Origin of the sequence: Microcoleus sp. B9-D4 (assembly GCF_036705105.1) — a bacterium.
GTDB lineage: Bacteria > Cyanobacteriota > Cyanobacteriia > Cyanobacteriales > Microcoleaceae > Microcoleus.
The window spans coordinates 124,938-171,430 of the sequence record NZ_JAUBTS010000006.1 but is presented as its reverse complement, the minus strand read 5'-3'; the positions used below and the strand labels follow the sequence as shown (position 1 = coordinate 171,430).

The 46,493-nt window shown below is 46.3% G+C and carries 40 protein-coding genes and 1 pseudogene; 25 read left to right on the top strand and 16 right to left on the bottom strand.

Features of this window, described 5'->3' with window-relative positions:
• Both QUB24_RS05920 and QUB24_RS05915 read left to right on the top strand, forming a co-directional pair.
• Nucleotides 1-2,535, top strand: a 2,535-nt coding sequence (locus QUB24_RS05920; RefSeq protein ID WP_333151591.1) for a CHAT domain-containing protein, incomplete at its 5' end; no start/stop codon positions are given.
• A 499-nt stretch (nt 2,536-3,034) separates the two neighbouring features.
• On the top strand, nt 3,035-4,042 hold the full coding sequence (locus tag QUB24_RS05915; protein WP_333151589.1) for a tellurite resistance TerB family protein: 1,008 nt from the start codon (nt 3,035-3,037) through the stop codon (nt 4,040-4,042).
• A gap of 466 nt (nt 4,043-4,508) precedes the next feature.
• On the opposite strand, the gene QUB24_RS05910 is transcribed toward QUB24_RS05915, so the two are convergent.
• Together QUB24_RS05910 and QUB24_RS05905 are read right to left on the bottom strand one after the other, a co-directional pair.
• Complete coding sequence (locus QUB24_RS05910) at nt 4,509-5,075, bottom strand: RNA-binding protein (RefSeq protein ID WP_333151587.1); 567 nt, start codon at nt 5,073-5,075, stop codon at nt 4,509-4,511.
• A 1,118-nt stretch (nt 5,076-6,193) separates the two neighbouring features.
• Entirely contained in the window at nt 6,194-8,701 is a 2,508-nt protein-coding gene (locus QUB24_RS05905; RefSeq protein ID WP_333151585.1) for a zinc metalloprotease HtpX, read from the bottom strand.
• Nucleotides 8,702-8,988: 287 nt separating this feature from the next.
• On the opposite strand from QUB24_RS05905, the gene QUB24_RS05900 reads away from it, so the two are divergent.
• The 5 genes from QUB24_RS05900 (at nt 8,989) to QUB24_RS05880 (ending at nt 13,648) form a co-directional block, all read left to right on the top strand.
• Complete coding sequence (locus tag QUB24_RS05900) at nt 8,989-11,922, top strand: hypothetical protein (RefSeq protein WP_333151582.1); 2,934 nt, start codon at nt 8,989-8,991, stop codon at nt 11,920-11,922.
• Between the two features lie 256 nt (nt 11,923-12,178).
• Nucleotides 12,179-12,409, top strand: coding sequence for a DUF433 domain-containing protein (locus QUB24_RS05895; RefSeq protein WP_242725088.1), 231 nt, complete (start codon nt 12,179-12,181; stop codon nt 12,407-12,409).
• The gene (locus QUB24_RS05890; protein WP_333151579.1) at nt 12,409-12,744 is read left to right on the top strand and encodes a DUF5615 family PIN-like protein; all 336 of its coding nucleotides are present in this window, start codon (nt 12,409-12,411) and stop codon (nt 12,742-12,744) included. The genes QUB24_RS05895 and QUB24_RS05890 overlap by 1 nt, the downstream gene beginning before the upstream one ends.
• Before the next feature lie 140 nt (nt 12,745-12,884).
• Entirely contained in the window at nt 12,885-13,235 is a 351-nt protein-coding gene (locus QUB24_RS05885; RefSeq protein WP_333151577.1) for a hypothetical protein, read from the top strand.
• Complete coding sequence (locus QUB24_RS05880; protein ID WP_333151575.1) at nt 13,232-13,648, top strand: PIN domain-containing protein; 417 nt, start codon at nt 13,232-13,234, stop codon at nt 13,646-13,648. Before QUB24_RS05885 ends, QUB24_RS05880 begins: the two co-directional genes overlap by 4 nt.
• 332 nt (nt 13,649-13,980) lie before the next feature.
• Here QUB24_RS05880 and prfC read toward each other — a convergent pair whose 3' ends face one another.
• On the bottom strand, nt 13,981-15,609 hold the full coding sequence (gene prfC, locus QUB24_RS05875; RefSeq protein WP_333151573.1) for a peptide chain release factor 3: 1,629 nt from the start codon (nt 15,607-15,609) through the stop codon (nt 13,981-13,983).
• Nucleotides 15,610-15,712: 103 nt separating this feature from the next.
• Here prfC and QUB24_RS05870 point away from each other — a divergent pair, with 103 nt between their 5' ends.
• The gene (locus tag QUB24_RS05870; RefSeq protein WP_333151571.1) at nt 15,713-16,057 is read left to right on the top strand and encodes a DUF4870 domain-containing protein; all 345 of its coding nucleotides are present in this window, start codon (nt 15,713-15,715) and stop codon (nt 16,055-16,057) included.
• A 1,077-nt stretch (nt 16,058-17,134) separates the two neighbouring features.
• Here the strand turns inward: QUB24_RS05870 and QUB24_RS05865 are convergent.
• The gene (locus QUB24_RS05865; protein WP_333151569.1) at nt 17,135-20,053 is read right to left on the bottom strand and encodes a CBS domain-containing protein; all 2,919 of its coding nucleotides are present in this window, start codon (nt 20,051-20,053) and stop codon (nt 17,135-17,137) included.
• A gap of 316 nt (nt 20,054-20,369) precedes the next feature.
• Here QUB24_RS05865 and psbZ point away from each other — a divergent pair, with 316 nt between their 5' ends.
• From psbZ to QUB24_RS05810, 11 genes are all read left to right on the top strand, one after another.
• Nucleotides 20,370-20,561, top strand: coding sequence for a photosystem II reaction center protein PsbZ (gene psbZ / locus QUB24_RS05860; protein ID WP_190735314.1), 192 nt, complete (start codon nt 20,370-20,372; stop codon nt 20,559-20,561).
• 220 nt (nt 20,562-20,781) lie between these two features.
• The gene (gene ribH, locus QUB24_RS05855; protein WP_333151566.1) at nt 20,782-21,375 is read left to right on the top strand and encodes a 6,7-dimethyl-8-ribityllumazine synthase; all 594 of its coding nucleotides are present in this window, start codon (nt 20,782-20,784) and stop codon (nt 21,373-21,375) included.
• 74 nt (nt 21,376-21,449) lie between these two features.
• On the top strand, nt 21,450-21,632 hold the full coding sequence (locus QUB24_RS05850) for a hypothetical protein (protein ID WP_333151564.1): 183 nt from the start codon (nt 21,450-21,452) through the stop codon (nt 21,630-21,632).
• 551 nt (nt 21,633-22,183) lie between these two features.
• Complete coding sequence (locus tag QUB24_RS05845; RefSeq protein WP_333151562.1) at nt 22,184-23,422, top strand: sedoheptulose 7-phosphate cyclase; 1,239 nt, start codon at nt 22,184-22,186, stop codon at nt 23,420-23,422.
• A 2-nt stretch (nt 23,423-23,424) separates the two neighbouring features.
• Complete coding sequence (locus QUB24_RS05840; protein ID WP_333151560.1) at nt 23,425-24,228, top strand: class I SAM-dependent methyltransferase; 804 nt, start codon at nt 23,425-23,427, stop codon at nt 24,226-24,228.
• A gap of 209 nt (nt 24,229-24,437) precedes the next feature.
• The gene (locus tag QUB24_RS05835) at nt 24,438-25,829 is read left to right on the top strand and encodes an ATP-grasp domain-containing protein (RefSeq protein WP_333151558.1); all 1,392 of its coding nucleotides are present in this window, start codon (nt 24,438-24,440) and stop codon (nt 25,827-25,829) included.
• A gap of 2 nt (nt 25,830-25,831) precedes the next feature.
• A complete protein-coding gene (locus tag QUB24_RS05830) occupies nt 25,832-26,860 on the top strand; it encodes a D-alanine--D-alanine ligase (RefSeq protein WP_333151556.1) in 1,029 nt (342 codons plus the stop codon).
• Nucleotides 26,861-27,066: 206 nt separating this feature from the next.
• Nucleotides 27,067-28,389 (top strand): 30S ribosomal protein S12 methylthiotransferase RimO, encoded by a 1,323-nt coding sequence (gene rimO / locus QUB24_RS05825; RefSeq protein ID WP_333151554.1) that lies wholly within the window; start codon nt 27,067-27,069, stop codon nt 28,387-28,389.
• A 901-nt stretch (nt 28,390-29,290) separates the two neighbouring features.
• Nucleotides 29,291-30,757 carry a DEAD/DEAH box helicase gene (locus QUB24_RS05820; protein ID WP_333059615.1) on the top strand — a complete coding sequence of 489 codons (1,467 nt, stop codon included), beginning with the start codon at nt 29,291-29,293 and terminating at the stop codon, nt 30,755-30,757.
• Between the two features lie 91 nt (nt 30,758-30,848).
• A complete protein-coding gene (locus QUB24_RS05815) occupies nt 30,849-31,034 on the top strand; it encodes a hypothetical protein (protein ID WP_242725046.1) in 186 nt (61 codons plus the stop codon).
• A gap of 2 nt (nt 31,035-31,036) precedes the next feature.
• Complete coding sequence (locus QUB24_RS05810; protein WP_333151551.1) at nt 31,037-31,297, top strand: hypothetical protein; 261 nt, start codon at nt 31,037-31,039, stop codon at nt 31,295-31,297.
• A 159-nt stretch (nt 31,298-31,456) separates the two neighbouring features.
• Here the strand turns inward: QUB24_RS05810 and QUB24_RS05805 are convergent, their stop codons facing one another.
• Entirely contained in the window at nt 31,457-32,017 is a 561-nt protein-coding gene (locus QUB24_RS05805; protein WP_333151549.1) for a hypothetical protein, read from the bottom strand.
• A 396-nt stretch (nt 32,018-32,413) separates the two neighbouring features.
• Here QUB24_RS05805 and QUB24_RS05800 point away from each other — a divergent pair, with 396 nt between their 5' ends.
• Together QUB24_RS05800 and QUB24_RS05795 are read left to right on the top strand one after the other, a co-directional pair.
• Entirely contained in the window at nt 32,414-33,613 is a 1,200-nt protein-coding gene (locus QUB24_RS05800) for a Coenzyme F420 hydrogenase/dehydrogenase, beta subunit C-terminal domain (protein ID WP_333151547.1), read from the top strand.
• 181 nt (nt 33,614-33,794) lie between these two features.
• Nucleotides 33,795-34,607: a leucine-rich repeat domain-containing protein gene (locus tag QUB24_RS05795; RefSeq protein WP_333151545.1), complete on the top strand. Its 813-nt coding sequence runs from the start codon at nt 33,795-33,797 to the stop codon at nt 34,605-34,607.
• A 115-nt stretch (nt 34,608-34,722) separates the two neighbouring features.
• On the opposite strand, the gene QUB24_RS05790 is transcribed toward QUB24_RS05795, so the two are convergent.
• The 3 genes from QUB24_RS05790 to QUB24_RS05780 are packed head-to-tail and all read right to left on the bottom strand — an operon-like array spanning nt 34,723 to nt 35,748.
• Entirely contained in the window at nt 34,723-35,094 is a 372-nt protein-coding gene (locus tag QUB24_RS05790) for a DUF2237 domain-containing protein (RefSeq protein WP_333151543.1), read from the bottom strand.
• Nucleotides 35,095-35,143: 49 nt separating this feature from the next.
• Nucleotides 35,144-35,605: a GNAT family N-acetyltransferase gene (locus QUB24_RS05785; protein ID WP_333151541.1), complete on the bottom strand. Its 462-nt coding sequence runs from the start codon at nt 35,603-35,605 to the stop codon at nt 35,144-35,146.
• Nucleotides 35,606-35,613: 8 nt separating this feature from the next.
• Complete coding sequence (locus QUB24_RS05780) at nt 35,614-35,748, bottom strand: hypothetical protein (protein WP_333151538.1); 135 nt, start codon at nt 35,746-35,748, stop codon at nt 35,614-35,616.
• A 93-nt stretch (nt 35,749-35,841) separates the two neighbouring features.
• On the opposite strand from QUB24_RS05780, the gene QUB24_RS05775 reads away from it, so the two are divergent.
• Nucleotides 35,842-36,474, top strand: a complete 633-nt coding sequence (locus QUB24_RS05775) for a Vat family streptogramin A O-acetyltransferase (protein WP_333151536.1) — start codon at nt 35,842-35,844, stop codon at nt 36,472-36,474.
• A gap of 46 nt (nt 36,475-36,520) precedes the next feature.
• The gene (locus QUB24_RS05770; RefSeq protein WP_333151534.1) at nt 36,521-36,841 is read left to right on the top strand and encodes a DUF2834 domain-containing protein; all 321 of its coding nucleotides are present in this window, start codon (nt 36,521-36,523) and stop codon (nt 36,839-36,841) included.
• A gap of 190 nt (nt 36,842-37,031) precedes the next feature.
• Here the strand turns inward: QUB24_RS05770 and QUB24_RS05765 are convergent, their stop codons facing one another.
• Complete coding sequence (locus tag QUB24_RS05765; RefSeq protein WP_333151532.1) at nt 37,032-38,264, bottom strand: methionine gamma-lyase family protein; 1,233 nt, start codon at nt 38,262-38,264, stop codon at nt 37,032-37,034.
• A gap of 80 nt (nt 38,265-38,344) precedes the next feature.
• On the opposite strand from QUB24_RS05765, the gene QUB24_RS05760 reads away from it, so the two are divergent.
• Entirely contained in the window at nt 38,345-39,157 is an 813-nt protein-coding gene (locus tag QUB24_RS05760; RefSeq protein WP_333151530.1) for an acyl-CoA desaturase, read from the top strand.
• Between the two features lie 357 nt (nt 39,158-39,514).
• Entirely contained in the window at nt 39,515-40,330 is an 816-nt protein-coding gene (locus QUB24_RS05755; protein ID WP_333151528.1) for a fatty acid desaturase, read from the top strand.
• A gap of 139 nt (nt 40,331-40,469) precedes the next feature.
• Here the strand turns inward: QUB24_RS05755 and QUB24_RS05750 are convergent, their stop codons facing one another.
• The 7 genes and pseudogenes from QUB24_RS05750 to QUB24_RS05720 all read right to left on the bottom strand — a co-directional run.
• On the bottom strand, nt 40,470-41,315 hold the full coding sequence (locus QUB24_RS05750) for an ABC transporter permease (protein ID WP_333151526.1): 846 nt from the start codon (nt 41,313-41,315) through the stop codon (nt 40,470-40,472).
• Between the two features lie 84 nt (nt 41,316-41,399).
• Entirely contained in the window at nt 41,400-42,311 is a 912-nt protein-coding gene (locus QUB24_RS05745) for an ABC transporter permease (protein WP_333151524.1), read from the bottom strand.
• Between the two features lie 227 nt (nt 42,312-42,538).
• Nucleotides 42,539-43,669 (bottom strand): spermidine/putrescine ABC transporter substrate-binding protein, encoded by a 1,131-nt coding sequence (locus QUB24_RS05740; protein ID WP_333151522.1) that lies wholly within the window; start codon nt 43,667-43,669, stop codon nt 42,539-42,541.
• 159 nt (nt 43,670-43,828) lie between these two features.
• Nucleotides 43,829-44,959, bottom strand: a complete 1,131-nt coding sequence (locus QUB24_RS05735) for an ABC transporter ATP-binding protein (RefSeq protein ID WP_333151520.1) — start codon at nt 44,957-44,959, stop codon at nt 43,829-43,831.
• A gap of 49 nt (nt 44,960-45,008) precedes the next feature.
• Nucleotides 45,009-45,158, bottom strand: coding sequence for a hypothetical protein (locus QUB24_RS05730; RefSeq protein WP_333151518.1), 150 nt, complete (start codon nt 45,156-45,158; stop codon nt 45,009-45,011).
• Nucleotides 45,159-45,217: 59 nt separating this feature from the next.
• Entirely contained in the window at nt 45,218-45,856 is a 639-nt protein-coding gene (locus tag QUB24_RS05725; protein ID WP_333151516.1) for a DUF4340 domain-containing protein, read from the bottom strand.
• A 204-nt stretch (nt 45,857-46,060) separates the two neighbouring features.
• Nucleotides 46,061-46,493: pseudogene (locus QUB24_RS05720) on the bottom strand (GldG family protein); the annotation flags it as partial.

Below are 46,493 nucleotides of genomic sequence, written 5' to 3'. Positions count from 1 at the left end.
ACACCCGCACCGACACCAGCAGCTACTCCAACACCCGCACCGACACCAGCAGCTACTCCAACACCCGCACCGACACCAGCAGCTACTCCAACACCCGCACCGACACCGACTCCAGCGCCCGCACCCACACCCCCACCGCAACTCCCACCGCGTTTACCCCTCGCACCTTCCCCAATTCCCGAAAGCTCGATCGCACCTGCCCCAACTCCCGAAAGCTCGATCGCACCTTTCCCAATTCCCCAAATATTTATCGCACCTGCCCCAATTCCCGAAACTTCGATCGCACCTTCGGCAACACCCGATCCGATACCTGGTTTTCCCATCGACTTCCAACTACCTGAGTTGCCGGATTCATTCGTACTCCCACCCCGCGCGCGCCCCACGCAGCCCTCAACTCCCACAACCCCAAACGCTGCTGCCCGCATAGCTTCGAGGCCTACCCTTCCCTCTGTTTCCCAAATCACCTCCTCCCTCGCCTCTCAACCTGCGATCGCCCTTCAACCTTCAAACGCGCCAAATCCCGCGCCCACAGCCCCTCTTGCCTCCGTAACCCAGCCGTTAACTCCAATTCAGCCAGCACCTGCAAGTGCGATCGTACCCGCGCCTACAAGTGCGATCGTACCCGCACCCGCTGTCAGCCCAAGCCAAACTCCCCAACAGGAGTTAGCTTTTTTAATTGGCGATTTATTGGGAGCTCAAACCTCGATCGACCAAAATGCTGAAACTGGAAATACCCAATTAGATTGGAAGCGTAACAACGAAACAATTATCTCCCTAGAACTTCCTTACAGCCCGTCAGTTAATACGATGGCCGGAGCCGAAGCAAATAACCTAATTTCCACACAGACATCTACTGACAATTTAACTGTTTCTGTCGCAGAAACTCCGCCGGAAATCATCGAGCAAACTCCTAGTTTACCGATTGCTAATTCTGAACCCTTTGATGTCAATCTTTCTGATATTTGGGAGAGAATAGCTGCAATAAATACAGCGCCAGTTCAAGATTCACCTACTATTACTCCAGCGCCCGCACCAACTCCAATTCCCGCACCAACTCTAATTCCCGCACCAACTCCAGCGCCCGCACCAACTCCAGCACCCGTACCAACTCCAGCGCCCGCACCAACTCCAGCACCCGTACCAACTCCGATCGCAGAAAATCCCGCACCTGCAGATATCCCAAATATCTTTCCGTCACAAATTAGCAGGTCGCTCATCGAACAAACTTTAGACCAAGGTAATGCTAATGATGCTGTTGCTCTAATTGACCAACTCTTTGAACAAGACTACGAAAATTATTATGGGGAAAATTTCACGGATAAAAAAATTAACGTTCAATATCTGAGAGAAACTCTGAAAACAATTAAGGAAGAAACCGGGAAGCAAGCTGTAATTGTTTACGCGATCGTCCGTCTCGAAGAATTATCCCTAGTGTTAGTAGTTCCCGACGGCCCTCCGATTCTCAGAAATATTCCTGTCAGTAGCGCAGATTTGCTGGAAGAAGTGGCAGAATTTCATCGATATCTTGGTAAATCAAAGGATTTGCAAAGTGAAGAATATTTGCCAATATCTAAGCAACTTTACCAGTGGTTAATTGCGCCGATTAGTTCAAATTTAGAAGCATTAAATATAGATACGCTAGTGTTTTCCTTTGATGCCGGTTTGCGCCAACTGCCGCTAGCAGCTTTGCACGACGGCAAGCAATTTCTAGTAGAAAAGTACAGTGTAGGCTCACTTCCCAGTGTCAGCCTGAGTAACACAAAGTATCAAAGTTTGAAAAACGCTCAAGTTTTAGCGATGGGTGCTTCCAAATTTCCACACACTGATAAAGATCCTTTGCCGGCAGTGCCGATCGAATTATCTGCGATCGCCGATACCAGAAGCGACAGGAAAAATCAAGCGGGATTGAGCACAAATGAAAGTTTTCTCAATCCTGCAGCCGAATTGCCCTTGTGGCGGGGGCGCTCTTTTCTCAACGAAAACTTTACCCTAGACAATCTCAGCAAACAGCGGCAGCAACAGGCATTTGACATTGTTCACTTTGCTACTCACGCTAGCTTTCCGCAAAATCAAAACGGACGCAAGGAAGCTGAGATTGATTTGTGGGATCGCTCTTTGGCGCTGGATGAATTTAGGTTGGCGAAGTGGTACGATCGCCGACAAGTAGAATTATTAGTGCTGAGTGCCTGCGAAACGGCGATCGGTGACAGTACAGCAGCAGAAATGGGTTTTGCTGGACTGGCCGTCCGCAGCGGTGTCAAATCAGCGCTAGCGAGTTTGTGGAAAGTTAATGATATCGGCACTTTGGGGCTGATGACTGAGTTTTATGGCAATTTGCGATCGGCCCCAATTAAAGCTGAAGCACTCAGAAAAGCTCAACTGGCAATGATCCACAAACAAATTGTAGTAAAAGACGGTCAATTGCGGGGAACTCAAGGCGCGATCGACATTAATCAAGCCACACAAGTAGCAAATGCAGATTTCTCTCACCCGAACTTTTGGGCCGGATTCACAATAATTGGCAGTCCTTGGTAATTATACCATTTTAGATTTTACATTTTAGAATTGGGAATGACTGATGATGTATGGGTTTGGAGCACTGGTCTACACTTTGATTATTTTTTTACTGGTGTTATATCATATCCGGTGGATTACCCCTAATACGGTAGGGGCCCGTGAGCCAACAATACCTGCCAATAATTGACAATCTCAAAAACCCGCCCTTTTAATCGCGGTCACTGGATGGGACATGATATTAATCGGAGATTTGATAAGCTGTTGGGCATTTAAGTTGTATGTGGGCGGGCGAGACGCCCAACCCCTACTCCCCACAATAATTTCATCAAAGTTGAGTGTAAAATTTAGCTGCACCTGGACTTATTTACCCAGACTTCTGTTGACACCAATGCCCTTCGTGCACACCCCACATTGACTGGCGGCCTTTTGCAAAAAGTAAATGTATCCCTGACTACTATCTTTTTATGTCATAAATTTGCTATGAAGAGGACAACTCAACTCTAGTGGAGCAAAACCAGTGGGCAATTTTGATAAAATATTCAATTCAGAAGACCAATCCGAAGCAAGCTTGACTTTAGAAGAATCCGTAGCAGCGGTAGCACTTGTCGCAGCAGAGGCAAATTCCCCTGATACGGATGCTGATATCTTAGAAAGCATACTTTGGGAATCAGAAATATTTGCTGAATACTCGGAAGATGATATGTCAGCAATGTTTCAAAGACTCGCCGGTATTGTTGCCCAAGACGGTTTAGGAGCATTATTTAATACTGCTTGGGAATCCCTGCCCGATGAGTTAGTGTTGGATACTTTTGCCATAACCGCAGCAATGTTTGTCGCAGATGGCGAAATAGCTCAGAAGCACCAGGCTTTTCTTCAGAAATTCCAGCAAGCATTAGGTGTGGAAGACGAGGAAGCTGCAGAAATTATTGAGGATGTAACTGCTGCTTACTCGGAAGTAGAGGGCGAAGAGTCTGATTTCGATGCGGCATGGTACGTATCTCCTGAAGGCAATTTTAGCGTTCCCATTCCAGTTGACGAGGAACGAGGCGGTAAAATTGATGAGCAAGAAAGCTGTGTCGCATTTTCTGACGACTTTGGCGTTTTGCTGAAAATTGATTATTTCCCTGTTGTTGGTGAAGTGGAAGAAACAATCGAGTCGGTTGGCGAGGAAGGTTATCTCAAGTCTTTTCTCGACAATTTTGTTTCTCAGGCAATTCTTGCTAATGTTCCCAATTCTAAGTTACTCCACGCGGAATATTTAGAAGATGAAGAAGCTTATTTCGTGGTTGTCGATTTGCCTGCGGGTGCAACTATCAGCGTGCAAGAAAACGATGGCCCTCTGACTCGGTTGGATGCTTACCGAGGACTTATGGCTTTTATTGCTGACGATTTTTGCTACACGGTAAGCTGTCAGCGAGTTTATCAGGAGGGGAATGAATTGGGTTCCCTGGAGTCTGAAGTTGAGGGAATTATGAACAAGATTTTTGAGTTTATTGAGACAATCGAATTCGGGCCGATGGAATAAGCAGGAATTATTTAGGGGGGCTAAAAACCAGGTTTCTTTCTAAATGTTTCGCTGCTCAACCCTATATTTTCAGAGAAACCGGGTTTTTTGCCAACCATTCTCAGGATATTACATCGTGTCCGGTCGATCGACCAAAATCAAAATCTTTATAGGGAGGAATTAAATCCTCACTACTTGCGCGATCGTGGTTATTTTACCGCACTGCGCTAGATATTAGAAATAAGAATTAAATAACCTGCAATGCGTGATTATTCTTGTGGGATGGGCGTCTCGCCCGTCTATAAAGGACGGGCGAGACCCCCATCCCACAGGCTTATGCAAATTATTTAATTCACGATCCTTAGAGGTTTTTAAAATAAAATTGTGCGATCGACAACAGGCTTTTTTGACCGATTCTCGATCGCACTTCCAGATACATTCAGTCAACCAAAGTCGAGAGGCAGCAGCAATTAGCCGCCATTTGCGACTAATTAGTAGTCTGAGCTTCCACCAATCTTTGCTTGAGTTCTTCCAGAGCACTCGCCCAGCGCGGATCTGGCTGCACTGAGCCGGAATCAGCGCTCGACACCGTTGCTGCTGACTGATTGCGGCGAGACTTGTTGTTGTCACCCCGACGGCGATTGCTTTTGCTGGAACCGCCTCCACCTTGACTAGGGGGAGCCGAGCGCTGCTGTTGCTGCGGCGCAGGGACAGGCAGCGACGGCGACGACGATGCCGACACCAACTGCGGTGACTGCGGCGACGACTGCTGCTGATCTTCATCGCCCTTTTCAGATTTACCCTTAGAGCGGGGCAATGCCTTCTCTATTTTCAGCGGGTTTTCTTTGAACATCAAGCCGTTATATTTCTCAATAACTTGGTCGGCTTGTTCGTCGGTTAGCACCGTCACAAAACCAAATCCTCGGCATTTACCAGTTTTGCGGTCTGTAATTACCTTGGTGGTAACAGATTCGCCCTCCGGTGCAAAAACTTCTTGCAATTCTTGGCGATCGAGTTCCTTGGGTAGATTGCCAACATAAAGACGAATAGACATGAAAAATTCCTCCCGACTTGGATTTTAATTAATTTGCTCGAACAGAATTACCTGAAGTCAACTGAATATTGACTTCAGGCAAACACCACATAACCGGAGAATTGGCGCATTCCTCCCACCAACCTTGACAGCTCCCCCCACCTTTTAGAACAAAAAGATGATTTACTCTGATAAGGCCGGAACTTAACCGCCGATGCAGAGAGCTTTTAAATCTCAGGTTGTTGTGTAAACTTTTAGTCATCACTCAAATGTTTAGGCTATTGGCTATTCTGTATTACTTGCTTCCGGTTTTGATTCAGAATGTTTATAGCCAGCGCCGTCTAGAAATTTATGTCCAAGGATGTCAATTGTAAGCGATCGGAATGCCAGTATTCAGTTTAATACAGTGATGGATAAAATGGCTAACATTTTTTCAGCCAGTAATCTTACCTCGATCCTAATCTCGCTCCTAATGCTGAGAACTACTCACTTACCTGCTATCCCTTAAATCAGGCCCGGCAGAGTCCGAGCATTCTTTAAAGGTATCACAGCCTTGGTAACAGAGCTAGTTATTTAGGAAGATTTCAGTCTGAATTTAACGGAAACCACATCTGAATCACTTTTGAGAATTCATCCCGCACAGCAAAAATAGCGATCGAAAAAAAACAGCCGACAAGCGGCTGGCTGTACTTGCTGTGTTGGGATGTTGACAATTTTTACGCAATGCCTTAAGGGATTTTAGCCAACTGAAGTTATCGCGCTATTTGGTTCAATCCAATTTATGTAAACTAATGTAACAGACTGCGGGCAAAAAAGCAACTTTTCTTTACGAAGGAAGTTCGGCAACGGATTTTGTAACGGATGTAACGGATGTAACGGATGTAACGGATAGACTGTAGGGTGCGTAGGGAGCAACTCCAGAATCCGATCGCCCATCCGCTGTTTAACTCAAAACCGATCGAGGCTGCCCGTTGAGACCGATTCACCTGAGAAGTGGCACCATTCTCAATAAGCTTTTTATGAACAGGCTTTTCGGCCTGTTCCACAAGAAAATTCACTCTTTGTGGAACAGGCCGAAAAGCCTGTTCCTGAGAATGGTGCAAGATGTGAGATTCACCCCACAATCCGACAATTATTCCTCATCTTGGGCCCTGGATAATAATGTATGCGCCCCAAAAAGCAGCAGCAAAAGCCAAAATCGCAGACCAAATCGGATGTCCGCTGTCACTAACCCTCCCTCCTTGACTGCGGAGACTTTCAAGGTCGATCGCCACAGTAGCACCCCGACGCAGCCAACCAGTCGCCACAACAGATGTTCCGATCAAATCGCTAGGGCGAGTAGTCTCTTTGAACAAAAATGGCCACAAAGAGCCAATGTAGCCAAACCTCGAAACATAGTGCAACCTCACCAAACCCGTCGCCGTTTGCAAAATCAAATCTTGTCCCAGCCAATTACTCATACCCGATCGACCCAAAAGTTGCCCTTCCAGCCGCACCGGTTCAGCATCCAGCGGCAAACTCTCGGGATTTGACAAAATTTCCGGCAAACTCGGCGAAGCGGTTTCTCGCGGTATAATATCCGGGAAAAAATAATTGATCCGCATCAAAGTACCGATGCTAAATCCGATCGGCAAACAGCCCCAAAGAATTGATCGATCGCCCCAAAGCCAATCCAACTGCCAAATACTCGTCCTCGAAAAAATCCCCCCAATCAGCCACAGCACCCCGACTATCGCCAAACTCATCGGAATCCCAAAAAACGGCGCACCCTGTAAAAATAGTTTTGAGTCTTTAAATTCGAGTATTGACTTAAACAGAGACAATTTTCCTTTCCTGGGTTGTTCTTCCACTCCCGCGTTTGCCAAATCTAACTCTGTCTCCACTTGCCAGAATTGAGCATAAAGAGCCAACAGCTTCAAACGCTCTCCCAGCAAAGGATGCGCGCGGTTAACCGTCAACCAATTGCGCTCACGATTGCTGACATCCCACAGCAAAATCTGTTCCAGCGACGCGTGTAATGCAGCAGAACCAAGGCTTACAGCTTGTCCAACACCTACGGGTAACAATAGATCGAAACTTTCGAGGAAAAAGCTAGTTTGTTTTTGCTGTTCGATATTAGCAGCCATGCCGATCGCAATTTTAGCCACTGCCCGCGTCAAACCGTTAGGATTGCCCGTAATTTCCGCAGCAGTGCGATCGCTAAAATACACTCTGCGGCGCGACACCCACAACATCGGCCAGCGCAACAACTTATAAATCCCATAACTCGTAGCAGAAATTGCAGCGGCCACAAATTTAACAGCAGAACGCAAAAACTCGATCGTCATTAAATCACACAACCGCTCTTGCCAGTGCGCCACCAGCCAATAAATCAAGTAAGGAATCTGAATCACCAGCAGCGCCAGCGACATCGGCGCAAAATCCCAGTGAGAGATATGGCCCAACTCCCGCGCGAAAATAGTAGCAATTTCCTCATCCGTCAATTGTTCCAACAGCCCCCGACTCACAGCAATCCGAGCAAAACGGGGCAAACCGCCGTAACTGAAAGCTACAGGAACATTCAGCGGCAAGAGTTTCAGCACCGGCGTCGGCATATTTTGCTTGGTACAAAAGCTTCGCAGTACCCGACTAGCTTCCTTGCTGTGCTTGGATAAAACTGACCCGCGCAGGGTTTCGATGCCGCAAAACAGTTTCAGCAGCGTGTCTATCAGCCACGGAGACGAGGCCAAAAGCAATCCAAAAACCATCTGAACAAACGGAGTTGGATCGCGGTAAAAAAGCTGAATCGGCGTGAAAATAGGCAGTCTACTGAATATGTAAAGCTGAACCAACAGAGAATTAGTGTTTGTCAGCAGGAATTGCAGGACAAACCGGGCTAGGAAAAATAGGGCGATCGCACTTGCAACGGCTTGTATCCGAAACTCCAGCAACTTCAGCGGTTTGAGCGGGCGCGGGCTTTTGGCGCGCCCGGTGTCGCGCCAAGTGAGTTGGTAAGTATCTGGGCTGGCGACTCCGGGGATATCTGTTGGGGAACCGGAACTATTTTCGCCGCTAATTTCTGCGGTATCGGGTGCGGTTTCTGTCGAGTTTTCCGGTTCGGAAGTCTGGCCTGTGGGGGGTGGAGGTGGCGGGTAAATATGTTGCGATTTGGCGTTTCCAGACCCTACAGTCGGCTCTAAAGGTAAAAATCCTGTTTTTTTATCTGCGGTCGGTCGTAGCGAAGCGGGGCGTAAGCCATCGCCCCCAATCGATTTTTTCGGTGATTTTGTTCCGGCATCAAAGGCGACAAAGCCTGTTTCGGGGGGAGTTTCTGCGGATTTTGGTTTATTTTCCGGTGGTTTTGGGGGGCGAGGGGGGGTTAATTCTGTTAAAGCGCGATCGGCCCAAGTTTTGACTTGAGGGTTGGGACTTTTGGCGAGGGAAGAGCACAGGGCGATCGCCTTTTTGACATTACCGGTGGCTTTGTACGCAGCCACTAACCCCATCTGCGCGCGGATTCCCGACGGCTGATTGGCGGCGGTTTGGGTAACGGATTCTAAAAGGGCGATCGCACTTTTGTAATCTTTTTGTTTCAAAGCGGCTAACCCAGCCTCTAGAGACTGTTTTGCAGATGAATCCGCCGGATTTGGATTAGTGGGAGGTGCCATGACTGTGCTTTCGCTAGCGTCCTTTCTAAGATAGCTTGGCTGGTCGATCGATTACGGTTTTAACTCACATCTTGTACCATTGTCAGCAACAGGCAAGATGCCTGTTCCACAAAAGATAAATTTTCTTCTTGTGGAACAGGCATCTTGCCTGTTCACAAAAACTGATTGAGAAGGGTGCAATATCTCAGTGTTAACATATGCCCTAAATGCGATCGCCCATAATTGATATCTATGCCCAATTTCAATCCCCCATTGGTATAATAAAATAACTCCTCACCTGCACACTTATGCCAATTGACGACGAAGATTTTGAAAGCGAATCGATCGGGGACGATCGCCAACTCCAACTCTTCACAGACAGGCACGAATTTACCCGCCGATTTGCCTTTTATTTAAACGAAGACCCGCCCCGCGAAAAAATTTTGTATTTTTTCGGCGATGGAGGCAACGGCAAGTCATTGCTGCTAAAACACTTACAGGTTAACTGCTGCAAAAGATTTTCGCCGCAGGTTTGGCAACAACTGCGCGCACTCCCAGAATCACAAGCCGCCGAAGTTGCTAATTTTGTGCGTGAAGCCAAAACTTATACTCCCATACCCGTAGTCAGGCACGATTTCGGATTGATACCGATTAAAGAAGATAAACCGCAAGATAGATTTTACGGCTTGCTGATGCTGCGGCGGAATCTGGCAGAAGCAGCAAATAAATATAAATTTAAGTTTCCAAATTATGATTTTGCTTGCTTTTGGTATTTGCTGAACAAAGGCGAGTCGGACGCAACTCTCGAACAACTTTTCCCCGATGATGTCATGGAATTGTTGACACCTGTAGTTGAAACTTTTGCAGAATTTCCGGTGGTGGCGCAAGCTGTAGCGGTGCTTAAAGGCATAGATAAATTGGGCGGGATTAAGCGGGCGATGAAATTAATTCAAAAGCGTCTCGGTGTCAGCGACGAAAAGGCAGAGGAAATTCGCCGCAAAGATATTGATACTGAGTTAATCGACTGTTTGCCTAAATTGTTTGCAGATGATTTTAATGCGGCAATGGCTGGCAAACACAAACCAGAACGCCTCGTGATGCTGTTCGATACTCACGAGAAATTGTGGGATGAAAAACGCAGTTTTCAGGGAATAAAATTTTGGTATCAAGATGAGTGGTTTCGGCGGTTGCTGAGGGCGCTGGATTGGAAAGCGGGGATTGTAGTTGCGGTGGCGGGGCGAGATTGTCCAGCCACACAACTGCGGTGGCCGAATGCGTCTAAATTTCCAATTCCCGAAGATTATATAGATGCACAATTGGTTGGGCATTTGTTTGCAGCCTATGCTAGGGATTACCTGCACAAAGTAGAGATTGACAAGGCAGATTTGGCTGACGCTGTGATTAGATATGCCAGCCTCAATTCTGATGATAGTTGGGAGAATTTGCAGGTACATCCGTTTTATTTGGGTTTGTGCGCGGATGTGGTGCTGGCAGAAAGAAAGCGGGGCATTGAGTTGCTGTCGTCGGATTTTGCGCGGATTCCGAAGTTGGAAAAGAAGACAGAGGAATTAACGGATCTGTTGCTCAGCTATGTCGATCGCGAAGTGCGATCGGCGGTGCATTCGCTGAGTGCTTGCCGCGCTTTTGATGAGGATTTGTACATAAAATTGGGAGCAGGTTGCCACTTCCAGGCAAGTAGTGCAAATTTTGAGATTTTGACGAGTTTTTCCTTTGTGTGGAAGGAGCCACAGCGGGGTGAAAAGTGGTATCGAATTCACGATTTATTGCGGCGCTTGGATGCGGATAGGGATAACGATAAAACTCGCAGAGCTCATAAAGTTTTAGAGGGCTATTACCGGGAATTGGGGAATGTGGCTGAGGCAATTTATCATGCTAATCGCTTGGATTGGGAGCGGGGTGTAGATGAATGGGAAGAGGTGTTTGAGGAAGCGTCGCGGCTGAGTCGTTACGGGGAATGCGAGTCGCTGCTAGCAGTTAGAAGTGAGTTGTGGATTAAAAGTGATTTTTGGCTGGGCAGAATTTCAAACTCGGAGGGAGATTACTATGCTCACTTGGCTCGATACGCAGAGGCAAAACAGGAATATTTAGAGGCTGTTGCAGCTTACGATTGCGAACTCATATTAACTCCAGACGATGAGGGTACGCTCAACAACAAAGGGAATGCGCTGCGATGTCTAGGTGATTTGCAGGCACAGCTAACTGAGTTTGAGGATGCAAAACAGTCTTACTCTGAGGCGATAGCTGCCTTTGATTCTGCTTTAGTTATTGCACCGGATTATATTACTGCTCTCGGCAACAAAGGGATTGGGCTACAAAGGCTAGGTGAGTTACAGGCACTGCTAACTGAACGTGATCGAGCAGAACTATCTTACTTAGAGGCAATCGTTGCCTACAATTCTGCTTTAGTTATTGCACCGAAGGATTCTCGATGGCTCAACAACAAAGGGAATGCGCTGCAAGGTCTTGGTGAGTTACAGGCACTGATAAAAAAATTTGATCTGGCCAAACTATCTTACAAAGAGGCAATCGCTGCCTACGATTCAGCTTTACAAATTGCACCGGATGATATCGGGGTTCTCAACAAAGGGAATGCACTGCAAAGGCTGGGTGAGTTACAGGCACTACTAAGTGAATTTCCCGATGCCAAACTATCTTACAAAGAGGCAATCGCTGCCTACGATTCAGCTTTACAAATTGCACCGGATGATTCTAGATGGCTCAGCAACAAAGGGGGTGTGTTGGTACAACTCGGTCAGTTACAAGTAGAGGTAAAGGAATTTGATGCTGCCAAACAATCTTACTCTGAGGCAATCGCAACCTGTAAATCTGCTTTACTTATTGCACCTGATTATAATTATGCTCTCAATAACAAAGGGAATGCACTGCGATGTCGGGGTGATTTGCAGGCACAGCTAAGTGAGAGTGAGTTTGAGGCTGCCAAACTATCTTACAAAGAGGCGATCGCTTCCTTTGATTCTGCTTTAGTTATTGCACCGGATTATATTTTGGCTCTCAACAGCAAAGGGCTTGCACTGAAAAGTATGGGTGATTTGCAAGCAAAATTATTTAATCAACAGGAAGCACTCAAAAATTGGCAAGAAGCACTGGAAATGTATAATCGATCTTTAGCCATTGCTCCTAATGACGATTGGGCTCGCCATAGACGCGATGCGCTGCAAGAATCTCTCGATTATTTGGGTGACGATACTGTCAGCAGTTAGCTCGATCGCAAGGAGTAAAAACGCCGCATTAAGGAGGAGGATGTGTCGAGTTAACTTACACCGAAAGTTCACAGGATTTACGCACTCCGACAAAGAAACCGGGTTTTTGGTCGAATCTGCGAATCACAACGAATTATTCAAGGGAAAACCCGGTTTCTGGCTACCCGTGCGTCAGCCCTCAAAGAAACTGCGGGGTAAGTACCGATCGCTATTTTTTGATGATAAAATTGAAAACAGTAGCTAAAGGAAAAATGCCATGTCAGAACAAGACATCGCTAAGATCATTACGATCGAACCGGGTAAGCGAGGTGGTAAACCTTGTATTCGAGGTATGAGAATTACGGTTTATGACGTGTTGGAATATCTCGCTTCTGGGATGACTTATCAAGAAATCCTAGAGGATTTTCCCTATCTCACCCAACAGGATATTTTAGCTTGCTTGAGTTTCGCAGCTAAACGAGAGCAGTTTATGTTAGTTGTTGGGTGATGAAACTACTGTTATTTGACCAAAATCTCTCTCCTCGTCTTGTCAATCTCCTTGCTGATATTTATCCAGATTCCGCTCATGTTGATGCAATTGGATTACCTACCGCACCCGATCGCGAAGTTTGGGAGTATGCTCGTCAGCATGACTATATTGTCGTTACCAAGGATGCGGATTTTAGCGAATTGAGTCTATTGTTGGGGTTTCCTCCGAAGGTAATTTGGATACGGCGCGGAAATTGCTCGACGCGGGATATCGAGAGGCTACTAAGAGAGAACTATGATGTGATCGCAGTTTTAAGTGACACTCCTAATAGCGGTATTATCAGTTTGTTTTAATAAAAACGTTTAAAGAAACCGGGTTTTTGGCCGAATCTACGCATCACAACCAAGAATTATCGAAAAAACCCGGTTTCTGGCCACCTGCGCGTAAGCCCTAAATTTGCTAAAATAGACCCAGAAAATATCAAAATATAAATATGAACGAATCCCAAATACCCCAAATTCCTTGGCTGTTATTAAGCCGAGAAGCGCACAAACTATCAGTTACCGACAGATTAGCTCTAGTCAACGCGATTGTTGAGTCCATCAGACAAGAACTCAGATCCCCCCAACCTCTGCTAGATGATTTTGTGGAACCCACGACTGGGCTAGCAAAAACTGATACATCACCCGCAACAGATGACGAATTTGAAATTAGATTGCGGCGCGATCGTAAAGGTGCGGCAAAGCGACTCAGAGGGCTAGCAAAAACCGATACGCCACCTCCAACAGATGCCGAAGTGGCAGCCATGCTAGAAGAACGTTTGGTGGAGAAATACCTAAAATGAAGGTATTAATAGACACCAACATTATCCTCGATAGTTTGCTAGAACGAGAACCGTTTGTAGAGGATGCTGATGCTTTATTTGAGGCGATCGAAAATGAGCAACTTGAGGGATATGTAACGGCAACAACTTTAACAAATATCTTCTATATTGTCAGAAGGCAAACTCGCAGCCTTGATCGCGCTAGGCAAGCTATTGCTGAAACACTAGCATTAATGAAAGTATCTGCCGTCGATCGCCACGTTTTGGAAATAGCATTTGCATCTAATTTAACCGATTTTGAAGATGCCGTGCAGTTAGCTTGTGCGCTGTCAGATAACTTGGAGGCGATTGTAACCCGCGATGCAGGAGATTTCGCCGGTGCTACTTTACCAATTTTATCACCTAAAGAGTTATTAAAACGTTTGGGGGGATAAGATTAACAGGACTGACACACTCCGACAAAGAAACCGGGTTTTTGGCCGAATCTACGAATCAAAACCAAGAATTATCGAAAAAACCCGGTTTCTGGCCACCCGCGCGTCAGCCTTCAAAGAAACCGGGTTTTTGGTCGAATCTACGAATCAAAACCAAGAATTATCGAAAAAACCCGGTTTTTAGCCACCCGCGCGTCAGCCTTCAAAGAAACCGGGTTTTTGGTCGAATCTACGAATCAAAACCAAGAATTATCGAAAAAACCCGGTTTTTAGCCCCGTGTGTCAGCTCTGAAAATGACTTAACCTAACCCGGAATCAACCAATTATCCCCCTCACTCCTCGCTAACAGCCAAACCAGAAACCACAGGGGCGATCGCATTTAACTTCAACACAGGATGCTCCCCTTCCACCTGTCGGCAATTCCACTCATTTCTAAACAGCAAAACAGGGCGACCCCAAGTATCTTTCACCGTCACCGTATTAAACAGCCGCCCAACTTTTTCCAGCGCCTCCCAACCGCCGTCAACCCAACGAGCTACACTGTAAGGCAACATATCGATCGTCGTTTCCACATTATATTCCGACTGCATTCTGAACTGCACAACTTCAAATTGCAACTGTCCGACAGCCGCCAAAATTGGCTCGCGTTTCGACTCATCAACCGAGTACATAATTTGCACTGCGCCTTCTTCTTGCAACTCAGAAACGCCTTTGCGGAACTGCTTAAACTTAGAAGGATTAGGATTTCTCAAAAAAGCAAAAAGTTCAGGAGAAAAACAGGGAATCCCTTCATATTCCAGTTTTTGGCCGGTGTAAATAGTATCGCCGATCGCAAATACCCCCGGATTGTTCAAACCGATCACGTCGCCCGGATATGCAACCTCGATCGACTCGCGATCCTGAGCAAATAACTTTTGAGGCCTTGACAAACGCACCGTTTTACCACTGCGAGCGTGAGTCACGTTCATGTCCTTTTCAAATTTGCCGGTACAAACCCGAATAAAGGCAACCCGATCGCGGTGTCTTGGGTCCATATTCGCTTGCAATTTAAACACAAACCCGGTAAAGTCTTCATAAGTTGGCGGCAAGTCTCCGGCGCTGCTCTTGCGGGCGATCGGCTTCATAGCGTAATCTAAAAACGCATCTAAAAACAGTTCGACCCCAAAATTGCTCATGGCGCTGCCAAAGAAAACAGGCGTCATTTTTCCAGCCCGAACGGACTCTAAATCGAGTTCAGTTCCCAACTCATCAAGCAGTTCTAACTCTTCTTTGAGCTGATAGTAAAGGTCTTGTTCCAACAAATCTTCAATGCGCGGATCGCCCAATTCGATAACGGTATCAACAGCAGCACGAGAACCGTGTTTAGCCCGCTCGAATAAGTGAATTTTGCGCGCCCTGCGATCGAAAACACCTTTAAAGCGATCGCCCGTACCTATAGGCCAATTTACCGGATAAGTCTGCAACCCCAATTCCTTCTCAATTTCGTCCAACAAATCCAAAGGTTCTCTGCTAGGGCGATCGAGCTTATTAAAGAAAGTAAAAATAGGCAAACTTCGCAGCTTACAAACTTCAAATAACTTCCGAGTTTGCGGTTCCAAACCCTTAGCAGCATCCTCAAGCATCACTGCATTGTCAGCCGCCGCCAGAGTTCGATAAGTATCTTCGCTAAAATCTTGGTGTCCCGGAGTATCGAGCAGATTAATGTGATATTTTTTGTACTCAAACTGCAAAACAGTAGAAGTAATAGAAATTCCCCGCTGCTGTTCCATCGCCATCCAGTCAGACGTAGCGTGTCGCTGGGCCCGCCGCGCTTTCACAGAACCTGCTTCGTGAATTGCACCTCCGTACAGCAGCAGCTTTTCTGTCAAAGTAGTTTTTCCCGCGTCAGGGTGCGAGATAATAGCAAAGTTGCGCCGGCGCTCAACAGCAGTTAGCAGTTCAGTTTCGAGTTCTGTTGTCATTACAAATTAGGTAGGGGAATCATCACCCGATCGCCATTATAGCCTGTGCTACAGTTGTCATTAAAGGTAAAATTATCACTAAAGTCAAGGAAAGAAAACTAATATGTACGATTCCGACAAGCGGAAGCTGCTATCACTGGTGTGCCACGGGGCGATTTTTTTCAGCACGTTACTGTTCTCGATCGGAGCGCCGATCGCTGTATTGTTAGTATCAGATGACCCCGTTGTCAAAGAAAATGCCACAGAAGCAATCAATTTTCACCTTAATGTATGGGTGTACAGCACAGTGATTGTGGTGTTAACTGTCGTCACTTTCGGTCTTGCTGGCTTTATCCTAGTGCCCCTAGGTTATCTGCTACACTGGGGACTGACAATAATGGCTATCCTCCACGTTTTGCAAACTCCTAACCAACCATACCGCTACCCTTTTATTTTCCGAATAGTTTAGACAGAAAATCGCGCTTCACCATCGATTTCAATAACCCGATTTCTTTAAGCAGAAACCGGGTTTTTAATTGTTTTCTAACTCACATTCGTTACCCCCAACTGGCAAATACACTGCTTAATATTATGTCCGGTCGATTACCCCTAATACCGTAGGGGTTCCCCTCACGAAAAATATCTTCCAATAATTGACAATCTCAAAAACCCGCCCTTTAAATCGCTCGATCGGACATGATATAAGTGATAAAGAGGGTTGATTATCGGAGACAAGATTCAGTAAAAAAACTTAAAAATTTGTGAAGCTAAGCATCATCTAGTTGGAATTCCAGAAAATTGACCTAACATCATGAGTGAAATCTTGTTAATCCATAAAAAATCAAAAATCAGAGTACAATCAACTATTAATTATGGTGTTTTCGCCCTGTTGCAGGGCTGCTGTGAACGCTAAGTTGAGCTTCCATTGATGTCGGTTCCCACACTATGCTACCGCCTTTGGGTTATTTCGCAGAGTTAGGGCGGATGTTCGATCGCTCCGAACCCTCGTTTTTGCTTTAGCTGTGCTATTTTTGCATCTGGCGATCGTTCTATTGGAATGTTCCACCAATTCTATCTCTACCAGATGTCTTAAAACTTAATACAATATTTTTCCAATAAAAATCCCGCTCTTGTGGAACGGGAAAGCCATCAGGGTGCATCTATATATATGTCAGTATAACTCATAGGGGGTCTAACCCCTCGTAGCTTTATCGAATCTTTACAATCACAAAATTTTTGTAAAGATTGAGGTTTTTATTTGACTGATCAGCGGTTTTATGAAATTAAAATGGAAAATGCTGACATTTATAAAATCCAGTGAGTTTCCTCTGAATAATCAAAACTTTAAGCTCCTTTACCATGCTTCGGCAAATGGTGGAGCAAATACCATAAGATGGCTACATTTGTGATAAATACCGCTAAGGATCGCGAATTAAATAACTTACAATTTTAATTGTTATTGTGGGATGGGCGTCCCGCCCGTCCTTTTTGGACGGGCGGGACGCCCATCCCACTTTCAAGAGTGGAAGTTATTTAATTCTCATTCCTAACCTTGAGGATAACGTTGTGCTAAGAAAGAGATAGCAGCAGCCCGATCGCCCAAATAGCCATCCAACTTCGCCGCCAGCAAATCATCCAACATTCGTTTAAACCCAGGCCCCGGCTTATAACCCAAAGCCTTCAAATCGTTGCCATTTAAAGGCGGCTCAACATTCGCCCATTTGGTCAGATATTCCCAAATTTGGCGGCGTGCACTTCGCGGACTTTGTAGGGCGATCGCAATTAACACCGGCAATTCATAATTCCTTAACAGCAACACCAACTGACTCGGCAACTCGCACTTAGGCAAATTCTCCGCTAACTGCTTCTTTCCGGCTTCCAAAACTTCCAACCGCTTAATGCTGTCAGCAGGTAACTGAAGATTTGCAGCCACCTTGCCGCGATATTCCGGTGCTACATAAGCTATCAAAACTTCCAGCCGCATCTGCCAATCGGGAATATTGATAATGGGGAATGGGGAATGGGGAATTGGGGATTGAGCCTTGAGAGTAGTTGCTTTTTCTTTTTCTTCCTTCTTCCCTATTCCCTCTTCCTTCTTCCCTCTGACTCGTGACTCACCATCAATCATTAATCCGTGTATCCGTGTCAAAATCCGTGTCGTGCCTTCCTTCTTCCTTCTTCCTTGCAAACACCGATCGAGCAAACGCAGTTGCCGCCACAACTCCCGATCCAACTCCAAACTAGGATGAATGCAGCGCAAAGCCTGCAAATCTCCCAGCATTTGCAAAGCAACTTTCCAGTAAGGAGCTTGCAAAATGTATTTCAATTCGCTTTTGAGCCGAGTTTCCAAAGCCGGAGCTCGGCCGTTTTCCCCCTGAATTCGGTAATAAATCCCGCTGGCCAAAGCATTGCGGATGTATCCTTCCGTCTGCGGCTCAATTTCAAATCCCAACCGCACCGCAAACCGCACCGCGCGATAAATTCGCGTCGGATCTTCGATAAAACTATTGGCGTGCAAAACTCGAATTTGCTTCGATTCCAAGTCCAGCAAACCGCAAAAAAAATCTAACAATTCGCCACTGCGAGGAACACCCAACCGCACAGCCAGCGCATTAATTGTAAAATCCCTGCGGTACAAATCTTGGCGAATTGAACTTGCTTCAACTTCAGGATTTGCAGCCGGATAAGGGTAAAATTCAGTGCGAGCCGTAGCGATATCCACCCACAGCGAGCCGAAAGCAGAGTCTTTGTGCCACAAAAGCGCGGCGGTTTGAAATTGACCGTGAACGTCCAAACGCGATTCGGGGTAAAGTTTTTGCAGCGATGAAGCTAACTCGACACCAGCACCGGAATCGTCGGAACCGCATTTTCCATCCACAACCAAATCGATATCTGTTAGCGCCAGTGTATCATCCGTGGCTAAGAGTAAATCCCGGACTGCTCCACCCACAATATAAAGTTGCCAGCCGCGGTTTTGGGCAATATTGGCGGCGATCGACAATAATTGCCATAATTCGGGACTGATGCGCGATCGCAACAACTGCTCAACCGATTCGGACACGGCACAATAAGAGAATTCTGCATTACTTCCCCTGTCTCGCGCTTTTTGCTGGTGCAATTCCCGCAACACATCAGTCCGAGTCACAATTCCCACCAGTTGACCGTTTTCCAATACTGGCAAGCGCCCGATATCGTATGTCACCATTAAAGATTCAATTTCTGGCAGCAAGGTATCTGGGGCGATCGTTTTTAACTGCGGACTCATGTAACCCTTCACCGGGGCGTGGCTGAAACCGTGGTGCAGGGCAATGTCAATGTCGCGGCGCGAGATAATGCCGGCAAGTCGATCGCCCGCATCGACCACAGAAAGCCCCGAATGTCCGTAACGTAGGAGGATACGGTGAGCTTCCCCCACCGAAGTTTCCGGGCGAATACTCCGCACTGGAGACGACATTAATTCGCGGGCGGTCGGAGGGTGGGGAATTTGAGCTTTGAGTTCGTCAGCTAACTGATTTAAAGTCAGCAGGGGGTCAACATCGCGGGTGGCGAGGGAAGCGGCACGGGCGTGGCCTCCGCCGCCGAACGGTTTGAACAATTCGCTGAGGTTTGTTCCTTCGATGCGCGATCGACCGATAATAGTTAATCGATTGGAAACTGGCGATTCTGAAGCGATGTTGCGGTTGTTTTCGTTTTCGCTAAATTTATAAACATTACCTAAAAGCAGAGCATCGGTTTCAGTTAAATCGAGCAAGCGAGAAGCCAGCGAAGAAAGTCCCGGAACGTAAGCTTCAGTAGACAGCAGCACCCAGGCTATGCTGTAACCGTGCAAAATTTCCGATCGCAAATTATTCAGCGCTTCTCTCAGCAAATCTTGCAATTGAGGAGACAAACCGGGTTCTACATATTCAGCGATGACCCCCAAACTCGCTCCCTGTTCCATCAACCAGGCCAAAGCTATGGCATCTCGCGCAGTTGCGCCCTCAAAGGTAAGGGAACCTGTATCGACGTGGATGCCGAGGGCCATTACTGTTGCTTCCGAAGGCAGAAGGCGGAAGGGTATGTCGCTGTTTTCTGCTTGATTTTTGAGCTTTTCGACAATTAATGTTGTGGTGGCTCCGACTGCTTCGATTTGGCTAACAGTAGCCCGGATGTCTGAAGGCGCCTCCTTGTGGTGGTCGAAAACAGCAATTTCGTTGAGGTGTGGTAAATCCAGCCACTCGGCGGCTTTTCCCAAACGATCGCGCCCGGAGGCATCAACTATAGTAATCGATCTAATTTGTTGCGGATTGACCGATCGGCGTTCAATCAGTGGGTACTCGTCGCGGTGTAGCGCCAAAAAATCCCGCACTGTCGGGTGACACCCGCCCGTCAATACGATCCTGCTACCGGGGCGCAGCACGCAAAGTCCCACCGCCGCCCCCAAGGCGTCAAAATCTGCTGTTGTGTGGCACAAAACTAAGTCCATAGCCGAAAATCCCGCATCTCTAACTCAAACAGTAGCAATTTCTCGCCCTCTGAAACCGGATGTGTTGATCGGGCTTTAACTTAACCTTTCCAGTTTTCTGTCGTGTAGCGAACAATGATAAAATTGATCGAAATCTCACAAGCCGCTGACGCCTGTTCGCGCAACGCCCGAATTTGCACGGGTTCTTTCCTATCAATCAACCGACAATTTCTCGATCGACTATCGGGAAACTGTCAAAAACTAGAATTTGGAAGATTTTTTTCGGTTCTGGGAAACTATTTCTGATCAACGCACGGTTATATCGAAAGGAGAAAAGATGTTATCAATTCTGTTTCAAGTGGTTTTACTGGGTCTGGTACTGCTGTCTTTTGTGATGGTCGTTGGCGTGCCAGTTGCTTATGCCTCTCCCCAAAACTGGAATCAGTCTAAATCCCTGATTTATGTCGGATCTGGTCTCTGGTTTTTGCTGGTTATTGCAGTGGGTGTATTGAACTTTTTAGTCGTTTAATTTCACCCAAGTCTATCCAATCAAGAAGGTAAAAGATAGAAGGATGAAGGCATTCACCAGCGATTGAAAGGCATTCGGCAGAAGCTAGGAATTTTCCAGACCTCGCGACACTGTATGTTTTTGCACTTGAGATTCAGATGAGATGCTGCTGCTTTCTGACTTTTGCCTTCTCACAAACAAAACTCTAAAACCTAAAATCTAAAATCTAAAGTAGAACACTATGACTGTTTTCGAGGGAACTTTTACTCACACCGAATCTTTGCGATTTGCTATTGTCATCGGTCGTTTTAACGATTTGGTGGTTAACAAACTTTTGGAGGGATGTCAAGATTGTTTGAAACGCCACGGGGTTGATATTAATCCTCATGGCTCTCAGGTGGACTTTTTTTGGGTGCCGGGAAGTTTTGAGATTCCTTTGGTGGCGCGCCAAGCTGCTCTTTCCCACCGCTACGATGCCGTAATTTGTCTGGGTGCGGTAATTCGGGGCCAAACTCCTCATTTCGATTTTGTGGCTGGTGAGGTTGCTAAGGGAATTGCTGCTGCTGCTTTTCAGACAGGGGTGCCGGTGATTTTTGGGGTGGTGACGACAGACACGATGCAGCAAGCTTTGGAAAGGGCTGGAATTAAAAGCAATTTGGGCTGGAATTATGCGATGAGTGCTTTGGAAATGGGTACTTTGATGCGCCAAGTTAAGGGTTTGGGAACACACTCTTACGATCATCGATTAGCTACAGGATCTGCTGCTCAAGTGCTTTCGGGTGAAGCAAATCTGTCGCTCGCCCCCGATGTATCGTCGGATCAAATCCCCTCTTAAATTGGGCTAGCAGTATTTTTAAGCTCAAAAAACATCAAGATTTGCATCGGGAAAAATCTTAAGACTCTTGTGGGGTGGTAATTATACCCGCCCCCAAGGTAAAAATTCCACTATTGGCCGATCGACAAATTAGACCAATATCTTGCCAATTGGAAATGGGTACTTTGATGCCTCAAGTTCATGCTTTGGGCCCACATGCTGACGATCGATTACTTGCGTCTGCTGCTGTTCAAGTGCTGTCGGGCGATCGGGCTTGATTTATGTTCCCAGGAAATTTCGTAATCTAAAATCCGGGTTCATTATTCCCTTTATTAACTAGGCATTAATCGGCTGATTGGATATTTAATTTGGTTGATAATCAACTGGAAATACACAGCGAACCAGATCAAAAAAGATAAAGTGATTTCAACGATCGATCGCAACGAGTCGTTTTAATAGATGAGGCTGCTGTAATTTCGGGTTTTCCCGATTTGTCTCTGGATAATATGATATTAAAAAAAAAATATCAAATTTTACTGAATCTGGTTGCATAAAGATGAGAAATTCGTTATGTTGAATTTTGTGTAAGCATTGAGGCGGTCTCAAATCAATCCTCAAAAAGCTTTAAGTATAAATACTCGCTAAGCAGTATTTAACCTAGTCTTAACAAACAACTCTGAAAGTAAATTTTTAGGTGGATTGTTAAGTTCATATTAAATGACAATTTGTCAAGTTAATGCCTAGGAAGTTTGCCAGCAAAAGGATGGAGAGTTTTGAAGATCGCCCAGATACTTACAGTTACTGATCAACATGAAAGTGCAAAAATCTTATGGGTGACATTCAAGCTACGTTTACATCTACCGATAGAGCTTTTCAAATTGAGGGGTACGAAAAAATAGATTTCAGCTTGCTCTACGTAGATGGTGCTTTCAAGCTGGAGAATCCTGAGATTGCGGATAGTTACCGCCAATTTGGTCGCTGTTTAATGGTTGTAGATGAAACAGTCTATGGTCTTTATGGTGCACAGATGCAGGATTATTTCAAGCATCACGAGATAGATTTAACAGTCTTTCCAGTTAATATCAAGGAACCTGATAAGACATTAAAAACTTTTGAAAGCATCATAGATGCCTTCGTTGATTTCGGACTCGTGCGGAAGGAGCCTGTTTTGGTAGTCGGTGGTGGATTGACGACAGACGTAGCTGGTTTTGCCTGCTCATCCTATCGCCGTCGGACTAACTACATTCGCGTACCGACAACCTTAATTGGGCTAATTGATGCCAGTGTGGCAATCAAAGTAGCTGTGAACCACGGTAAGCTGAAAAACCGCCTCGGCGCTTACCACGCTTCGCAGAAAGTAATTTTAGATTTCTCCTTTCTGAAAACTCTGCCGATCGACCAAATACGAAACGGAATGGCAGAGTTAATTAAGATCGCCGTAGTAGGCAACAAAGAAATCTTCGAGTTGTTAGAAAACTACGGCGAAGCATTGCTGCACAGCCATTTTGGTTATTTAGACGGCACATCTGAACTGCGCGAAGTGGCCCATCGCTTAACCTACAACGCGATTCAGTCGATGCTGGCCTTAGAAGTACCAAACCTCCACGAGCTAGATTTGGATCGGGTGATTGCCTATGGTCACACTTGGAGTCCGACGCTGGAACTAACACCGGAAATTCCAATGTTCCACGGCCATAGTGTCGCTATCGATATGGCTTTTTCGGCGACTATTGCTGGGCAGCGGGGCTACATTTCGATCGCCGATCGCGATCGCATCTTAAGATTAATGAGCCGCCTCGGACTAGCGATAGACAGCCCTTATCTGACATCAGAACTGCTCTGGAAAGCCACAACATCGATCAGTCGTACCCGTGATGGCCTTCAGCGTGCAGCAGCTCCATGCCCCATTGGTGACTGCTTTTTCATGAATGATTTGACTCGAACTGAGTTGGATGAAGCCCTAGCGGTGCATCGAGAAATCTGTCAGGGCTACCCGCGTCATGGCGATGGCGAGGATATGTATGTGGTATTGCAGAAAGTTGCAACTCGTTCCACAGCCGGGGTATAAAGATGAGACCCGTTACCCCAGTCGGGATTTTAGCCTCTTTACTCGAAAGTCTCGCCTCGCAAGTAGAAAAAATCGATAATCTTGATCGAGCTTTCAAGGCCCAATTACAACAAGCCTACGAACTAGCCAATGGTCTCGATCCGTACCTGAATCTTTGTACCACGCCGGAATCTCCCGCCTTAGCCACGTTAGTAAAGCGCACCCAATCAGAAGATTGGAGTAAGCGATTCTCTGACGGCGAGACAGTGCGCCACTTGGAACAGGAAATGCTTTCGGGCCATGTGGAAGGCCAAATGCTGAAGTTTCTCGTCCATCTCACCAAAGCACAGCGCGTACTGGAAATAGGGATGTTTACCGGGTACTCAGCACTAGCGATGGCCGAAGCCCTGCCAGTGGATGGAGTGGTGGTAGCCTGCGAAGTAGATGCTTACGTCGCTGAATTTGCCCAGAAGTGTTTTCACGAATCTACTGCCGGTCACAAAATCTCAGTGAAGGTAGCACCGGCTCTAGAAACCATGAAACAATTGGCTGCTAATGGAGAAGTGTTCGATTTGGTATTTATCGATGCTGATAAAGCTGGATACATAGACTATCTCGATTTACTCCTAACTACCGGGCTGTTGGCTCCCAATGGCTTGATATGTGCAGACAATACTCTGATGCAGGGACAGCCATATTTGTCGGGTACTGCTACTGATAACGGAGTTGCGATCGCCAAATTTAACCAGGCTCTAGTTGACGATCCGCGCGTAGAGCAAGTGTTACTGCCGCTGAGAGATGGATTGACCTTAATTCGGCGCGTTTAGAGCGTGTTTTCTGGCCCAGGAGATCCCCCCTAGCCCCCTTAATAAGGGGGGGACAAGAGCATTCTCAAAGTCAACCCGTACTCCCCTTAATAAGGGAGAAATTGCTCAAAGTCCCCCTTATTAAGGGGGATTTAGGGGGATCTAATCTGTGGCGATAGTCTGTTGATTTGGTATTAGGAAATTTTTTACTGTTATGCCCAAAAATTATTATGAAAACAGTTTCTGTGGCAGCGATGCCATCTGAACAGGAAAAAAACACTGGGAATAGGCGCTTCCCGACAGCAGTTAAAACCATAGCAACCTTAATTTTGCTGCTATTGGTACTGCCCCTGAATATCGCTTTAACTGCGATCGCCCTACTGAGATCCATCATCATCAAACCGTTTCAGTCTAGAACGATCGCCGACTCTCCCCAAACGATTTTGATTAGCGGCGGCAAGATGACCAAAGCATTACAGCTAGCCCGATCGTTCCATAATGCCGGTCATCGGGTAATTTTGGTAGAAACCGAGAAATACTGGCTGACAGGTCATCGTTACTCTTGGGCAGTCGATCGCTTTTACACAGTACCAAATCCGCAGACAGAGGAATATCCCCAAGCACTCTTAAAAATTGTCCAACAAGAGAAAGTTAATGTTTACGTTCCCGTTTGTAGTCCAGTCGCCAGTTACTACGATGCCGAAGTCAAAAGGGTACTTTCTGGACACTGTACGGTAATGCACGTAGATGTCGAAACTCTGCAACGATTGGATGATAAATATGATTTTGCAAAAGCCGCGGCAGCATTGGGGCTGCGAGTTCCGAAGTCTTATCGCATTACTAATCCGCAGCAAGTAATCGATTTTGATTTTAGTGATGCACAGCGTCCATATATTATCAAAAGTATTCCCTACGATTCTGTCCGCAGGTTAAACTTAACTAAATTACCCTGCGAAACCCCAGCAGAAACAGCCACTTTTGTCAACTCATTACCAATTTCCGAGAGTAAACCTTGGATTATGCAAGAGTATATTCCAGGGCAAGAATTCTGCACTCACAGTACAATTCGTGATGGTCATCTTCAGTTGCATTGTTGCTGTGAATCGTCGGCGTTTCAGGTGAATTACCAGAATGTCGATCGCCCGGATATCGAAAATTGGATTCGTCAGTTTGCCAAGAGTCTCAATCTGACTGGACAAGTTTCCTTTGATTTCATTCAGGCGGCGGATGATGGAGAGATTTACGCGATCGAATGCAACCCCCGCACCCATTCAGCCATCACGATGTTTTACAACCATCCTGATGTGGCAAAAGCTTATTTGGAGCTCGACCCTTTACCACAGACTGTGCAGCCTTTGGCATCTAGTCGCCCGACTTACTGGATTTACCATGAAATTTGGCGATTGGTGACTCATTTGTGGTCGCCGAAGCTCGTTTCTGAGCGGTTACAAATTATCGCCCAAGGCAAAGATGCCATCTTTGAGTGGGACGATCCGCTGCCGTTTTTGATGGTGCATCATTGGCAAATTCCCTTGTTGTTATGGGGAAATTTGCAGAAGCCGAAAGAGTGGATTCGGATTGATTTTAATATTGGCAAGCTTGTGGAAATAGGGGGAGATTGAGTATGTCAGTATTGCGGGTTTTGCATTTAGTCGGCTCGGCAGTTAGCGATTTTTTCTGTAATTTATCGCGCCTTTATGCAGAAGATTGTCTGAAAAATACGGCTAATCCAGCACTCTATGAATTTCATATAGCCTATATTTCTCCCGATCGCCAATGGCGTTTTCCTACATCTCTCGATCAAGGTGCGATAGCAGCCGCTAATCCCATGTCTCTAGCGGGCGCTGTACAGGTGCTGACACAGCTAAAGATTGACGTAATGGTACCGCAGATGTTTTGCATCCCCGGCATGACTCAATACCGCAGCTTGTTCGATATGCTGAGTATTCCTTATGTGGGTAATCCAACAGAGTTGATGGCGCTGGCTGCTGACAAAGCCAAGACTAGGGCAGTAGTAGCAGCCGCTGGGGTAAGTGTACCGTTGGGAGAAGTTGTCCGCGCAGGCGATCGACTTTCGATTGATTTGCCGGTGGTGCTCAAGCCACTGAATGCGGATAATTCTCTGGGAGTTGCTTTAGTTAAAAATGCTGCTGACTATGATGGGGCTTTGGAGACAGCATTGACTCATTCCGAGGAAGTGCTAGTAGAAAAATTCATTGAATTGGGTAGAGAAGTTCGCTGTGGGATTATTGTCCAAGCTGGCGAGCTAGTCTGTTTGCCGCTGGAAGAGTATGCTTTAGATGCTGATACGAAGCCGATTCGGAGTTATGCCGATAAGCTCAAACAAAATGACGATGGCAACTTGAGCTTGACTTCTAAGGATAGTACCAAGTCGTGGATAGTTGACACCAGCGATCCGATTACGGAGAGAGTTTGGGCCCAGGCCAGAAAATGCCACATCGCTTTGGGCTGTCGCCACTACAGTTTATTTGATTTTCGCATCGATCCCGATGGACAACCTTGGTTCTTGGAAGCGGGGCTGTACTGTTCTTTTGCCCAAAAAAGTGTGCTTTCGACTATGGTCAAAGCATCAGGAATTTCTCTGGATACTTTTTTTGATAGTATGCTGCAAAATGCCTTACAAGGCTATTAGGCTTTTCCAATAACTTACGCACGAATAGTCAGAAACCGGGTTTTTTGGTGTTTCTGCCGACCCTAACGCGTCTTCTGGGCAAAAACCCGGTTTCTCTGGTTTTGATGCGTAAGTCCCGGAGCAATTTCACCTAAACATTGCAGATTATCAAATTGTGTGATATCATAAAACGTTCTTAGAAATAGCGCAACACTAACTATTACTGCATGGCAACGAAGCCAACGATCGCATTTACTCACCTCGGCTGCGAAAAAAATCGCATCGATACCGAACACATGATTGGCTTGCTGGCTCAAGCGGGCTATCAAGTCGATTCTAATGAAGAATTAGCCGATTATGTTGTAGTCAATACTTGTAGTTTTATCCAAGCTGCGCGAGAAGAGTCGGTCCGCACCTTGGTAGAATTGGCAGAAGCTAATAAAAAAGTAGTCATCACTGGCTGCATGGCACAGCATTTTCAGCAGGAATTGCTGGACGAATTGCCAGAAGCAGTCGCAATTGTCGGCACTGGCGACTATCACAAAATAGTCAATGTTATGCAGCAGGTGGAAAAGGGCGATCGAGTTTCCCTCGTCTCTAGTGAACCTACTTACATCGCTGACGAAACTACTCCCCGCTACCGCACGACATCGGAAGGTGTCGCGTATCTGCGTATAGCAGAAGGCTGTGACTATCGCTGTGCATTTTGCATTATCCCGCACTTGCGCGGAAATCAAAGGTCGCGGACGATCGAGTCTATCGTCGCCGAAGCTAAGCAATTAGCCTCGGAAGGGGTAAAGGAAATTATCTTAATTTCTCAAATTACCACCAACTACGGCAAAGATATTTATGGCGAACCGAAACTAGCCGAACTACTGCGCGCTTTGGGTGAAGTAGATGTACCTTGGATTCGGATGCACTACGCCTATCCTACAGGTTTGACTCCGCAAGTTGTCGCAGCCATCCGCGAAACGCCCAACGTTTTGCCGTATTTGGATTTACCCCTGCAACACTCGCACCCGGAAATTCTGCGGGCGATGAATCGGCCTTTTCAAGCTGGGATCAATGATGCCATAGTCGATCGGCTCAAAGCAGCACTTCCCGGCGCCGTGATGCGGACAACTTTTATTGTTGGCTTCCCCGGCGAAACAGACGAACACGCATCACACTTGCTGGAATTTGTCAAGCGCCACGAATTCGATCACGTAGGAGTTTTTGTATTTTCGCCAGAAGAAGGAACCCCAGCCTTCAGCTTGCCCCAGCAAATACCTGCAGAAATAATGGAAATGCGGCGCAATTCGGTAATGGCGGCACAACAACCTATATCATTGAAGAAGAATCAAGAGTCTGTCGGTCAGGTAGTTGATGTCCTGATAGAACAAGAACAACCAGAGACAGGTGAGTTGATTGGTAGATCCGCTCGGTTTTCCCCAGAAGTAGATGGACTCGTCTATGTGACAGGAGAAGCGCGACTGGGATCGATCGTATCTGTGAAAATTACTGGTGCAGATGTCTACGACCTCTACGGTCAAGTCGATTTTAGATTTTAGATTTTAGATTTTAGATTGACTGCACAGACTCATCTGGGAGCTCGATCTTTTGTCTAAAATTGTGGGATCGACCCTCATGAGTTGACGTGGCACTGTATCCGGTGCTGGGCGGGGTCAAGTGTAAGTGTTGCTGGAACTGTCGCCTGAGACGGTGTGGCGAACAAAAACCAGACACCGGCCAAAAATGATTAGCGGATTGTGCAGCAAAAGTAACGGTTTGTACAATATTGTGCAAAGATATCTAGCAAAGGGGTTATAAACCTTTATTAGCCTCTGGCTGCAATCGACGCTCCCCCTCGGGGTGCGGTTATCTCTACAGAACGATCGGAAAATTTTAACGAATTTAATGTTTTGTTTCTGAATGTAAAGAGTTATGATAGTAACAAGCCAGAAATAAGCGGGGAGAATTTGAGATTGCTTCGCCGTCCGCCCTACACCACAACGGTATCCCGAAAGAGTGTTGAGATGGATAGGCGGTAACGGTCGCTGCATCCCCTGCTCAATCCCGCAGGCGACGGATTGCGGGATAGCGCCTGAACCAACAAACCTATTACTACTATGTTGTAGTGAAGTGGGGCTGGCATGATCCTCACTATAAAATGCCTAAGAGGGAAAGCTTGCAAGTACCTCAAAGGAAGTCCAATGTCCTGTTTTAAGAATGTTGGAAGCCTATAACCCGACCCCTGGCGGTTGGTATCGGTGATGTCACAAAATCAAAGACGGCTGTCGAATTGGTAAATTTAGTCACCATCGACGGAGCTGCCCTATACTCGATTGCTATTTAAGAAGGTGCGCGCAGGCGCAGCACCATAAAGAACTCTTATGAGTTCCTGCCGCCGAGCAGAAATCCGCATCCGAGTTGGGCAACTTAGAAGGCTAAGACTCGTTATTAGGAGCATTAATGAATTTATTGTTTGAAGGCTTAGGTCTTTCGGAAGAACTCGTTCTCCATCTGGAAACACTAGGCTTTACAGAACCTACTCCCATCCAAGTACAAGCAATTCCGCACCTGTTAGCAGGTCGCGACGTTGTGGGTCAAGCCCAAACAGGGACAGGCAAAACGGCAGCATTCTCGTTGCCCATCTTGGAGCGGATTGATTTAGATGTGACTGCGGTGCAAGCACTGGTGCTGACGCCGACTCGCGAATTGGCGATGCAAGTAACTGAAGCCATCCGTGATTTGAGCGGCATCAGCAGCGACGGCCCGGTAAAAGTGGGTCGCTCTCTGCAAGTTCTGACAGTGTACGGTGGTCAATCGATCGATCGTCAAATGCAGCGTTTGAAGCGCGGCGTTCACGTCGTTGTCGGTACACCGGGACGCATATTGGATATGCTGAGCCGCGGCAGCCTGAAACTAGACAAGGTAAAATGGCTGGTTTTGGATGAAGCTGACGAAATGCTGAGCATGGGCTTTATCCAAGATGTGGAAAAAATCTTGGATGCTGCACCAAAAGAACGTCAAACGGCATTTTTCTCGGCGACGATGGAAGCTTCCATTCGGAAATTGGTGGCGCGGCATTTGCGTAACCCCGTCAACGTCACCGTAGAACAGCCCAAAGCAACGCCAAAGCGCATCAGCCAAGGCGTGTACATGATTCCCCGCGGCTGGTCGAAGGCAAGAGCCCTACAGCCAATTTTAGAAATGGAAGACCCGGAATCTGCACTAATTTTTGTGCGGACTCGGCAGTCGGCGGCAGAACTCACCAGCCAACTGCAAGCAGCAGGTCACAGCGTTGACGAGTATCACGGTAATTTGAATCAGGCACAGCGGGAACGTTTGTTGCATCGGTTCCGCCAATGTCAGGTGCGCTGGGTAGTGGCGACTGATATTGCGGCACGGGGTTTGGACGTGGATCACTTGACTCACGTGATTAACTACGATTTGCCCGACAGTGTGGAAAGCTACGTTCACCGGATCGGACGCACGGGCCGGGCTGGTCGCGAAGGAACGGCGATTACGCTGATTCAACCGGTCGATCGCCGCAAACTGCGCTTGATTGAACGCCACGTGCGATCGAGCTTGACGGTGCGAAACATTCCCACACGGGCGCAAATTGAAGCACGTCAGTTGGAAAAGATGCAGGGTAAAGTTCGTGAAGCTTTGGCTGGCGAACGGATGGCATCTTTCTTGCCTCTGGTGTCTCAGTTATCCGAGGAGTACGACTCCCACGCGATCGCCGCTGCTGCTTTGCAAATGGCTTTCGATCAAAGCCGTCCTGCTTGGATGGGCGCGGATTACGCTCAACAAGAAGATCCCCCGATTGGTGGAGAAAACAGCGTCAAGCCTATCTTGATCAAAAAGCGGGCTAAGACTGGTGAGACGACTTTTTCTGGAGCACCGAGTGCTCCTGTTCCCCAGAACCGCTAATTGGTAGGGTGCACAATGTGCACCTTATTTAGAACTTTTGTAGAGATGCGAGCGATCGCACCTCTACTTTTTTTTATGGGTGTGAGACTCTATGGGGAATAAAAATCACAAAAAAGCTCTTCGTTCGTTGAACAAGCGGATTGCAGAACATGAAGAAAAGATTAGACTGGAATATGAGAAGGATTTTCCCGATGAAGGCTTAATCCGGCATTGGGAAAGTGAAATTCGAGCTTTTGAGAAAGGAATTCAGCAAGCTTTAAAAAGATTGGGTAAATAAAGATGCAAGTTAGCGATCGGACAATTTCTGTAACTAATTCTACACTGAGAACGTTAATTGATGAATTGGGTACTGAGTGTCAAAATGTGATTACTTTAATCCACCAGCTTCAGTTACCTGATTTGAGCGATCGACAAAAAGCTGAAATTCTAGCAGAGTTCCTGAGTGCTGCAATCCATCTCAACGTTCACTGCGGAGAGGATTTTCAGACGCTAATTGCTGAGGAAATGACACAATTGTCGGATGATGATGAAGAGGATTAAGGAGACGCGGGCGATTCCCTACGGGATAGCTACGCTTCACGCACATTAGGAAAAAGCCCTCCAGTCAACTCACCGAAGAGCTAAAAAACCTCATAAATAAGGACTAAAATCCTTACTACAAAATTGTGAACTGTGACTTTTGTACTCTTGTCTAATATTTCAGTTTAGCTGCGTGCTCACAAGAATTTTTTGTACGCGATCGCCCTTAATTTCCACAATCAAATTAGAAGCCTTTTGGTCATTGCTGTAAGTCAACCGAGTCACTCCCCCCTGCACTGATTGCGACCCATAACCATAAGTTTCAACAATTTTTTGCCTAGTATCTCCTACCTTCACACCATCTATTGTCAGAAACTTGGGATTGGTAGTAGAAATTAAATAAACTTTGCCCTCCCATGCTGCTACCGTCAATCCTGAGTAGGTTAGCGTGCGAATCTTGCCGCCGATGCCAGGCCCAGCAGGTTTAGTTTCGTCGCGCTGTGGTTTTCCCAACTTACGTTTTGCCTCTTCTACAGACATCGCCAAGCGAACGCCGCCAATCCCCAGGCGCGAATAGTTCAGCGCCGCCGGCTTTTGTGTCGCGCTGAGCATTCTTTCTAGAGTCGCAACAGTTTGATTCATAGCGGGAACAGGGCGAACTAAAGCAGCAAATCCTAAGCTCGAAATTGCAAGATTCATCATGATGCCAGCGACGGCTGTTGTCACAAACATTTTTACCATTTTTTTATAGCTTTATTTGGCAATGTATTCGCGCGATCGCCCGCTCGATCCGGATTGATACTAATAGGACTTACACAAAGACTCTGGGACGCACGGCGATCCTCTGAAACCGAATTTTTTTACCCAAACTACACAAAGAAACCCGGTTTTTACCAGAAATCTTAGGTTTAACAGTGAGGTATTCAGGAAGAAACCCGGTTTCTAGCGCAACCTAGGTAAATCCTGACTAATATTTTTTAACTTGTGAAAACCACCAATTTCGGGCGAACCGAATTTGCTCCCGCACAAGCTTGCGTCCGCCTGCGAGGACTAAAAGAAAGAATAAAGCAGGTAAATCAAGGGAAATTGCTGTGATATCCTAACAAAAGCCATATCTGCATAAAATAAGTAATTTAGATGACCGCAACAGATTCTGCTAAGCACCAAAAATCCAAAGCCCTCAAACCGGGTAGCCGCCGCCCCGCTAAAGAACTGTGCAGCGAGTGCGGTTTGTGCGATACATATTACATCCATTATGTCAAGGAATCTTGTGCTTTCTTAACACAACATATTGCAGAACTGGAAGCAGAGATTCACGGGCGATCGCGAAATCTCGACAATCCCGACGATTGGTATTTCGGAGTCAGTCAAAACATGATGGCGGCTCGGAAAAAAGAGCCGATCGAGGGCGCTCAGTGGACGGGAATCGTCAGCACAATTGCCATTGAAATGCTCGAAAAAGGAATTGTAGAAGGCGTTGTTTGCGTCCAAAATACTAAGGAAGACCGCTTTCAACCGATGCCGATTATTGCGAGAAATCGCGAAGAAATTCTGGCAGCAAAAGTCAACAAACCAACTCTCTCTCCCAATCTTTCAGTATTAGAACAAATCGAAAAATCGGGGATGAAGCGGCTGTTAGTAATTGGCGTCGGCTGTCAAATTCAAGCTTTGCGAACAGTCGAGAAAAAACTCGGTTTAGAAAAGCTCTACGTTTTGGGAACTCCCTGCGTCGATAATGTCAGCCGCGCAGGCTTGCAGAAATTCCTAGACACGACTAGCCGTTCTCCCGAAACAGTTGTATCTTACGAGTTTATGCAAGACTTTAACGTTCACTTCAAACACGAAGATGGTTCGGAAGAAAAAGTGCCGTTTTTTGGATTGAATACTAAGGAATTGAAAGATGTTTTTGCTCCTTCTTGTTTGAGCTGTTTTGATTATGTGAATTCTTTAGCTGATTTAGTGGTGGGCTACATGGGAGCACCTTTTGGCTGGCAGTGGATTGTGGTGCGAAATGACACCGGGCAAGAGATGTTAGATTTGGTAACGGATCAGTTAAATACTCAGCCGGTGATGTCTCAGGGAAACCGCAAAGAAGCGGTTCAGCAAAGCATTCCGGCTTATGAAAAAGGAGTGACTTTGCCGATGTGGGCGGCGAAGTTAATGGGAGTTTTTATTGAGAGAATTGGGCCGAAGGGTTTGGAATATGCTCGGTTTTCGATTGATTCTCATTTCACTCGCAATTATCTGTACGTGAAGCGCAATTACCCGGAGAAATTAGAGGCTCATGTGCCGGAATATGCTAAGCGGATTGTGGGACAGTATAAGTTGCCTGAGTGAGGTGATTCGGAGAGTTTTTAAGAGGTATTTTGCAGGGACATGATATTGCCCTCTTTCCTTCAGTCCGGCAGGGGTTTAAACCCCTGCCTCAAAGCTTAAGTCCTTTGAAAAGGACTGAATCAATTATTGGTTGTGTTTGTGGTGCAAGATGGCTTTAACTGTCAATTAGATATATAAGATTATGACACTTATAGTGGCACACAAATATATCAATTTACCAAGGTCGATCGCACTTACTTGTTGTGTGCTTCTAGCATTATCTGGAAAGGGAGTGTCGGCCAAAGCAGCAGAAGTGCGATCGGGAAACAAAACATTTGCTGAATGGTGTCGCGAAAAAGATTCTTTGACTCCAGAAGCTAAACATACAGTTGAGGTGCTGTTGAAGGAAGCAGAAACTACTGAGTGCGATGCGGCTAATCAGAAACTTTCGAGTCTCACCGCACTCTTCCTCTGGGGTAATCAAATCAGCGACATCAAACCTTTAGAATCTTTGACTAACCTGATTACACTCCACATTAGTAACAATCAAATCAGTGACATCAAACCGCTAGCATCTTTGCCTAACCTGATTACACTATCCGTCGGCAACAATCAAATCAGCGACATCACACCGCTAGCATCCTTGACTAACCTGACTACTCTCCAACTCAACAACAATCAAATCAGCGACATCAAACCGCTGGCATCTTGGACTAACCTGACTTGGTTAGACATCAGCAACAATCAAATTAGTGACATCAAACCGCTAGCATCCTTGACTAACCTGACTTGGTTAGACCTCAACAATAATAAAATCAGCGACATCAAACCATTGCTATCTTTGACTAAACTGGCTGCGATCAATCTCGAAAACAATCACATCAATGACATCAAACCATTGCAATCCTTAACTAACCTGACTTGGTTACAACTCAGCGGAAATCCGATCGCCCCCAAAACTTGCCCACTCAAACCAGAGTCTATCTGTAAGTGGGAACCACAAGCTCAACCATAAAACTTTACAGTGACGTTCGATCGCACTTAAATATTTCTGTTACGAAGGATAAATTTGCTATTCCTGAGAAAAACCCGATCGCCCTTATTGACTAAAAGCGATCGCACCTCCCTTCCTACAAATCAGCAGCGTGCTGCTTCAATTCATCCAAAGAAACGTATTCCAAAGTCAGGGCGTGAGTCGCACCCAAAACCACAAGCGGCGCACATCCAGCATCCATTGCTTCCTTCCAGCGAGAAGCGCACAAACACCAGCAATCCCCAGGCTTCAAACCGGGGAAATTAAATTCGGGAACCGGAGTGCTCAAATCATTTCCATTCGACTTAGTGAATTGCAAAAACTCTTCTGTCAGTTGAGCACAAACAGTGTGAGCCCCAAAGTCGCCACCACCTGTATTGCATTTGCCGTCCCGATAATAGCCCGTCATTGGCGAAGTGCAGCAAATCTCTAACTTTCCGCCCAGCACATTTGTAGCTTCCGTCACCATCGCAACTCCTGAGTAAAACTCTTCGATCTAATTTTACACAACTCGTTGTTTATATATTTTTTTCCATGACAAAGTTGATTAATTTTTGTCCTCTGCATTCTACTTCTTGTTTTCTAATCACAATAAATCCCTGGCTTTCAAAAAAAGGTCGCGCTGTAATGCTGGCTTCGGTAAATAATTTGTTAATTCCTAAGTCTTGGGCTTTTGACTCAATTTGTTTTAAAATTAGCCTGCCGACTCCTTGCCTTTGAAAATGTTGATGACAGAAAAAGCAATCGATATGGCCGCTTGCTTCTAATTCCCCAAAACCTGCAATTTTCTCACCCTCTTCTGCTACGAAAGTAAATTTACTGCTTAAACTTTTAGTCCAACTTTCGATATCCATATCTGCTGGCGCCCAAGCATCTACTTGTGCTTGTGTGTAATCGCGGATGTTTATTTCGTGTATGGTGTCGTAAAACAGTTGTACAATTTGTTGGGTATCACCGATTTCGTAGGTTCGTACTCTCATAAATTATCTCACTGCGATCGCTTGTTTAATATTAATTTGGGATTTTTAACCGCTTCGGAACGCGGATGAATGTTGGCTTTTACCATTTTGTCTGATTTCTTGCAGGGCGATCGACCCAAAATTTCTCTACCACCCCTTGACAAACAAGCCTACTCTATGTTAATGAAGCAGAAGCAAACCTCACTCGAATTAACAGTACATCAATCCAGCAGCTTAACGAATAAGGCTTGAAACTTATGAGAGAAATTGGGCCCGATCCAAACCGACCCTATCCGATGCCCGACCAACGGCGCGTATGCTTCATCAAAAACTTTATTAAATCCCCCAACATTATCGTCGGCGATTACTCATATTACGACGATCCAATAGATCCAGAAAATTTTGAAAAAAATGTACTTTATAACTACGGAAACGACCGATTAATAATTGGCAAATTTTGTGCGATCGCCACCAACGTCAAATTCATTATGAACGGTGCAAATCACAAACTCGACGGGATTTCAACTTATCCTTTTCCTGTTTTTGGGAATGGTTGGGAAACAGCCATGAATTTATTAATGGAACTGCCAAGTAAAGGCGATACCGTCATTGGCAATGATGTTTGGATCGGCTATGAATCACTGATTATGCCCGGAGTAAAAATCGGCGACGGTGCCGTCATTGCCGCCAAATCCGTTGTAGTAAAAGACATTCCCGCTTACACCGTTGTCGGTGGAAACCCCGCCCATCCAATCAAACAGCGTTTTAGCGATGGTGAGGTTGCACAACTATTAGAAATTAGGTGGTGGGATTGGGAAATAGACAAAATTTCGCGCAATGTCAGCATAATTATGCAAGGCGATATTCAAGCACTCAGCAATGCTGCATAAACTCCAAAATACAGCAATTTTTGATTAACAAAGTGGAGGTTTAAAAATGTTGAAAATTGCCTACTTAATTTTCTGTATTCTAGGCACTGCTTTGCCCTACTCCCAGTTTGTCCCGTTTCTTTTAGAAGAAGGGTTGAATATTAAGGCGTTCTTCGGTGAGTTGTTTGCTAATCAAATTTCCGGTTTTTTCGGCATGGATGTAATAGTGTCATCCCTGGTTTTTGGTACTTTTGTATTTAGCGAAGGTTCGCGTCTAAAAATGAAAAACTTGTGGATTTATATTGTCAGTAACTTACTGGTGGGTGTTTCCCTGGGTTTGCCTTTATTTCTCTTAATGCGGCAGCGCAAAATTGAAGAAACATCTTGAGAGTTTTGTAGTTGTTGGGTTTTGCTTTCGCTAAACCCAACCTACACAATCTGAAAACCCAACATCAGCGTCAATCTGCGTGCATCTGCGGTTAAAAATCCTCAGATTCTTGCAAAAAATCTACTCTTTAATTCAAAACTCAGGGAAGAACAAGGAGCCCCCCTACCCCAAGAGGCACCGCCCCAACAACTTACTTAGCTGGGCCCACAGCCTCGATCGCATCCTCCAGGGCGATCGATACATGAGTCCAATGAGTCCCCCCCTGACAAAAAGCCACGTAAGGCTCCCGCAGAGGCCCGTCAGCCGAAAATTCCGACGTACTCCCATCAATAAAAGTACCCCCAGCCATCACTAACTGACTTTCATACCCGTGCATCGGAGCCGGCACCGGATCTAAATAGGAACCGACGGGGGAATTTTGCTGAACCGCGCGACAAAAAGCAATTAACTTATCAGCAGAACCGAATTCGATCGCCTGAATCACATCACGTCTTCTAGCCAAAGGCATAGGATTCACTCGATAACCCAACTTATAAAAAACATAAGCCGTCAAATGATTGCCCTTCATCGCCTCGCCCACACAACCGGGAGCCATAAACAAACCCTGAAACAGCAACCGATTCAAATCAAAAGTTGCGCCGCCGCTGCTGCCGATTCCCGGTGCCGTCAAGCGACAAGTTGCCGCCTCCACCAAATCCGCCCTGCCGGCGACGTAACCTCCAGCAGGGACGATCGTACCCCCCGGATTTTTGATTAAAGAACCAGCCATTAGATCCGCACCCACAGCAGTAGGTTCGCAATCATCAACAAACTCCCCGTAACAATTATCAACAAAGCAAATTGTGCTAGGATTCTGATGTTTGACTATGGCGACGATTTTTTCAATCTCAGAAATAGACAAACTCGACCGCCAAGAATAGCCGCAAGAGCGCTGGATAAAAACCAGGCGAGTCTTTGCTGAAATAGTAGAACTCAATGCCTGCCAATCCACACTTCCTTCGCGAGTTAGAGGCAACTCACGGTAACTAATGCCAAACTCAAGCAGTGAACCTTGACCTTGCCCCCGCAAGCCGATCACTTCTTCTAAAGTATCGTAGGGAGAACCAGCCACTGCCAACATTTCGTCACCAGGACGCAGGATGCCAAAAAGAGCACAGGCGATCGCGTGAGTACCCGAAACAAACTGTACCCGGACAGCCGCAGCCTGGGCCCCTACCACTTCGGCAAACACCCCGTCCAAAGTCTCCCGACCCAAATCATCGTGGCCGTAACCCGTAACCCCTGCAAAATGGTGGACTCCAACCCGGTGGCTGCGAAAAGCTTTTAAGACTCGTTGAAGATTTTGCTTGACTGTAGTGTCAATACCAGAAAAAATCTGAAAGAGTGCCTGTTCTGCTTCCTGTAGCCGTGAAACGCTATTCATCTATACCTCGCTCACCCTTTGCGTGCGCGGTGTTCATTATGGCGTAGATGCGGCCCCTAGTTTGTAAACATAATATATTCATGACGATTGCAACTTCCAAAAAAACTTCTCCTGATTGGCCTGTCATAGGCTTTATGGCCTTTCTGCACATCGGTGCTTTATTTGCTTTGCTGCCGGGTAATTTTAGCTGGTCTGCGGTCGGGCTAGCAGTATTCCTGCATTGGGTAACAGGTGGTTTAGGAATTACTCTCGGATTTCACCGCCTCGTCACCCACCGCAGTTTTCAAACACCGAAATGGCTAGAGTATTTTCTAGTTATTTGCGGTACCCTTTCCTGTGAAGGTGGCCCGATCGACTGGGTAGGAATGCACCGGTTACACCACATACATTCCGACACCGAAACAGATCCCCACGATTCCAATCAAGGCTTCTGGTGGAGCCACATGGGTTGGATGCTCTCGGATCTCCCGATCAGAGTTGAAATCCCCCGCTTTACTAAAGACATCGGCGACGACCCAGTATACAAGTTTCTCCAAGCATATTTTATCCCCATCCAAGTTGTCTTCGGTGTGTTGCTTTATTTATTAGGCGGCTGGTCTTTCGTGGTTTGGGGCGTGTTTCTGCGGATCGTGGTGGTGTTCCACTGCACTTGGCTGGTTAACAGCGCTACCCACAAATTCGGCTACCGCACCTACGAGTCGGGCGATCGCTCGACCAACTGCTGGTGGGTTGCCCTCCTTACCTACGGCGAAGGCTGGCACAACAACCACCACGCCTTTCAATACTCGGCTCGCCACGGTCTTCAATGGTGGGAAATCGACTTCACCTGGATGACAATTCAATTGCTGCAATCGCTGGGTTTGGCAACCAAAGTGAAATTAGCAGAAAAATAGCATGGGCAATGAGTCATGGGTTGTCGGTCATCAGTTCTGGACTAATGGCTCGTGACCAATGCCTCATCCTGTTTTTGCGATCGGTATAGGTTGGGTTGAACACTGATCGAGTCTTCGGGTGCGATCGACCCAACCAAAACCAGAATGAGTTATAATATAATTGGGAACAAAAAATTTTGTTTGGCAGCCAAATTTTTTATTTTCAAAATACAACCGTAAATCTTTTTCAATCCTAATCCCAAATCTATCATTGATTCTTTATTAGTTTGGGCAAGTATGCAGCAAAAAAGTTCACTGCTCAATCCCAACTATTATGCGTGAATCTAGCTCGGCATCTCATCAGAAATCAAAAAGAGAATGACAATTGCAACGCAAGAAAAACTCCAATACAATTGGAAGCACGTTATTAGTTTAGCAGGACTTCATATCGGCGCTTTGTTCGCACTGCTACCCAGTAACTTCAATTGGACAGCAGTTGGTTTAACAGTATTTATGCACTGGATAACCGGCGGTTTGGGAATAACTCTCGGATGGCATCGTATGCTCACCCACCGCAGTTTTCAGACACCAAAATTCGTAGAATACTTTCTAGCATTTTGCGGAGCCCTTGCCTGTCAAGGAGGAATAATTGATTGGGTTGGGCTGCACCGATTGCACCACACCCACTCTGACCAAAATGCGCTCGACCCTCACAATGCCCAAAAGGGTTTTTGGTGGAGTCACCTCGGCTGGATGCTATATAAAGGTCCAGCTCACGCTGAAATTCCCCGCTGCACAAAAGACATTTCAAGCGACCCGTTTTATCAATTTTTGCAAAATTACTTTCTGCCAATTCAAATCGCCTTTGGCGTCTTGCTTTACTTAGCAGCAGGCTGGCCTTTTGTAGTTTGGGTAATTTTTGTCCGCTTAGTTTTCGTGTATCACTGCACCTGGTTTGTTAACAGCGCCACTCACAAATTTGGCTACCGCACCCACGAAACAAAGGATAGTTCTACTAACTGTTGGTGGGTGGCTGTCCTGACTTATGGCGAAGGCTGGCACAACAACCACCATGCTTATCAATACTCTGCGCGTCACGGCATGGAATGGTGGGAAATTGACTTCACTTGGATGACAATTCAAGTCTTGGAAGCACTAGGTTTGGCTACTAAGGTGAAATTACCAGCCAAGTAGCAGCATGGGGCATGGGGCATGGGGCATGGGGCATAGGGCATGGGGCATGGGGCATTGGTAACAACTCACAAATAACCAACTGTCAACTGCCAACTGTCAACTGCCAACTGCCCACTGTCAACAGCCCACTGCCCACATCCTAATGAGTCCGTTTTTGCTCGCCCCGGCCGCGCAAATATTCCGCTAAAAACGCCAATCCTCCCGAACCTACTATCAACAGCACGCTGAGAGCATTAATATCCGGTTTTACCCCAGTCCGAATCCGGCTAAAAATTTCCATCGGCAGAGTTGTAGTCCCGCTACCTGCGGTAAAACTCGCAATCAAAAAATCGTCCATGCTGAGGACAAAAGACAGCAGACAACCCGAGACAATTCCGGGTATTAATTGAGGGAGCAAAACCTGAATAAAAGCTTCAACAGGCGTTGCACCCAAATCCAAGGCAGCCTCTTCTAAATACGGGTTTAAATCGGCCAATCTAGTAGAAACAGCTAGGGCGATGTAAGCCAGACAAAACACAATGTGAGCGGCGACAATTGTCCACAAACTCAGAGGAATAGCCAGCGCCGCTAAAAATACCAGAGTAGCAACTGCGGTCGCAATATCTGGAATAATAATCGGCAAGTAGGATACTCCCTGATATAAACTCTTGCCTGGAAAGCGGTAGCGGGCTAAACCAACTGCCATCAAAGTGCCTAGTACAGCCGAGATTGCAACTGCACACACAGCCACTGTTAAACTGTTTCTCAGGGCAATTAAAATCCGCGTATCGCTAAATAATTTAACGTACCAATCTAAAGTAAATCCTTCCCAACCTGCGCTAAAACGCGATTTGTTAAAGCTGTAAAAGGTGAGTACCAGGATAGGCAGGTACATATAAAAAAACATCAAAACGGCAAATATTACCTGCCAAGAAACCTTAAATTTAGGTTTTAAGTACATATCGGCTTGTATTTCCTCCTGTGGATTGTCGGCGGTCTTTTCCATTTCTCGGTAATGGGTAATGGGTAATTGGTAATTAGTAATTGGTTATTGGAACAGTCAACAGTCAACAGTCAACAGTCAACTAACTTAGATTGCATTACGATCGCCATATTTGAGTAAAAGCGCAATTCCAATACTCACTGCAAAGATTAATACCATACTCAGAGCCGAACCCAGACCCCAATTTTGAGTCGCCCCCAAAAATTGATTGTAAATCAAACGAGCCGCCGTCATGCTCGAAGCTCCACCGAGCAACTCTGGATCGACAAAATCGCCTAAACAGCTAATAAATACTAGCAAAGAACCCGCAGCAATTCCCGGCATCGTCTGAGGTACTGTCACTTTCCAGAAAGTTTCCACTGGATTCGCACCCAAATCCTGAGATGCTTCTAGCAACCTGCGGTCTAACTTTTCTAAAGATGCGTAGAGAATTGTCACGATATAAGGCAAATAACTGTAAGCCATGCCGATTAAAACTGCAGAACTTTGATTAAGCAATTCCAGAGGAGGAATGCCTACAAGTGCCAGCAGCGAGTTGAGAACCCCCGTAGGACGCAGAATTGTAATCCAAGCATACGATCGCAACAGCGAAGAAGTCCACAGCGGCAACACAAAGCCTAACAAAGTTAAATTCCGCCACTTTTTCGAGACATTGAGGGCTATCCAGTAAGCGACGGGAAATCCCAGCAGCAAACACAGAATAGTAGTCCCCGTTGCGAAAAAGAGCGATCGACCCATCACCTGCAAATTCAGCGGCTCAAACACTCGCAGGTAATTGCCGATTCCCGAAGGATTCACCAAATCTCCCGGCTTAATATTCGGGACCAAACTAAGCTGAAAAATCACCAAAGTTGGTATGACTAATAATAAAAGCAGCAACAAGCCAGAAGGGCCGAGCAATGCCAGTGGCCCTGTCCACGACGACCTGCGAGAAACAGTTTCAGCCTTCGAGGGAGAACTGGGAGGAAGAGGAGGGGGAGCTTGAGTGGAAACAGCCATAAATAAATAGTTTTGAGTTTTGAGTTTTGATTTGTAGGGGCAGGTTTCACCTACAATAATCGCCTAAAATAAACAATCTCATAAACCCGCCCCCACCCCACGGTAAAGCGAAATGTAATGTAGGGGCGGGTTCACCTACAATAATCGCCTAAAATAAACAATCTCATAAACCCGCCCCCACCCGACGATAAATCGAAATCTACATGAAATTTATGGTCAAAATAAGATTAGCCGCTAGTTAATTGAGTCCAATAGCGATCGTACACGTCTATAAATTTTCCTACCGGAGCAACACCTTCGCAATTTTTCAAAGTAGCCTCAGAAGGGAAAAGAATTTCATTTTCGCGCACTTCCGGCGTCAGCAAACTAAAAGCATCTTCCGAAGGAGTTGAGAAACTGAGCCGTTCTACCAAAGAAGCAGCGACATCGGCTTGCAGCATAAAGTTAATCCACTTATAAGCTGCTTCTGGATTGGGAGCACCTTTAGGAATTACTAAAGTGTCAGTCCACAGAGAAGAACCGCTTTTTGGCACAACATAGCGCAATTTGTCATTATCTGGAATTACCTCATTAGCATCAGAAGAATAACACATAGCTACCTTCAAATCCCCCGTCAGCATTTGCGGCCGCCAAGCATCAGTGGTAAAAGATGCGATCGCCGGTTTGAGTTCAACCAACTTTTCGTAAGCTTGTTTCACTTGGTCTGGGTTCGTAGAATTGAGAGAATAGCCCAACATCCGCAGCGCAGCACCCATCACTTCTCGAACATCATTTGCCAGCGTCATTCGCCTTGCTAACTCCTGTTTGTGCTGCCACAAATAGTCCCAATCTTCTGGCTCTTCTTTGAGTTGTTCGCTGTTGTAAATTAAGCCTGTGGTTCCCCAACTCAAAGGGACGCTGTAGCGGTTTCCTGGGTCATATACGGGGTTTTGGAACTGTTTTTTTAGCCGATCGATCCCGCCCAAAATCGAGTGGTCTAATGGGCTCAACAGCCCCAGTTCCGTCATCTGAATCACCATGTAGTCAGACGGGTAAATGATGCTGTAGGCCCGGCCACCGCCAGCTTGAACCCTAGCCAGCATCGCCTCATTGGAGTCAAATACGTCTGCAACCACGCGAATGCCTGTTTTTTCGGCAAAGCGATCGAGCAAAGCGTTATCGGTATAGCCTGCCCAAGTATAGATGAAAAGTTGGTCGGCAGAACCTTGGACGGGAGGAGCAGATTGCACGTCTGCAAGCCGCCAGCCACAACTCGAAACAGCTAACCCGGAAATTGTCGCCGCCGAATTTTTTAGGAACTGACGGCGTGTAGAATTAGCCGGAAAAATCCTGGAAATTGGTAAGTTAGTCGGAGGCACAGTTCGATTTTAGATTTTAGATTTTAGATTTTAGATTGGGGAATTGGGGATTGGGAAATTCGATTTTAGATTTGAGAATTTGTAATCAGGAATAATTGGTAATGGGGAAATTCTCCCATTCTCCCCCTCTTCCTTCTTCCTTCTTCCTTCGTTTCCCAATTATCCTCGATCAGTCAAAGCGAGACAATCAGTTGTTCCCCAATAAGCGTAAATCGGCGTGTGCGGATCTGGGAAAGAACCGCCGGTATTTGGCTGGCGCACTGTAATTTTATCGCCCGACGCCAACTCAACGACGTAATGAACGTGCGTGCCCATGTACATAGTATTTTTGAGTCGCCCTTCAAAACAGTTGACCGACACTTCCGGCTGGTAGAGATTCAAATATACTTTTTCCGGCCGGACGCTGACCACAACAGAGTCGCCTGTGACACCACTCCACATATCTGACTGCTGAACGATTATTTTCAGATTGGCTGATGTGCGAACTGTGATAGTCGATCGGTCGATCGACTCCACCGTACCAGAAAACAAATTCGTATCCCCAATAAAATCGGCCACAAAAGCCGTCTGCGGGCACTCATAAATTTCTTCAGGAGAGCCAATTTGCTCAATCCTCCCCTCGTGCATCACCGCAATCCGGTCAGACAGACTCATCGCCTCTTCTTGGTCGTGAGTCACCATCACAAAAGTCAAACCCAATTCTTGATGCAAATTCGACAGTTCCAACTGCATCTGCTTCCGCAACTTCAAATCCAGAGCACCCAGAGGTTCGTCCAGCAGCAGAACCGCCGGTCGATTTACCAGAGCTCTCGCCAAAGCCACCCGCTGCTGCTGGCCGCCCGACATTTGACCGGGAAACCTGTTAGCGAAAGATTCCATTTTCACCAATTGCAAAACTTCCCGTACCCGTTCTTCAATTTCTGCTTTCCCCAGCTTTTTGATCCGCAATCCAAAAGCGATATTGTCCCAGACATTCATGTGTCCGAACAAAGCGTAGCTTTGAAACACAGTATTTACCGGACGGCGGTAAGCGGGAGTGTTGGTCATCGACTGGCCCCGAATCATCAATTCGCCCGCCGAGGGAGTCTCGAACCCAGCGATTAAGCGCAGCGTCGTAGTCTTGCCGCAGCCACTGGGCCCGAGGATGCTAAAAAATTCTCCTTGGCGGATGTTGAGGTCAACTCCGCGGACTGCGGTTTCGCCGTTAAATACCTTAAAGACCTTGCGGAGTTCAACGTCAAGCGCTGTATCCGTTGCTGTCGTACCTTGGTTGAGTGCTGTCTGAAACATATTCGCCCTTTCCTGGGGGTAATGCACGCCACTTAAATACAGTTTAAGTTTAGACTTTTCTGTATTTTAGGTGAGGAATGTTGGATGTAACAGGTTTTGGGATTTGTTCTTTAAATTCTATCCCAGAGCGCACCATTGTCAGCAACAGGCAAGATGCCTGTTCCACAAGAAGAAAATTCACTCTTTGTGGAACAGGCATCTTGCCTGTTCATAAAAGGCTTATTGAGAATGGTACAACATCTCAGATCGATCGACCATCTATTGAATCTCAGGACTTGGCGTGGGAGAGGGTTTTTGCGGTTTGTCTGTTTTGGGTGCTTCTGCTTTTTTCCACTCTGACAAAGGTCGCTGGACGGCATTTTTAAAGTCAAAAGGCACTAGCAGCACGGGCAAATTTTGGGCGGAATTTTGAGGGGGCGCTTCCGGCGGATTGGCTTGAGCGTACAAGAAGCGGCCGCTAAAGTCTGTTTTGCCTAAAACTAGGCGGTGAGTTTCCTGGTTGTCCAGCTTTACTGTGACTGTAGCTTGGGGTTGGTCGAGACCGAATTCTGGCAGTTGAGCAGCAGTAGTATTAATCGTGCGATCGCTCTTTCCTGTTGCCAGCCTGTCTAGCAAAAAATCCACTGATGCCTGACTTGCGTGTGCTTGCACTGGCAATTTCATTTCCCAGCTAGACTTGCCTCCTTTTGTAGCATAAACTCGCTCAAAAGTCAATATTTTTTCGGGAGTTTTGACTGTAAAGAATTGTACGCGATCGGAGTTAAAAGCAAAAATTTTCTGTTGTTCTTCCTTAGCAGCTTCCTGTTTCGGAGATACTTGCATCTCGAACAAAGCAACCAACCCCGTCATGCTCAGCGCGACGGCTATCAATACTAATGTATTTTTCTGCAATTTCATAATAACTGAGAATTGGGCATTGGGAATTGGGCATTGGGCATTGTTGACTGTTGACTGTTGACTGTTGACTGTTGATTAATGTTATTGGTTATTTGTTATTAGCCACAGCAAAGGATTAACAAATGACAACTGACAATTGCCCACTGACAACTGACTATTGCCCACTGACAACTGACAACAGTCAACTGTCAACTGTCAACTAACTTATCTTCTCTTCCACCAGATAGCGCCGCCAATTCCCAATCCGAGTAAAGGCCACATTAGCCAAGCTAAAACCAGCAATCCTACTTGGAGGGCCGTCATGTTAATGCGGCGGTTAGTAGCTTTTTTCGGACTGATAGAAAAGCTTTGCTGGTCTGGTTTACTCAACCAACTGACTGAATTGAGAAACACGTCGCTATTGAGTTGTTGGTCAAACCAACCGTTAGTCACAAATTGAGATGTGCCAATTACTACCATTCGCGATGTTTTTCTAGGAGTTGAAGGCGCAGAAGGAGTTGCGGTTGGACTGGGAGATGCTGTGGGAGATGCTGTGGGAGATGCTGTGGGTGTTGGCGAAGTCGTCGGTAATGCTGGCGGCGTAGCTTCTTGCGAGACAATCACCGAATAGCTGATTGGGGAAGCTGTTGGCGAAGTT

What these genes read in the sequence shown, in the direction of transcription:
- QUB24_RS05910 (WP_333151587.1), bottom strand. Translation starts at nt 5,075, where the DNA reads ATGTCTATTCGTCTTTATGTTGGCAATCTACCCAAGGAACTCGATCGC.
- QUB24_RS05905 (WP_333151585.1), bottom strand. Translation starts at nt 8,701, where the DNA reads ATGGCACCTCCCACTAATCCAAATCCGGCGGATTCATCTGCAAAACAG.
- QUB24_RS05900 (WP_333151582.1), top strand. Translation starts at nt 8,989, where the DNA reads ATGCCAATTGACGACGAAGATTTTGAAAGCGAATCGATCGGGGACGAT.
- QUB24_RS05895 (WP_242725088.1), top strand. Translation starts at nt 12,179, where the DNA reads ATGTCAGAACAAGACATCGCTAAGATCATTACGATCGAACCGGGTAAG.
- QUB24_RS05890 (WP_333151579.1), top strand. Translation starts at nt 12,409, where the DNA reads ATGAAACTACTGTTATTTGACCAAAATCTCTCTCCTCGTCTTGTCAAT.
- QUB24_RS05885 (WP_333151577.1), top strand. Translation starts at nt 12,885, where the DNA reads ATGAACGAATCCCAAATACCCCAAATTCCTTGGCTGTTATTAAGCCGA.
- QUB24_RS05880 (WP_333151575.1), top strand. Translation starts at nt 13,232, where the DNA reads ATGAAGGTATTAATAGACACCAACATTATCCTCGATAGTTTGCTAGAA.
- prfC (WP_333151573.1), bottom strand. Translation starts at nt 15,609, where the DNA reads ATGACAACAGAACTCGAAACTGAACTGCTAACTGCTGTTGAGCGCCGG.
- QUB24_RS05870 (WP_333151571.1), top strand. Translation starts at nt 15,713, where the DNA reads ATGTACGATTCCGACAAGCGGAAGCTGCTATCACTGGTGTGCCACGGG.
- QUB24_RS05865 (WP_333151569.1), bottom strand. Translation starts at nt 20,053, where the DNA reads ATGGACTTAGTTTTGTGCCACACAACAGCAGATTTTGACGCCTTGGGG.
- psbZ (WP_190735314.1), top strand. Translation starts at nt 20,370, where the DNA reads ATGTTATCAATTCTGTTTCAAGTGGTTTTACTGGGTCTGGTACTGCTG.
- ribH (WP_333151566.1), top strand. Translation starts at nt 20,782, where the DNA reads ATGACTGTTTTCGAGGGAACTTTTACTCACACCGAATCTTTGCGATTT.
- QUB24_RS05845 (WP_333151562.1), top strand. Translation starts at nt 22,184, where the DNA reads ATGGGTGACATTCAAGCTACGTTTACATCTACCGATAGAGCTTTTCAA.
- QUB24_RS05840 (WP_333151560.1), top strand. Translation starts at nt 23,425, where the DNA reads ATGAGACCCGTTACCCCAGTCGGGATTTTAGCCTCTTTACTCGAAAGT.
- QUB24_RS05835 (WP_333151558.1), top strand. Translation starts at nt 24,438, where the DNA reads ATGAAAACAGTTTCTGTGGCAGCGATGCCATCTGAACAGGAAAAAAAC.
- QUB24_RS05830 (WP_333151556.1), top strand. Translation starts at nt 25,832, where the DNA reads ATGTCAGTATTGCGGGTTTTGCATTTAGTCGGCTCGGCAGTTAGCGAT.
- rimO (WP_333151554.1), top strand. Translation starts at nt 27,067, where the DNA reads ATGGCAACGAAGCCAACGATCGCATTTACTCACCTCGGCTGCGAAAAA.
- QUB24_RS05820 (WP_333059615.1), top strand. Translation starts at nt 29,291, where the DNA reads ATGAATTTATTGTTTGAAGGCTTAGGTCTTTCGGAAGAACTCGTTCTC.
- QUB24_RS05815 (WP_242725046.1), top strand. Translation starts at nt 30,849, where the DNA reads ATGGGGAATAAAAATCACAAAAAAGCTCTTCGTTCGTTGAACAAGCGG.
- QUB24_RS05810 (WP_333151551.1), top strand. Translation starts at nt 31,037, where the DNA reads ATGCAAGTTAGCGATCGGACAATTTCTGTAACTAATTCTACACTGAGA.
- QUB24_RS05805 (WP_333151549.1), bottom strand. Translation starts at nt 32,017, where the DNA reads ATGGTAAAAATGTTTGTGACAACAGCCGTCGCTGGCATCATGATGAAT.
- QUB24_RS05800 (WP_333151547.1), top strand. Translation starts at nt 32,414, where the DNA reads ATGACCGCAACAGATTCTGCTAAGCACCAAAAATCCAAAGCCCTCAAA.
- QUB24_RS05795 (WP_333151545.1), top strand. Translation starts at nt 33,795, where the DNA reads ATGACACTTATAGTGGCACACAAATATATCAATTTACCAAGGTCGATC.
- QUB24_RS05790 (WP_333151543.1), bottom strand. Translation starts at nt 35,094, where the DNA reads ATGGTGACGGAAGCTACAAATGTGCTGGGCGGAAAGTTAGAGATTTGC.
- QUB24_RS05785 (WP_333151541.1), bottom strand. Translation starts at nt 35,605, where the DNA reads ATGAGAGTACGAACCTACGAAATCGGTGATACCCAACAAATTGTACAA.
- QUB24_RS05775 (WP_333151536.1), top strand. Translation starts at nt 35,842, where the DNA reads ATGAGAGAAATTGGGCCCGATCCAAACCGACCCTATCCGATGCCCGAC.
- QUB24_RS05770 (WP_333151534.1), top strand. Translation starts at nt 36,521, where the DNA reads ATGTTGAAAATTGCCTACTTAATTTTCTGTATTCTAGGCACTGCTTTG.
- QUB24_RS05765 (WP_333151532.1), bottom strand. Translation starts at nt 38,264, where the DNA reads ATGAATAGCGTTTCACGGCTACAGGAAGCAGAACAGGCACTCTTTCAG.
- QUB24_RS05760 (WP_333151530.1), top strand. Translation starts at nt 38,345, where the DNA reads ATGACGATTGCAACTTCCAAAAAAACTTCTCCTGATTGGCCTGTCATA.
- QUB24_RS05755 (WP_333151528.1), top strand. Translation starts at nt 39,515, where the DNA reads ATGACAATTGCAACGCAAGAAAAACTCCAATACAATTGGAAGCACGTT.
- QUB24_RS05750 (WP_333151526.1), bottom strand. Translation starts at nt 41,315, where the DNA reads ATGGAAAAGACCGCCGACAATCCACAGGAGGAAATACAAGCCGATATG.
- QUB24_RS05745 (WP_333151524.1), bottom strand. Translation starts at nt 42,311, where the DNA reads ATGGCTGTTTCCACTCAAGCTCCCCCTCCTCTTCCTCCCAGTTCTCCC.
- QUB24_RS05735 (WP_333151520.1), bottom strand. Translation starts at nt 44,959, where the DNA reads ATGTTTCAGACAGCACTCAACCAAGGTACGACAGCAACGGATACAGCG.
- QUB24_RS05730 (WP_333151518.1), bottom strand. Translation starts at nt 45,158, where the DNA reads ATGCCTGTTCCACAAAGAGTGAATTTTCTTCTTGTGGAACAGGCATCT.
- QUB24_RS05725 (WP_333151516.1), bottom strand. Translation starts at nt 45,856, where the DNA reads ATGAAATTGCAGAAAAATACATTAGTATTGATAGCCGTCGCGCTGAGC.